Here is a 57,671-nt window from a genome sequence, read left to right as displayed (position 1 = left end):
CCCTTTGGATGGTCCGACGGACAGGAGTGTGTGCGTTGACGCGTCCCAGGAGAGAGCGCCCCAGGAGAGCGCCCGGCCTCGCCGCGGCCGGCTCGGCGCTGGCCGTCTGCCTTGTACTGAGCGGCTGTTCGTCCGACGGCGGCACCACCGAGGCGGGCCGGAGCCGTGGCCCCCAGGTGGTGGCACCGGGCAAACCGGGGGAGCCGGCGAAGGTGCTCACCGCCGACGAGGCCAGGAAGGCTCGCGGCGACGACGCCCCCAACTCCGCCGACTTCGGCTACGTCCAGATGATGATCCCGCACCATCAGCAGGCGCTGGTGATGACGGCCCTGGCCGAGCGGTACGCCGCCGATGCGCGGGTCGAGCGGCTGGCGGCGCGGATCGCCGCCGCCCAGGGGCCGGAGATCGGCGCGATGAAGGGCTGGCTGAGCGGCCATGGCGGGCCGCGCGCGGAGGCCGGCCACCACCACGGGGACATGCCCGGAATGGCCGGTGCCGCTCAGCTCGAACGGCTGCGGGCGGCGCGCGGAGCGAAGTTCGACGCGCTCTTCCTGACGTTGATGATCGCCCACCACCGGGGCGCGGTCACCATGGCCACCGAGGTGCTCTCCGCGGGCCGGAACACGCTCGTCGAAGAGATGGCCGACGATGTCATCGCGCAGCAGAGCGCCGAGATCGGACGGATGCAGCGGATGCGGGCGGCGCCGCGGTAGACGCGGCGGGGGCGGCCGGACGGGCGGTGTCGCGACGGACGCAGGGCGGGCCGCGCGGTCGGGACGCGGTGTGCCGGGACGTCCGTGCGGATGGGTGCGAGGGTCAGCGCTTGTTGTGACGCGGCGTCAGCAGCCCTTCGTCGCGGGCGCCGGCGATCAGCCGCAGCGATCTTCGGCGGTTGCGGCCGGTGGCCAGCATGACCGCCAGCACCGGATCGCGCCCCTCCCGCTGGGCCTGGCGGTAGGCGTCCGCGGCGAGCCTGCGGCGCTCGGCGGCCCGCGACCGGGCGAGCAGGGCGGAGCGGGCATGTTCCTCGGGCCCCTCCCCCGGCCCCGGCGCCTCGGCCGCCGGCCGCACCGCGCCCTCCGCGGCTGCCCCCTGCACCGCCTTGGCTCCGGCGCCCGCCGGCTCCGGGGCCGGCCCGTACGCCGACTCGCCCGCCGGCTCCCGTGCCGCTTCCGGCATCGGCTCCGCCGTCTCCTCCTGCGGCGCCGCCCCGTTCGGCGGCTCCGGCGCCGGGCCGCCGGTCACCGCCCCGTGTGCCACGCCCGTCACCGTCGCGCGTGCCGGACCGGCCGCCGGCCCGTCCGCGGACCCGGTCGTCGTCCCGCCCGCCTGCTCCGGCGAGGTGGCCGCCGGACCGGGCTGCCGGGGCGCGGGCCGGGTCTTTCGCGGCCGTCCGGTAGCCGTCCGGAAGGCGTCGTCCAGGGGGCCCTCGATCCAGCGGGCCAGGTCGGCGAGGCCGTCCGGGGTCAGCGGCGGGTCGGCCCGTACGTCCTCGACGGTGATGTGGTCGTCGGAGACCGTCACAAGGACATCGATCCGCGCACCGTCGGCGAAGGTCAGCCGGGCACTGCACCAGGGGCCCAGGGGATCGAGCCGGGGCGGCGGACACCCGCGGCCGTCGGTTCCGGTCGCCTCGTCCGGGACGGCGGGCCCGGGAACGGGCGCGGCCGTGCCATGCCCCCGCAGCTCCCACGTGGGCCACTCCTGTGGCGCGCCCTGGGCTTCATATCGGTGATTAACGGTATAAAAGTCACTTTCCGACACATTTGAAAACCTAGCCTCCAGCCCACCCGGGCCAGTGGCGCGGCACGCTCATCCCAACGGGAGCAACCCCGATAGCGCATCTCCCGCCGCGCGCCCGCCGGTGCGATCCTGGGGGTAACCCGCGGAAGGGGCCACTCGTGCTTCGTGTCGCAGTGATCGGTTCCGGACCCAGCGGTGTCTACACCGCCCAGTCCCTGATCGAGCAGCAGACCGTACCGGACATCGAGGTGTACGTCCTGGACCGGCTGCCCTGCCCGTACGGTCTGGTGCGCTACGGCGTCGCACCGGACCACGAGAAGATCAAATCGCTGCAGAACAATCTGCGTACGGTGCTGGAGCACCCCGGGGTGCACTTCCTGGGCAATGTGGAGGTGGGCGCACCGGGACTGGGCGTCCAGGAGTTGCGGGAGATCTTCGACGCGGTGGTGTTCTGCGTGGGCGCCGCCACCGACCGGCACCTGGGCATCCCCGGTGAGGACCTGCCCGGCAGCCATCCGGCCACCGAGTTCGTCGCCTGGTACAGCGCACACCCGGACGCGGCCTCGACCCGCTTCGCCCTCGCGGCGCGGTCCGCCATCGTGATCGGCGTGGGGAACGTGGCGGTGGACGTGGCCCGGATGCTCTCGCGCCGGGCCGTCGAACTCGCGGCCACCGACATGCCGCAGGGGCCGCTCGGCGCGCTCGCGGACAGCCGCGTCGAGGACGTCTGGATGATCGGCAGACGCGGGCCCTCGCAGGCCAAGTTCACCACCAAGGAGCTGCGGGAACTGGGCTCCCTTCCGGGCACGCAGGTGGTCGTGCGCCCCGACGAACTGGCGCTGGATCCGGCGTACCGGGATCCCGCCGAGCTGCCGGCGGTGGGCCGGCGGAACGTCGAGGTGCTGCGCGGGTGGGCGGAGCGTCCGGCGGACGCGGCACCCGCGCAGGAGCACGGGCGGCGGATCCATCTGCGGTTCTTCCTGCGCCCCGTGGAGGTGCTCGGCGACGCCACCGGGGTGCGCGCGGTGCGGTTCGAGCGGACCGCGCCCGACGGCCACGGCGGCGTCACGGGCACCGGTGAATTCGAGGAGATCGAGGGCCAGTTGGTGCTGCGCTCGGTCGGCTATCGGGGGACGCCGCAGCCGGGCCTGCCGTTCGACGAGGCGACCGGAACGGTGCCGCACAAGGAAGGCCGGGTGCTGCGCAACGGGACGCCGCTGCCCGGCGTGTATGTGGCGGGCTGGATCAAGCGGGGCCCCACGGGGGTGATCGGCACCAACCGGCCGTGCGCGAAGGAGACCGCGCTGTCGCTCCTGGCGGACGCCGCGACGCTGGCGGAGCGCGCGACGGCCGACGACCCGGTGGCCGCGCTGACCCGCGCGGGACAGCGGCCGGTCCCGTGGCCGGGCTGGCTGGCCATCGAGGCCGCGGAGGCGGAGTGGGGACGCGGCCTGGGGCGCGGCACCGTCAAACTCCCGGACTGGCAAGGGCTGCTGGAGGCGGCCCACTCGGCGGACGTGACCGGCTGACCGTTCCGGCTACCGCGCGGCGGGGCCGCCGACGCGCCGAGGCTGCTACGACTCGTCGAGGCGGCGCTCCTGCAGTTCCGCCGCCCGCAGGACGCCGTCGAGCAGGCCGGGGAAGAGGGCGTCCAGGTCGGCCTCGCGCAGCCGGTTCATCTTCGCGGTGCCGCGGTAGAGCTGCTGGATGACGCCGTGCTCGCGCAGCACCCGGTAGTGGTGGGTGCAGGTCGACTTGCTCACCGGGAGCTCGATGTCCGCGCAGTTCAGCTCGCCGTCGGCGGCGGCCAGGGTGCACACGATGCGCAGCCGCATCGGGTCGGAGAGGGCATGCAGGACGTCGGTGAGCCTGATGTCCTCGCGGGCCGGGTGCTCCAGCGAACGGGAGCCCGGCGGGGCGCCCGGCGGCGTCGTATCGGTCGGCATGACGGCTCCTGACTGGTCTGCGGGACCCGGATCGGCGCGGCGCCCTTCCCGTGCGTTCATTGTCCGCCCGCTCATTGTACGAGAAGCATCGTAGTTTGACATCCACCGTAGTACGACGCTTATCGTATGAGTGCGGGCCCGACCGGAGCCCGCTCCTCTCCACGCACAGGAGCCTGCCGTGAGCGCACTGTTCGAGCCCCTCACCCTTCGCTCGCTGACCATCCCGAACCGCCTCTGGATGGCGCCCATGTGCCAGTACTCCGCGGATCCCGAGGGCCCGGGCCAGGGCGTGCCCGGCGACTGGCACTTCCAGCACCTGGCGGCACGGGCCGCGGGCGGGACGGGCCTGATCCTCACGGAGGCGACCGCGGTGAGCCCGGAAGGGCGGATCAGCCCGTACGACCTCGGGCTGTGGAACGACGCGCAGACCGAGGCCTTCCGGCGCATCACCGACTTCCTCAAGGCGCAGGGGGCCGTCGCGGGAATCCAGATCGCCCACGCCGGCCGCAAGGCGTCCACCGAGCGCACCTGGGTGAACCGCGGCGGCCCGCTCCTCCCCGGTCAGCGACACGGCTGGGAGCCGGTCGGGCCGAGCCCGCTGCCGTTCGGCGAGGGGTTCGCCACTCCGTCCGCGCTGTCCGTGGAGCAGATCCACGAGCTCGTCGCGCGGTTCGGGGCGACGGCCCGGCGGGCGCTGGACGCCGGCTTCGAGGTGGCCGAGATCCACGGCGCCCACGGCTACTTGATCAATCAGTTCCTCTCGCCGTTCACCAACCGGCGCACCGACGCGTACGGCGGCTCCTACGAGAACCGGACACGGTTCGCGCTGGAGGTCGTGGACGCGGTGCGCGAGGTCTGGCCCGACGAGCTGCCGGTCTTCTTCCGGATCTCGGCGACCGACTGGCTCACCGAGGACGAGAGCGACGACCGCGAGGGCTGGACCGCCGACGACACCGTGCGCTTCGCCCGGGACCTCAAGGAGCACGGCGTCGACCTGCTGGACACCTCCACGGGCGGCAACGCACCGGACGCGAAGATCACCACGGGGCCCGGCTACCAGGTGCCGTTCGCCGAGCGGGTCAAGAAGGAGGCCGGTCTGGCCGTGGGCACCGTGGGGCTGATCACCGAGGCGCGGCAGGCCGAGAAGATCATCGCCGACGGCCAGGCCGACGCCGTACTGCTGGGCCGCGAACTCCTGCGCACGCCCAGCTTCGCGCAGCACGCGGCGCGGGAGCTGGGGGCGCAGATCCGGGTTCCGCAGCAGTACCACCGCGCCGTCTGACGCGGCGCGGCGACGGTGCGGGCTGGGTGCGCCGCGGCGCGGCCGATGCCGCGCCGCACCGTGTGAGCGGATCCGCACCGCACCGTGTGACCTGCGCGAACAGCCGCCGGGACGCCGTTGTCAGTGGTCGGGTGCAGACTTGCCACTGTCTGAGACAACGGCGTCCCGGAGGTGTTCCGGCAATGACCGACGTACTACTCGCGGTGGGCACCCGCAAAGGGCTCTTCACCGGCCGGCGGCGGCACGGCGACTGGGAGTTCAGCGGCCCCCATTTCCCCTCACAGGCGGTGTACTCCCTCGGGATCGACAGCCGCCGTGCGACGCCCCGGCTGCTGGCCGGCGCCGACAGCGCCCACTGGGGCCCGTCCGTCTTCCACTCCGACGACCTGGGCGACACCTGGCAGGAGCCCTCCCGCCCGGCGATCAAGTACCCCAAGCACACCGGCACTTCACTGGAGCGGGTGTGGCAGCTGCATCCGGCGGGCCCGGCCGCCCCGGACGTGGTGTACGCGGGCACCGAGCCCGGCGGCCTGTTCCGCTCCGAGGACGGCGGCGAGACCTTCGAGCTCGTCCGGGCGCTGTGGGACCACCCCAGCCGCGGGAAATGGGTCCCCGGCGGCGGTGGCCTGGCGGTCCACACGGTGATCACCGACCCGCGGGACGCCGACGCGGTCACGGTCGCGGTCTCCGCGGCCGGCGTCTTCCGCACCCTCGACGGCGGCGCCAGCTGGGCACCGTCGAACAAGGGCGTCCAGGCGGTCTTCCTGCCGGACCAGCACCCCGAGTTCGGCCAGTGCGTCCACAAGATCGCGCAGGACCCGGTGAACCGCGACCGCCTGTATCTGCAGAACCACTGGGGCGTCTACCGCAGCGACGACGCCGGCGCACGGTGGACGGACATCGGCGGCGGGCTGCCCTCGGACTTCGGCTTCGCCGTGGCCGCCCATCCGCACCGAGGCGATGTCGCCTACCTCTTCCCGATCACCGCCGACATCGACCGGGTGCCCGCCGAGCACCGCTGCCGGGTCTTCCGCACGACCGACGCCGGCCGGAGCTGGGAGCCCCTCAGCGAGGGCCTGCCGGCGGAGGAGCATTACGGCACGGTGCTCAGGGACGCGCTGTCGGTCGACGACAACGACCCCGCGGGAGTGTATTTCGGCAATCGCAACGGCGAGGTGTACGCCAGCGCGGACGACGGCGACAGCTGGCAGCAGCTCGCCGCCCATCTGCCGGATGTGCTGTGTGTGCGGGCGGCGGCCGTCGCATGAGCGGACAACGCGACCGGGCAGCCGAGGAGTTCCGCGGCCCGCCCCGCGCAAGCACAGGCCATCGATTAATGGGGAGCGGCCCTCGGCCAGTAGGGTGATCCCGTGGCTGCACGACCTCTCCAAGACATCGTCGAACCAGGCTGGGCCAAGGCACTTGAGCCCGTAGCCGACCGAATCGCCGCGATGGGCGACTTCCTGCGGGCGGAGATCGCCGCGGGACGGACCTATCTGCCGGCCGGCAACAACGTGCTGCGCGCCTTCCAACAGCCCTTCGACGAGGTGCGGGTGCTGATCGTCGGACAGGACCCCTACCCCACACCGGGGCATGCGGTCGGGCTCAGCTTCTCGGTGGCGCCCGACGTCCGCCCGCTGCCCGGGAGCCTGGAGAACATCTTCCGCGAGCTGCACTCCGACCTCGGCCTGCCCCGGCCGTCGAACGGCGATCTGACCCCGTGGACGCGCCAGGGCGTACTGCTGCTGAACAGAGCCCTGACCACCGCGCCCCGCAAGCCCGCCGCACACCGCGGCAAGGGCTGGGAGGAGGTCACCGAGCAGGCCATCCGCGCACTGGTGGCCCGCGACCGTCCGCTGGTGTCGGTGCTGTGGGGGCGCGATGCGCGCAATCTGCGGCCGCTGCTGGGCGATCTGCCGGCCGTCGAGTCCGCGCACCCCTCCCCCATGTCGGCGGACCGGGGCTTCTTCGGCTCGCGGCCCTTCAGCCGGGTGAACGACCTGCTGGCCCGGCAGGGCGCACAGCCCGTCGACTGGAGGCTGCCCTGACAGTGGGCGACGATAGTGTGCCCCGCATGACGAATGCGAACATCCCTGCGGGTTGGTATGCCGACCCGCAGGGCACCCCCCACCAACTTCGCTGGTGGGACGGGTCCCAGTGGACGGAGCACACACACCCGGGGCAGCAGGCCGCCGCCCCGGCCCAGGCCCAGGCCGCTCAGCCCGGCCCCCAGCAGCCCGCGCAACAGCAGCCGGCCGGGCAGCAGGCGCCCGCGCAGTTCGCGCCGCAGCAGCAGCCGGCGGCGCAGGCCCAGGCCGCCCCGTATCAGGGTCAGCAGCAGGGCGGCGCGCCGTACGGCCAGCAGGGCCACGGCCACCCCCAGCAGATGATGGGCCAGCAGGCGCCCGGCGTGCCGGCGCAGCAGCCCTACGGTCAGCAGCCGATGCCGGGAGCACAGGGCGCGCACCCGGGCGCCGTGCAGCAGCAGGTACAGCAGCAGGCCGGAGTGGCACCCACCGGTCCGGGCGGCGGCACGCTGTTCACCGAGCCGGTGCTGGTGGTCAACCAGAAGGCCAAGCTGATCGAGGTCACCAACGAGTACAGCGTCTTCGACCAGCACGGCAACACCATCGGCACGGTCGTCCAGGTCGGCCAGAGCACGGCCAAGAAGGTCCTGCGGGTCGTCTCCAGCCTCGATCAGTACATGACCCACAAGCTGGAGATCCGGGACGGCTACGGCCAGCCGCAGCTGGTGCTGACCCGGCCCGCGAAGTTCATCAAGTCCAAAGTGATCGTCGAGCGTCCGGACGGCTCTCCGGTCGGCGAGATCGTGCAGCAGAACGCCATCGGGAAGATCAACTTCGCGATGATGGTCAACGGCCAGCAGATCGGCGCCATCAAGGCCGAGAACTGGCGCGCCTGGAACTTCGCGATCGTCGACCACGCCGACACCGAGGTCGCCCGGATCACCAAGACCTGGGAGGGCCTGGCCAAGACGATGTTCACGACCGCGGACAACTACGTCCTGCAGATCCACCATCAGCTGCCCGACCCGCTGCTGAGCCTGGTCGTCGCCACGGCCCTGACCGTCGACACCGCCCTCAAGCAGGACGCCCGCGGCTTTGGCTGAGTCCCAGGGCCGCGGCCCGGAGGCGACCGGGACCGGGCGGGGCCATGTCCTCGGCGTCGACTCGGGCGGCTCGGGGCTGCGGATCGCCGTGGCCCGCGCCGACGACGCCGGCACGCGGCCGCCGGCCTCGTACACCTCGGACGAGCCGGTGCGCACCGGCCCCGCCGGTATCGACGCCGCGCACCTGCTGTCCCAACTCCTTCCCGCCGCCGAGAAGTTGGCGCACGAAGTGGGCGCGGACGGGTTCACGGCTGCGTGTGTCGGCGCGGCCGGCATGGCGTCGCTGGGCGACGAGCTGCGCGCCCGGCTGCCGGCCGCGCTGGCCACCGCGTTCGGGGTGCGCTCGCTCGCGCTCGCCGCGGACGCGGTGACCGCGTACGCGGGGGCGCTGGGCCAGCGGCCGGGCGCCGTAGTCGCCGCGGGGACCGGCGTGATCGCCCTGGGCACCGACCTGACCGCGGCGGGCGGGTGGCGGCGCGCGGACGGCTGGGGCCATCTGCTGGGCGACTGCGGCAGCGGCGCCTGGATCGGCCGGGCCGGTCTGGAGGCCGCGCTGCGCGCCCACGACGGGCGGCCCGGCGGTTCGGGCGCCCTGCTGGCGCGCGCCGAAGCGGTGTTCGGGCCGGTCGACGGGCTGCCCGGCGCGCTCTACCCGCGCCCGGACCGGCCGGCCGTACTGGCCTCGTTCGCCCCCGAAGTCGCCCGCTGCGCCGGGGAGGACGACGCGGTGGCGTCCGGCATCCTGCGGGCCGCCGCCGGCCACCTCGCCGACGCCGCGGCCGCGGTCTGCCCGCCGGGCGCCGGCCGCGTGGTGGCCTGCACCGGTGGACTGTTCGCAATCGGCGCGCCACTGCTGGCTCCGCTGCGCACGGCGCTCGCCGATCGACTCCCGCGCGCCCGCCTCGCGGATGCCGCCGGCAGCCCGCTCGACGGGGCGCTGGCGGTCGCCGCGGCGCTGGCCGGCGACCGCCTGCTGCTGCCCGCCGATGTGAAGTTGTTGCAGATCACACGGCCTGCGCCGGGGTAGCACCACCATGACGCGCGGGATAAAACGGGACGGATACCTCGGCACCGAACCCTCCCTCCGCGCGGGGGCGGTCCGAGGCGTTAGCATGCGGCGCCATGAGTTCCCCCACTGGGCCCGCACCTGGCTCGCACGATTTTGACGCCGCACCCCCGAGCCCTGGAGCCGCACCCGGCCTGCCTGTACGAATGCCGCGCGCGCGGCAGTCCGGCCGCCACCGCAAGCCGGAGCCGCTCGCCGCACCCGAGGGCGCACCCGCCCTGGTGCTGGCCGTGCCCGGCACCCCCACCTCCGCCTCGCGCAGCCTGGCGGAGGAGGTCTCCAGCATCGCCCGGTCCGAACTGCCGGGCCTCGACGCCCGGATCGGCTACGTGGACGGCGGCGACGACGAGTTCCCGTCCCTGGAGGCCGTGCTGGCGCACGCCGCGGCCGAGCAGAAGGCCCGTGCGGACGCCGCCGGGCAGCCCGACCCGGCTCCCGCCGCGGTGGTCGTGCCGCTGCTGGCCGGGCCGGACAGCGCCCTGCTGCGCCGGATACGCCAGGCGATGATGAACAGCGGTTCCGGCGCCGAGCTGACCGACGTCCTGGGCCCGCACCCGCTGCTCGCCGAGGCGCTGCACGTCCGGCTCTCCGAGGCCGGTCTGGCGCGCGCCGACCGCGCCCGGCTGTTCACGGTCGCCACGGCCGCGGACGGCATCATCCTGGCCACCGTGGGCGGCGACGAGGCCGTGCAGGCCGCCGGGATCACCGGCATGCTGCTCTCCGCCCGGCTCGCGGTGCCCGTGCTCGCCGCCGCGCTGGACGAGGAGGGTGCCATCTCCCGTACGGCCGAGCAGCTGCGCGGCTCCGGTTCGCAGCAGCTGGCGCTGGCCCCGTACCTGATCGGCCCGGAGATCGCCGACGGCCTTGTGGGGGCGGCCGCGGCGGAGGCGGGCTGCGCGTCGGCCGAGGCGCTGGGCGCCTACGGCGCGGTGGGCCGGCTGGTGCTGTCGAACTACGCGGCGGCGGTGGGCATCACCCTGCCGACGCAGGCGCAGGGGGCGCCGGTCCGCTAGGGCGGGCGCCGCCAGGGCAACGATCGCCTCGTCAGGGCCGTCTTCGCGCAGTGCGCGGGGCGGCCCTGCGCGTTTCCCGGCCGGCGGTCGGCGCCACGACTCCCTCCGAGCGGCGCAGACGGGCGCCAGACGGCCTGCGGGCGCATCGGTCGCGTTGCCGGCGGGCGGGCGGCCCTACGCTCGCCAGAGAGCCCCACAGAGCCTCGGGAAGGACGTCCATGACGAACATCGACATCGTCCGCGCGGCTTTCGCCGCCTACCTCGCCCAGGACCGCGAAGCCATCGACCGGCTGCTCGCCGACGACTTCGTCTTCACCAGCCCCCAGGACGACCACCTCGACAAGGCCGCCTTCCTCCGGGTCTGCTTCCCGACCGCGGACCGGCTGCGCCGGCAGGAGATCCTCGACGCGGTGGCCATCGACGACCACCAGGTCTACGTCCGCTACGCCTACGAGCTGAAGACCGGTGAGCGCCATCGCAACGTCGAGGTGCAGACGGTGCGCGACGGCCGGATCACCGAGGTCCAGGTGTACTTCGGCGGCCGCTTCCCCGAGGGGTGAGCCGCCCCGTGGGCGGTCCGTCAGACGAAGACGACGCAGGAGGCGGCCGGTGCCGGGACGGCGCCGCCGCGGACCGGGATGCCGGTCCGCTGGTCGACGGTGAACCAGGTGACGTCGCCGGAGCGCTCGTTGGCCGCGTAGAGGTGCCGGCCGTCGGGCGCGAGCGCCAGATCGCGGGGCCAATGGCCACCGCAGGCAACGGTGGTGACGAGGGTCGCGGTATCGCCGGAGGCGTCGAGGGCGAGGACCGAGATGCTGTCGTGGCCCCGGTTGGCGGCCCAGGCGAACCTGCCGTCCGCGGAGAGCACGAGCGCGGAGGGGAAGGTGGCCGCCGCCCCGGCTCCGTCCGGGAGGAGACGGGTCTCCCCCAGGGGCGTCAGCGCGCCGCCCTCGGCGTCCCACCGGCAGACCGTCACCGTCGGGTCGAGTTCGTTGATGACGTAGGCGCGGTCGCCGCGCGGGTGGAAGGCGAGGTGGCGCGGGCCGCTGCCGGGCCGCAGGCGTACCTCGTCGTGCAGGGCCAGGGCCCCGTCGGTGCCGAGCGCGCAGATCCGGACGGAGTCGGTGCCCAGGTCGACGCTGAGCAGCCGGCCCGCTCCGGGGGCGGGCAGCACGGCGTGCGCGTGCGGGCCCTCCTGGCGGTCGGCCCGCGGGCCGCTGCCCTGGTGGGAGAGCACGGTGGCCGGGCCGCCGAGCGAGCCGTCGGCCCGTAGGGGGAGCGTGCTGACGCTGCCGGAGCTGTAGTTGGCGGTGACGAGGTGGCCGGCGACCAGGGTGAGGTGGGTGGGGTCGGCGCCGTCCACGGGGACGGCGGGCGCGAGCAGCTCGGGCCCTCGGGGTGTGAGGGTGAAGGCCGCCACCGCGCCGTCGGTGGTCTCGCTGACCGCGTAGAGGTGGCGCCCGTCGGGGCTCGGGACCAGATAGGAGGGGTTGGCGAGGGCGTCGGTGGAGTACAGCGGGGTGAGGGCCCCGGACTCCGGGTCGACGGCCGCGGTGGTGATCCCGGGGCCGCCGGCGGTGGTGAAGGATCCGATGTACGCCCGCCGGCCGCTGTCGCTGGTCCCCACTGGTCCGCCCTTCGTCCGCCTGCCCGCCTGAGGTGCTCCGGCGACGCTAACAGCCGCGGCCGGGGTGTCCTGGGCGATGGCCGGAATGCGGCCGGGGGCCCGGCGCGGCCTCAGGACGCCGCGAACGGTGCCCGCGGTGAGCTGCGCACCGGATGGGCGAGGGCGGTGAGGGCGGACTCCAGGCTGTGCAGATGCGCCAGGGCGCGTTCGGCGCCGGGGTGGTGGGCGGTCGCGGCGGGGGTCTCGGGGGTGGCCGCGGGCTCGGCGCCGGGCGCGAAGAGGGTGCCGACGACGGCCTCGACGCGCTGGCAGGCGGCGGTCAGCCGGGCGTCGTGCGAGGCGGCCGGGTCGGCGGCCACCTCGGCCAGGCCCCGGACCTGGGCGGCGCAGTCGTCCAGGTAGGTCATGACCTGCCGGGCCCGGGCCTTGCGGTGCCGCAGCGGGCTCAGCGGATGCAGCAGCGGCGCGAGCGAGAGCCGCACCCGTGCCAGCAGCAGTTCGAGCTCGGCGACGTGCGGGGACGGGTCGGCGTGCAGATCGCCGGCCAGCCGGCGGGCGGAGGCGGCGGTGCAGTCGCGGACGCACGTCACGGCGCGCTGGATCCAGGCGTCGGTCGCCGCGTGCGTGGTGACCGGCAGCACCAGCGCGACGGCCAGCGCCGCGCCCAGCGCGCCGACGAGAGTCTGCTCGAAGCGCAGCGCGAGGAGTCCGGGGTGCAGCACGCCCAGCAGGCCGTACAGCAGCCCGGCCATGACGGTGACGAAGAACATCATCCAGCTGTACGAGGGGCCCGCGGTGTAGAAGATGCCGAACACGCAGACGGCGACCAGGGCGGCGGTGGGGGCGGCGGCGCCGTGCAACGGGACGGCGACCACCAGGCCGGCCGCGATGCCGACGACGGTGCCCACCACCCGGCGGAAGCCGCGGACCAGCGTCTCCCCGCGGGAGGAGGTGTTGACGAAGATCCACCAGGCGGTGCCCACGGCCCAGTACCAGCGTTCGCTGGAGACCGCCTGGCCGACCGCGAGGGCGAGCGCGCAGGCCAGGGTGTTCTGGACGGCGAGCCGGGTGGTGGGGCGGGCGAGACCGCGGCTCACGAGCGGCGCGGGGGCGGCCGGCGGCGGGGTGCGCCGCTCCAGGCACCAGATGCCGAAGCGGACCGTACTGCTCGCGACCAGTGCCAGCGCCACCGCCGCGGCGAGTTGCGGAAGCTGCGCGGGAACGGCGTGCAGGAACTGCGCCGCGAAGATCATCATGAACGCGAAGATGCCCAGCGCCTGGCCGCGCGGTCCCCAGCGGCGGGCGTAGACCCCGCAGAAGACCACGAGCAGGAAGACCGCGTCACGCGCCGTCGGCAGCTCGTGCAGGGCGGTGGCGAGCGCGAGGACGGGCAGCCCGACGACCGGCAGCAGGGCGGTGGTGCCGGCCTGGCCGCGGACGGTCGGGTCGCCGACGGTGAAGAGGGCCAGGAGCGCCGCGAGACCGCCGAGGATCGAGGCCGGCAGCGGGAGCCCGGCCAGTTCGGCGGCGGTGACGGCGAGCGCGATCCCCAGGACGGCCCGCAGGGACGTACGCAGGCGCAGCCGGCCCGGGTCCGGTGCCACAAAGATCTTCTTCACGTGCGGAAACCGCCCCCTTCTGCTCCGGTCCGATCCGGCCCGATTCGACGCGCCGCCGCGCACCCCTGCCGGCGGGCAAGACAAAGGCGCTGCGGGGGTCCGGACCGGCTCCTTTGCCGGTCGGGCGCAGCCCTGCAACGCCATCTGTGGAAGAGATAAGCACCGACAGGGCAGCTGGCTCAACCGTCACTGCGTTGACTGGGCCATTGGTACATTCGACGGGAGATCTCACCGACCGAGAGGGGGCCGTTGGACCATGCCCGTGGACGCCCTGGATGCCAAGATCCTCCGGCTGCTGCTGGAGCAGCCGCGTACCAGCGTGCGGGAGTACGCCCGGCTGCTCGGGGTGGCCCGGGGCACCGTCCAGGCCCGGCTGGACCGGCTCGAACGGGACGGCGTGATCACCGCATACGGCCCCCGGCTCTCCCCCGCCGCGCTGGGCCACCCGGTTCTGGCCTTCGTCCACATCGAGGTCACCCAGGGGCATCTGGAGGAGGTCGCCGCCGCGCTGGCCGAGGTGCCGCAGATCATCGAGGCGTTCTCGACGACCGGTGGCGGGGACCTGCTCACCCGGGTGGTGGCCCGGGACGCGGCGCACCTGGAGGATGTGATCCAGCGGCTGATCAGCCTGCCGGGCGTGGTCCGCACCCGTACGGAGATGGCGCTGCGCGAGCGGGTTGCGCACCGGATGCTGCCGCTGGTCGAAGCGGTGGGGGGAGCCGCCAAGCAGCGCTGAGGCGGGGCACCGGGTCGCGGCGCGCCTTGGCATGCTGGGGGGCATGAGCGCCTCCCCCGCCTCCCAGGTCACGCCCGGCACCGCCGCCCGGCGGACTCCGGTGATCTTCGACCTCGACGGCACGCTGGTGGACAGCGAGCCGAACTACTACGAGGCGGGGCGCCGGCTGCTGGCCGGCTACGGCCGGGCGGACTTCAGCTGGGAGCAGCACACCCGCTTCATCGGCATCGGCACCCGCGAGACCCTGGAGATCCTCAGCCGGGAGCTGGGTATCGACGCGCCGGTCGAGGAGCTGCTGGCCGGCACGAACCGCACGTATCTGGAGCTGGCGCGGGCGCACACCGAGGTCTTCCCGGAGATGCGCGCGTTCGTCGAGCGGCTGGCCGCGGCGGGGCACCCGATGGCGGTGGCGTCCGGTTCGTCGCGGGCCGCGATCGAGGCGGTGCTGGCCGGTACGGGGCTCGACGCGCTGCTGACCACGCTGGTGTCGGCCGAGGAGGTGGCACACGGCAAGCCCGCGCCGGATGTGTTCCTGGAGGCCGCGCGCCGGCTCGGTGTCGAGCCGGCGGAGTGCGTGGTGCTGGAGGACGCGGCGCCCGGTGCGCTCGCGGCTCACCGGGCGGGTATGCGGTGCATCGCCGTCCCGTATGTGGCCGCCACCGCCGACGACCCGGCCTTCGCACGGGCCGGGCTGCTGTTCAAGGGCGGTCAGGGGGAGTTCACGGCACGAGCCGCGTACGACTGGCTGGAGCAGCCGGTGCGGTCCGCCTGATCCCTCCGGTGGCGGTCACCGGACCGTCCGGGGTGGGGCCGAACGCGGGCCCGTCCCGGGGCGGGGCCCCGAACGCCGGACGGCCACCTCCGCTGTCCTGCGCGGAGGTGGCCGTCGGGTGTCCGCCGTCGTCCGGCACCGGGCGATGACCGTGCCGTCCCGGAAGGCGGTCTCCGGAAAGCGGGCTAACCGGGTGCTCACTCCATGCCCATCGACTTGCACGCGTCGGCGAGATCGGCGCAGAGCAGGTCGGTCCGCACGACGCCGTCGCGGACGACGGTGTCCTTGAGGTTCTTCCTGGTGACGATCCTCGCGTCGAACAGCCGGGCCGGGATACCGGACTTGGTGCTGTTGCCGGCCGTGGTGGTCGTCAGGGAGTTGATGCTCTTCCCGCGCAGCAGTCGGAACGCAATTTCTGCGGCGGTTTCGGCCTCCGGCCGGACGTCCTTGTAAATGGTGAAGGACTGGGTACCGGCGACCAGCCGCTGGAGCGCGGGGAGTTCGGCGTCCTGGCCGCCGACCGGAACGTCCTTGATGCCGGCCGACTTGAGCGCCGCGGCGATACCGCCCGCCATACCGTCATTGGCCGAGTAAACGGCGTCAAATCCTTGTGCGCCATGCGCGTTGATGACGTCGGTCATCTTCTGCTTGGCCGTCGCGGCGGACCAGTCGGGGATGTCCTTCTCGAAGATGATCTTGTGCACCTTGCCGTCGAGGACGGAATGGGCGCCCTTCTTGTAGGCCGGCGCGTTCGGGTCGGTCGGCGAGCCGTTCATCATGACGACATCGGCGGAGGCCGCCCCCGAGCCGAGAGCGGCCAGCATGGCCTTGCCCTGGAGCTGGCCGATCTTCTCGTTGTCGTAGGACACGTAAGCAGCGACATCGCCCTCGGCGAGCCGGTCGTACGCGATGACCTGGACGCCCTTCTTGGCCGCGGAGCTCACCCAGCCCTTGACCGCCTGGGAGTCGACCGGGTCCAGAATGATGACCTTGACGCCCTTCTTCACCAGGGCGTCGAACTGTCTCTTCTGCGTGGCGACCTGCTGCTCGGCATTCCCGTATTCCACCTTGCATTCAAGGCAGAGCGAGGCTATCCGGGACGTAATGATGCGGCGGTCGAACTTCTCGTAGCGGTCCGCTTTGTTCTCCGGGAGGAGCAGACCAATGGCGTCCTTGCCGGCCCCGGCGTCCTGCTGTTCCTTCCCGCAGGCCGCCAAGGGCGCCGCCAGCGAAAGGGCCACTGCGCCGGTGACGGCACGCCGCATTATTGCATTCATTTTTTCGGTACCTCCCATGGGGCCGCCTGACCCGGCCCAGAACGGCTGAAGTGAACGTCACCCTCCACCTCATCGTCAAGAATCGAGGCAATAACGATACAAAAGTGAGGCATGAGTTGGATCCCTGAACGACGTTCACTCACGGAGCCTTCCGGAACGCTCCTTTCCGGCCGTATTTCACGTTCTCACCGGCTTGCCTGTTCTCTCCTCCTTGCCTGTTCCCTCCGCGGATGCACCCTTCGACCGCTCATGGGAAACTTGATCGAGGCCTGGCGCCGGCCGGCCGGGCCCGCGCCGGAAGCGGCGGCCCCCTGACCGCCGAGCGCTCTGTACAGGCCGCCGAAATGTCATCGTCATGAGTACGGCGCGGAGTCTCACCCCCGTTTCCGCCGACGGCCGGCTGGGCGGCCCGGCCCAGCACCCCGGCCGCCGTGACCCGGCCTATCTGCGGCGCCGTGCCGCGCTCGCCGCCCCGGCCGACGGACACCGCGTCGGGGCGCCCTACGCGCCCGTCGACTACACCGAGGCGGAGCACCGCACCTGGCGGTTGGTGCACGAGGCGCTCGGCCCCGCGCACCGCGCCCACGCGTGCCGCGCGGTGCTCGACGCCGGCGAGGACGCGCCCATCCCCGCCGAGCGGATCCCGCAGCACGCGGAGGTCAGTGCCCGTCTCACGCCCCGCACGGGCTTCGCCTTCACGCTGGCCGGCGGGGTGGTGCCCAACGAGCGGTTCCTGGGAGCGATGGAGTACGGCTACTTCCACGCCGTGCAGTTCGTCCGGCACCCCGCCGTCCCGCTCTACACCCCCGAACCCGACGTGCTGCACGACGTGTTCGGCCACGGCATCCACCTGTCGGACCCGCGCGTCGCCCACCTCTACCGCCTCATCGGCGAGGCGGCCAACCACGTCCGCACCGAGGAGGCCCTCGACGTCCTCAGCCGGGTGTACTGGTTCACCCTCGAGTACGGGCTGATCACGGAATCCGGCACGCCCAAGGCCTTCGGCGCGGCCCTGTTGTCGTCGTACGGCGAGATCGCCGCCGACGACAGCCGGGAGGTACGCGAGCTGGACCTCCGCGCCGCGGCCGGCACCGCGTACCGCATCTCCGGCTACCAGCCCGTCCTGTACGCCGCCCGCTCCATGGAGCACCTCGAAGACCTCCTCGGCGCGTTCTGCGCGGACTTCGACGACGAGATCGCGCAGCGGCTGCGGCTCCCGGCGCTCTCCCGCGACCGGGCGTAGGGCCGCGCGTCCCTCGTCGCGGGGTGGCGATCTCCTCCGCCGCCTCCCCCCGTGGGGCTTCGCGCAGTGGACGGATCGCATCGCCCTCGCCAGGATCTCGGTGGAACACGCGTTCTCAGAGAAGAGAGGCGGAACGTACGGATGGCGAAGCACTGGGCGGACTTCCAGTACGAGATCTATCTCCAGGGCATGACGGGCTCCGTGCCCCGGCTGCCGACGGATCTGACCCGGCTGGAGGAGCTCACCGAGCAGCGCCTGGGCCAGGGCCCGGTCGGCTATGTGGCGGGCAGCGCGGGCACCGGCAGCACCGCGGCCGCCAACCGTGCCGCACTGGACCGCCGGCGGATCGTGCCGCGCGTCCTGCGCGATGTGCACCAGCGCGACCTGTCCGTGGAGGTGCTGGGCCGGTCGCTGCCGGCGCCGCTCGCCCTCGCGCCGGTGGGCGTACTGTCGATCATGCACCCGGAGGCCGAGTCCGCGGCCGCACGGGCCGCCGCGGCGCAGGGGGTGCCCTACATCCTCTCCTCCGCCTCCAGCACACCTCTGGAGGAGGTCGCCGGGGCGATGGGCGACGGCGAACGGTGGTTCCAGCTGTACTGGGCGAAGGACCGCGAGGTCACCGCGAGCTTTCTGGCCAGGGCCAAAGCGGCCGGCTACACCGCGCTGTTCGTCACGCTCGACACTCCGCTCCTCGGCTGGCGTCCGCGCGACCTGGACCGGGCGTATCTGCCGTTCCTGCACGGCGTGGGCACCGCCAACTACTTCAGCGACCCCGCGTTCCGGGCGGGCCTGGCCAAGCCGGTGCACGAGGATCCGCAGGCGGCCGTGCGGCACTTCGTGGGGATGTTCGCCGACCCCGCCAAGACCTGGCCGGACCTGGCGTTCCTGCGGGAGAACTGGGACGGGCCGATCGTGCTCAAGGGCGTCCTGCACCCCGATGACGCGCGGCGGGCCGCCGAGGCCGGCGTGGACGGTGTGGTCGTCTCCAACCACGGCGGGCGCCAGGTGGCGGGCTCCGTCGCCGCCGCGGACGCGCTGCCCCGGGTCGTCGAGGCGGTCGGCGACCGGCTCACCGTCCTCTTCGACAGCGGCATCCGCACCGGCGACGACATCTTCAAGGCGCTCGCGCTCGGCGCGCGTTCGGTGCTGGTGGGGCGCCCGTACGCGTACGGACTCGGGCTGGACGGCCAGGCGGGCGTCGAGCACGTCATCCGCTGCCTGCTCGCCGAGCTCGACCTGACCCTGGCCCTGTCCGGCCACTCCCGCCCCACCACACCGTCCGCCGACGACCTGACCGAGGAAGCCCGATGACCGCCGAGCCCACGACCGCCACGGCCCTGAAGAACGTCCTCGCCGTCATCTCGCCGCATGTGGGCGGACGCGCCGCCGGTGCCGCGCTCACCGAGGTCTTTCCCGGCCGGGCCCGCGTCACCGTCGTCGAGACGACGGACGAGGACCCCGCGGCGCTGCGCGCGGCCCACATCATCATCACCGGGCTGGGCCCGGTCACCGCCGAACACCTCGCCGCCGCACCGGACCTGGAGCTCGTCCAGTGCGCCAGCCACGGCTTCGACTACGTCGATCTGGCCGCCGCCCGCGACCGGGGCGTCCCGGTCTGCACCATCGGCTCCAGCGGTGCGGAGAAGCAGAACGTGGCCGAGCAGACCTTCGCCCTCATGCTCGCCCTCGCCAAGCAACTGGTGCCGGCCCACACGGCCCTGGCCAAGGCCGACTGGGCACTGCCGCGGCTGCAGCGGTCCCTGACCGAGTTGTCCGGCAAGACCCTGGGCATCGTGGGCCTCGGCCACATCGGTGAGGAAGTGGCGCGCCGGGCCCTGGCGTTCGACATGACCGTCGTCTACACCGGCCCGAGGCGCGCCGCCCCGGAGACCGAGGCCCGGCTCGGCGGCGCCCGTCATCTGGGCCTGGACGAACTGCTGCGCACGTCGGACTACGTCACCCTGCACGCCCCGCTCACCGAGGCGACCCGCCACCTCCTGGACGCCGAACGCCTCGCGCTGCTCAAGCCCACCGCGTTCGTCGTCAACACCGCGCGCGGCGCTCTGATCGACCAGGACGCCCTCGCCGACGCGCTCGCGGCCGGCGCGCTGGCCGGCGCCGGGATCGACGTCTTCGACCCCGAGCCGCCCACGGCGTCGCTGCGCCTGCTCAAGGCCCCGAACGTGGTCCTCTCCCCGCATGTCGCGGGGGTCACCCGCGAGACGCTGGTCCGCATCGCGCTGGCCGCCGTGGAGAACGTGACGGGCCATCTGGCGGGCAAGCCCCTGCGGGACGTCGTCACGTCGTGAGCCGGCCCGGGACCGGGTGCCTGCACCGGAGGGCGCCGGTCCCGGGAGCGGGAACCTCAGCCGCGGCCCCCAAGGAGGCCGTCGCGCTTGAGGGAGGCGAGGTAGTGGTCCAGCAGCGCCTCGTCCACCGGTGGGCAGGACGCGGTCCACGAGGGCCACACCTCGTCGGTGCGGGTGCGCCGCACCTCGGGGAAGACGGTGTCGAGGTACATCTCCTTGACGCTGAAGCCGGCCTGCTTGGCCGGGGTGAGGAAGAGCGGGGTGAACGGGGCCACGGGCGCGGTGGGACGGGCGTGGACGTGGGCGACGAGCGCGTCGGTCCACTCCTTGTAGCTCACGTCGTCGATGCGGTGCCCGGCGGCGCGCATCCGGTCGACCATGTCGCTGAGGAACCCCGGTCGGGGGTTGGTCAGATGGACGACGCCGCCGAGGTGCGGGAGCCGGGTGGCGATGCCGACGACGGCGTCGGTGACCGCGTCCACCGGCACCAGGTCGAGCGGGAGCGGCACCGCGGGCGCCAGCCCCATCTCCACGATGGCGTCGAAGACGGCGCAGATGGCGCTGGTGGTGTTCCAGGCGCCGGTGCGGCTGTGACCGGTGATCTCGTAGGGACGGTGGACGGTGACCGGCAGCCCCGCGCCGGCGGCGTGGCCGAGCATGCGCTCGGCCACCCACTTGGTCTCGGGGTAGCCCATGCTGAGCAGTTCGGGGTGGCTGAGCGGGGTGGCCTCGTCGACGTGCCGTACGCCGCCGACGCCGCTTCCGGCGAGCACGGCCGTGGTGGAGACGTAGTGGAGGGGGACGCGTCGCGGACCCGCCAGCTGGACCAGGGTGCGGACGGCCTCCACGTTGGCCCCGCGCAACCGGCGGTAGGGGTAGAGGAAGTTGACGTGCGCCGCGTTGTGCACCACCAGGTCGACGGTGTCCGCCAGCCGGTCGAAGGTGGCGGCGGCCAGGCCCAGTGCGGGACGGGCCAGGTCGGCGGGTATCGGGCGGATGCGTCCGGGGTCGGTGGGCCGGACGCCGTAGCGCGCCATCGCCTCGTGTATCCGCCGCGCCGCCTGCGGTTCGTCCGCCGCGCGCACCGGGCAGTGGACGGTGGCGTCGGTGTCCCTCAGCAGCCGTTCGAGCAGGAACGCGCCGACGAAGCCGGTGGCCCCGGTGAGCAGGATGTGCCGGGCCCGGGTCGGTGTGGGCGCGGGGCCGGCGGTGGCGGGCGGCAGGGGCTCGAGAAGGGCTTCGGCCTCGTAGTCCGGCTCCGCGCAGTCTCCCTGGGGGGCGGACGGGCAGCGGGTCGCCGAGCGGAACGCCGCGAGCGCGGGGTCGGCGAGCAGTCCCTGCAGCAGCGGCGTGAAGCGCTCCGCGGGCAGACCCAGCCGGGCGAGGGTGCGGGTGACGGTGTGGGCGGCCAGCAGCGAGTTGCCGCCGGCGGCGAAGAAGTCGGTGGTGTCGGACACCGGTGTGCCCAGCACCTCGGCCCAGATGTCCGCGACGGGATCGCCGCCGTGGTGGGCGGCGTCCTCGCCGGTGCCGCCCGGGGTGGTGCCCGAGGCCGCGGCGGTGCGCAGTGCCGGGTAGTCGATCTTCCCGTTGGCGGTGAGGGGGAGGCGTGCCAACGGCGTGATGGGGGTGGGGAGCGCGTGCGGGGGCAGATGGTCCGAGAGATGGCTGCGCAGTGCCGCCGGGTCCGGGGGGCAGTCGGGGCGCGCCGGGGTGACGAACGCGGTGAGCCCCTTGCCTATCCCGTCGTGGTCGCTGACCAGCACCGCGGCCTCGGCGACCTCGGGGTGCCCGCGCAGCAGGGCCTCCACCGGCTCCAGTTCGACGCGGAAGCCGCGGATCTTGACCTGCCGGTCGGCCCGGCCCAGGAATTCGAGCGTGCCGTCCGGGCGCCGGCGTCCCAGATCGCCGCTGCGGTAGAGGCGGAGCGTCTCACCCGAGGGGGTCTCGCGGGTGAGGAAGGCGCGGGCGGTCTCGGCCGGCCGGTCGAGGTACTCCAGGGCCAGGCCCTGGCCGCCGATGCAGATCTCCCCTTGTTCGCCGGGGCCGGCCCACGTCCCGTCGGCGCGCAGCAGATGGCAGCTGCTGCCGGCCACTGGGTGCCCGATCGGGATGGCGGACGTACCGGGCGCCACGTGGTCGACGTCGTACGCCGTGGCCATGATGCCGCCCTCGGTCGGCCCGTAGCCGTTGATGAGGTGGCGGGGGCGCCCGGCCGCGCACACCGCGGCCGTCAGGTCGGGGTTCATCGCTTCACCGCCGATCAGCACCATGTCCAGGGAGGCGAAGATCGCGGGGCGGGTGCGCACCGTGTGGTGGAACAGGCTGGTGGTCAGGAACGCGTGGGTGATGTCTTCCGTGCGGATCAGTGACCGCAGCCGGTCCGTGTCCAGCAGTACGTCCCTTTCGGCCACGACGAGGCAGCCCCCGTTGACCAGGGTGGCCCAGGTCTCGAAGAGGGCGCCGTCGAAGGAGAGGCCGAAGGTCTGCAGCACGCGCTTGCCCGGGCCGGCGCACCAGGGGTGCGCCCCGGCCGCGAGCCGGGCCACGGCGCGGTGCGGGAACACCACCGGCTTGGGGCGTCCGGTCGTGCCGGAGGTGAACAGGATGTACGCGCTGTCGTCGGGAGCGCGCACTACGGCGGTCGGGCTGTCGCCCAACGGGCCGGGGCGGGTGTCCATCAGGGTGTCGAAGTCGACCCACTCGACCGGGCCGTCCGCCGGCACCGCGCAGGCGTGCCCGGGAAGGACGACGGCCAGCCGTGCGCGGGCGTCCGTGAGCATCTGCGCCGAGCGGGCCGAGGGGTACTGGGCGTCCACGGGGACGCATACCGCGCCCGCCTTGAGGATGCCGGCCATGGTGACCGTCGCCTCCCATGAGCGGACGCCCAGGACGGCGACGGCGTCGCCTCTGCGTATGCCGAGGTCGTACAGGGCCCTTGATATGGACTGCGACCAGTCGTCCAGCTCCCGGTACGCATAGGTGCGCTCACCGTCCCGTACGGCGGGACTCTTGGGGGTCAGGGCGGTCCGGCGGGCCAGGAGGACGGGCAGGGAGGCGCCCGGTGAGGGGGCCTGGGAGCGGTGCCGGGTGGCGGCGACGGGCGTGCTGGTGTTCATCAAAGCTCCACACGGGGGAATGGGGGTGATGCGGGCGGCAGCGGAGCGCCGGGGGCGGGGTGTGCGGTGTGCCGGAGGGCTGCGAGGGCGGACGGGGTTCCGCCGGCCGTCGGGCGGGGGTTCCGCCCGGGGACGAACGGCGTGGCCCTTGTTGGCGGGCCGTGGGCGGGGGTCAGCTCGCTCTCGCGCGACACTTTCGGGACCGGCGCGGGCGGCCGGCGGCGCGCGGCTCCGCATCCGCCGCCCGTAACGCGTGAAATGAGCTCAGGGGCACCGCCGGGGGACGCCCGCAGACTTGGTCCAGGTGCTCTTCGTCCTGCCAGGGCACGTGACGCCTTCCTCTACGGGAGCCTCGGCGAGCCGTCTTGCTCCTATGCCCCATCTGTGCTCCGCGGCATCACTTCCCACATCGGCATCACTTCAAGACAAAAAAGCCGTCAATCCATGGCGTAATAAAGCTCACTCTTGACCAGGTCTCCTCTTGCCGGAACACGCCAAACGCCCCGGGGGCGGGCCTCGTTCCGCATCCGGGGTGAATGGCTGACGAGGGCCCGCTCACGGGGCTCGGGGAAGGCGACCGGTCGTGGCTACCGGCGGCTCGGTGTGAACTGCACCGGCAGCGCGACGAGGTGGCGGTACATCAGGGAGGTGGACCACTCCAGTTCGGTCTCGGGGACGGCCAGTCGGAGGTCGGGCAGGCGGGTGAGCAGGGTGTCGACGGCGGTGTCGGCGATGGCCCTGCCGATGTGCTGGCCCGGGCATTCGTGCGGACCGCTGCTGAAGGCGAGATGCGACCGGTTGCCGTGCACCGGTGCCGACAGGTCGGGACGGATCGCGGGGTCCGCGTTCGCCGCCCGCAGGCCGAGCAGCAGCATGTCCCCGGCCCTGATGGCCTGTTCGCCCAGCCGGGTGTCACTGGTCGCCCAGCGCCCCAGCAGCGTCATCATCGGCGGCTCGTCCCACATGACCTGCTCCAGCGCATCGGGCAGCGTCATGTGGCCGCCGGTGAGATGCGCGCGGAAGCGCGGGTCGGTGAGCACCATGCGCAGCGCGTTCGCGATGAGGTTGACGGTGGTCTCGTTCGCCGCGGTGAGGATCAGCCGCAGATGTTCGCGGATCTCGTCGTCGCCGAGACCCGCGGAGTGCTCGATCAGCTTGGACGGGAAGTCGTGGCCGGGGTTGGCACGCTTGCGTTCGACGAGCTGCTGAAGGGTGCGGGTGATGAAGTCGTTGCTGGCCACGGCGGTCTGCGTACCGTTGAGCACGTCCTGGACGGCGGCCGCCAGGCTCGGTCCGTGCTCGTCCGGCATGCCGAACAGCTGCGTCATGACGAGCAGCGGGAGTTCGGCGGCGAACTGGCCCACCAGGTCGGCCTGTCCCGTCGCGGCGAACCGGTCGACCAGCTGGTCGGTGAAGCGGGTGACATGGCGCCGGATGCCGCGGGACTCGAAACGCCCGAGGCTGTCGGTGACGGCGCCGCGGAGCCGCTTGTGCTCCGCACCGTCGACGAAGACGCACAGCGGCTGCCAGGTCGTGATCGGTGCCAGCGGGTGGTGGGGCGGCACCCTTCCCTCGGCCATGTCCCGCCAGTGGCGGGAGTCGCGGGAGAAGACGCTCGGGGTGCGCAGGATCTCCAGGTTCTCGCGGTGCCCGAGGACCAGCCAGGCCGGGAGGTCGCCGTGGACGAGTACCGGTGCGACCGGGCCGTACTCGGCGCGCAAGGTCTCCTGCACGCCCACGAGGTCGGCCTGGACGTCGGCGTCGTGCAGCCGGTACAGGGTCTCGGGCGCACGGCCGTGCGCCGGGCAGCCCGGCGGCGGCGCGAGGTGAGCGGCGGAGGCGTGCTCGGGGAAGCTGGCGGCGGTCAATTGGGCTCCGAAGTCTGGGCGGAGGAGCGCAGGTAGCGCATCAGTGTGATCAGGACGTCCCGGCTCGACGACCGTTGGCGGGCGTCGCACACCACGATCGGCACCTGCTCGGGCAGGTCCAGCGCACCGCGCAGCTCCTCGGTGTCGTACGAGTTCGCGTCGGGGAAGGCGTTGACCGCGATCACGAAGGGCACTTCGGCCTCTTCCAGGCGGCCGATCACATCGAAGCTGACTTCGAGGCGCCGGGTGTCGACCAGGACGACGGCGCCGAGCGCTCCTTCGAACAGGCCGTTCCACAGGAACCAGAACCGCTGCTGGCCGGGCGTGCCGAACAGGTAGAGCACCAGCTCCTCGTTGAGGCTGATCCTGCCGAAGTCCATGGCCACGGTGGTCGCGGTCTTGCGCTCCACACCCGAGACGTCGTCGACGTCGGTGCTGGCCTCCGTCATCGTCTCTTCGGTCGTCAGCGGCCTGATCTCGCTCACCGAACGGACGAGGGTGGTCTTGCCGACGCCGAAGCCGCCCACGACCACGATCTTGACCGCCGCGGAGGCCGACGACGGCAGCTGGTCCTCGCGCCGAGGCTCCGTGACGGTGTCAGAGCTTCTGGAGACCATCGATAACCGCCTCAATCAGTGCTATGTCGGGGAGTTTGGAGACCGGTGCACGGGCCTCCACCCGCCCGTCGGTCAGGAGGTCGGTGAGGAGCACGCCGACCACACTGGCGGGCAGCGCTAAGTGCGCGGAGATCTCCGCCACGGACAGCGGCGACCGGCAGACCCGGAGGATCGCGGCGTGCTCGGGCTGCATGCCCGGCTGCGACTCCTCCAGGGCGACGATCAGCGTGACGAGGTCGAGCTCGGCCTGTTCCTCGCTTCCGGTCCGGCCCCCGGTGATCACGTACAACCGCTCAGGACCGCCCTGGGCCCAGTCCCGATCGGATTCGCTCACGCCGTCCGCCCGTCGGTGCGCGGCGGGCTGGTGAGGTGGGCGCCGATACGGGCCACCAGGTCGCGCATGCACTGTCCGACGAGCCCCGCGTCCACGCCCTCGTCGGCGAGCACCGCCAGGTGCGCACCGGCACCGGCGGCCATCAGGTACATGAAGCCGCCGCTGACCTCGATGACGACCATTCTCATCCGGCCGTCGCTGTGCGGGAATTCGGAGGCCACCGCCACGGAGAGGCTCTGCAGTCCCGAACCGATGGCGGCGAGGCGGTCGGCGGTGTCCGGGGAGGTGTCGTACCGGGCCATGCACAGGCCGTCCGACGACAGCACCACGATATGGCGGGTCTGGGGGACGCTCTCCGCGAGGTCCTTGAGCATCCAGTCCATGTCCGCGCGCTGATACATCGGTTACTCACCCTTGTCTGACGTGTCGTTGCTGGTCCGGGCGGGTGCCGACGTCGGCCTTTCGCCGGCGAGGCCACTGCGCAGCTCGGCCATCCAGACGCCGGGCGCCGGCTCCTCGTGTGCCGTCGCCGCCGGGCCCGGCCGGGCGGAGGCTGTCTTGCGGGCAGGGTTCGGAGAGCGCCGACGCCGCTGCGGCAGGCCGCTGGCCGTCACCTCGGTCCCGGTGGGTTGCTCCTCGGCACGGTCCAGGGGGGCGGCCGCAGCGACTGCGCCGGGGACCTCCGTGATGGACCGGGGCGCGGGAAGTGTGCTCGGTGTCTGCTGGGGCGCCGGCACGGCGGGCTGGGCGGAGCCGCGGGACGGTGCCGAACGCGGACCGGAGGAGGCGCCGATGCCGTGCGCCCTGCCCGGTGCGGGCGCGGTGGTGATGGACGCCTTCGGGACGGTCAGTACGGCGCGCACTCCCCCGTAGGCGGAGGGCGGCAGCGACACCTGGAAGTCGTAGGCGCGCGCCAGGCGGCCGACGACCGCGAGGCCCAGCCGCGGCGACTCGCCGAGGTCCTTGAGGTCGATCCCGGCCCGTGCCTCGTTCAGCATCCGCTCGGCCCGGGCGCGGGCCTCCTCGCTGAGGCCGATGCCGCCGTCCTCGATCTCGATGGCGATGCCCATGTGCACTTCCACCGCCGTCAGATGGACGCGGGTCTTGGGCGGCGAGTACCGGGTGGCGTTGTCCAGCAGCTCGGCCAGCGCGTGGATGAGCGGCTCGACGGCCGGGCCGACGACGGCGACCTCGGCGACGGAGTGCAGTTCGACGCGCTGGTAGTCCAGGATCCGGGACATCGCGCCACGCAGCACGCTGTAGAGCGGTACCGGCTTGCTCCACTGGCGGCCGGGCCGGGCGCCACTGAGGACGGCGATGCTGTCGGCCAGGCGGCCGATCAGGGCCGTGCCGTGGTCGAGCCTGAGCAGGTCGGCGAAGAACGCCGGCTCCTGGCCGTGCCGGTCCTCCATCGCACGCAGGTCGGTCGCCTGCTGGTGGACGATGGCCTGGACGCGGCGGGCGACGTTGACCACACCGCGCTGCGCGGAGTCGCGCATGGACTCCTCGGCCTGCACCGCCTCGACCACCGAGCGCAGCAGCGCCTCGTGCGCCGCCCGGAACTGCGGGCTGAGGCCGTTGTCCTCGACGGTCAGGGACAGCAGCACGTCCTCGGCGAACTCGCCTTCCTGGAGCCTGCTGACGGCCACCGGGAGCTGCTGTTCGGCCAGCCGGATCGTCGCCGCCTCCTGCTGGCGCAGGTGCTGGGCGAGCAGCGACTCCCGCTCAAGTGCCGTGGCGCGCAGCTCGGTCAGGGCCCGGCCGCGGCGTGCCACCGCCGCCGAGAGGACGGCGACGGCCGCCGTGGCGACCACACCGCACCAGATCACCGCCCAGGTGGCCGCGGGCGGCACCAGCACCGCGGTGACCACCGTCGCCGCGGCCGCCACGACAGCGGGTGCCGACCACGCCGCAACCGAGCCGGAATGAGATCCTCCGGGTGACGACGCAGTGCGAACCATCAACATCCTCAATCGTGGGGAACTGCAAGGCGCGTGAGAGGCGGCGCGGCGGTGACGACGGTGTCGGGCCTACCTGACCCACTCAAGGCGATAACAAAACCATTAGTTGAATACAAGGAGAATCGCCGCTCTCCGTTGTACTCAACTGGTAACAGTGTAACCAGAATTGATCACCAGTCACGGTCGCCCCACTACCCGCGGTACGGGCTGAGACGGTTATCACACACCAGCACCCGGAGCGGCGGCTCTGCGGCAGTGGTGTCGCCCACTCCCTAGACGGTGGCCTTACGGCGCAGAACGTAGGCGAGCGCACCGACCACCAGGACCGCGGCCCCGGCGAGCACCGAGGACGGCGGCAGGGCGAAGGCCAGCACCAGGCAGCCCACCAGGCCGAGCACCGGCACCGCGCGCCGGGGACGCCCCCCGTCCGGGGCGAGGGTCCAGGCGGCGGCGTTGGCGACGGCGTAGTAGACCAGCACTCCGAAGGAGGAGAAGCCGATCGCCCCGCGCACGTCCGCCGTGGCCGCCAGGGCCGCCACGACCACGCCGACGGCCAGTTCGGCGCGGTGCGGCACCTTGTAGCGCGGGTGGACGGCGGCCAGGGCGGAGGGGAGGTGGTGGTCCCGGGCCATCGCCAGCGTGGTGCGCGAGACGCCCAGGATCAGCGCCAGCAGCGAGCCGAGCGCGGCGACCGCGGCACCGGCGCGGACCACCGGAGCCAGGCCGGGCAGGCCCGCGGCGCGCACCGTGTCGACGAGCGGGGCGGGGGCCGCCGCCAGCCCCTGGCTCCCCAGTACGGTCAGCGCCGCCACCGCGACGGCGGCGTAGACGACCAGTGTGAGGCACAGGGCGAGGGGCACGGCGCGGGGAATGGTGCGGGCCGGATCACGCACCTCCTCACCGAGGGTGGCGATCCGCGCGTACCCGGCGAACGCGAAGAACAGCAGGCCCGCCGCCTGCAACAGCCCGCCGAACGTGGCGTCGCCGCCGATGTCCAGCCGGCCGGGGTCCGCGGCGCCGGAGGTGAGGGCGGTGCACACCACCGCGGCGAGCACGGCCAGCACGACGGCGACGATCGCGCGGGTGAGCCAGGCGGACTTCCGCACCCCGGCATAGTTGACGGCGGTCAGCACCGCCACGGTGGCCACCGCGACCAGGTGCGCCTGGGACGGCCATACGTAGGAACCGACGGTCAGTGCCATCGCCGCGCAGGAGGCGGTCTTGCCGACCACGAACGCCCACCCGGCCAGGTACCCCCAGAAGCGCCCCAGCCGTTCGCGGCCGTAGACGTAGGTGCCGCCGGACGCCGGGTACCGCGCCGCCAGCCGCGCCGAGGAGGTGGCGTTGCAGTACGCGACCACCGCCGCCACGGCGAGCGCGAGCAGCACCCCCGACCCGGCCGCGTGCGCCGCCGGTGCCAGGGCGGCGAAGATCCCGGCACCGATCATCGCCCCCAGGCCGATCACCACCGCGTCGAACAGACCCAGCCGCCGCCGCAGTTCCTCCGGGGCACCGGACCCGGTCGATGGTCTGTTCATGGCGCGCTCCTCGGAGACGTCGGCGGGCGTTCGGCGGGCACGGACTCTGGCGTCGGTCGACGATATGTGCCCCGGGGCGCCGTACGGCATCCCCGTCCGGGACCCGGTCATGCGGGGGACGCGGGCAACGGCCGCCATGGGGCGGGCGCCGGAGACGGCGCCGCCCGGGCCCCGTGGCGGGTCCGGGCGGCGCCGTCGCACGGTGCGGGCCGGTCGGCTAGACGCCGGGGAAGGTCATGGCCTCCTCGTTCCGGCGGGCGAGTTCCTCGCGGGAGGTCAGCCGGAAGTAGTCGTCACGGGCCTGCCGTTCGGCGGGGGTGGCCGCCTGTTCGAAGTCGCTCAGCGAGCGGGAGGCCTCGACCATCATCCGGGTGCGGTCGCGCCGCCGGTCCTCGTACCTGCGCAGGGCGCCCGGCAGGTCCGCGGCGGCGCCCGGCTCGGCGAGGGTGTGCGCCAGGACGACGGCGTCCTCGATGGCCATGCACGAGCCCTGCCCCAGCGTGGTCAGCATGGGGTGGGCCGCGTCGCCGAGCAGGGTGACCCGGCCCGCTCCCCACCGCTCCAGGAAGGCGCGGTCGCGGGAGGGCACGGCGAGGATGTCCTCGCGCGGGGTGGCGTCGATCACCGCCCGGACCTCTTCGGCCCAGTCCGCGAAGGCCAGGGTGATGTCGTCCTTGGTGCCGTTCCAGTCGTGGGACTCGGAGGTGGACATCTCCTTCGTGCCCCACCAGTAGTAGCGGCCGTGGCCGATGTCGATGAGGCCGAAGCGCTGTCCGCTGCCCCAGTAGTGGTGCACGGCGCCCGGGGCCATGACGGGGTGCTGGAAGGGGACGATGCCCAGCCAGCAGACGTAACCGCTGTCCTGGGAGTCCTCCCCCGGTCCCACGAGTTGCCGCCGGACGGCCGAGTGGAAGCCGTCGGCGCCGATGAGGATGTCGCCGCGTACCTCGCGCCCGTCCTCCAGCCGCACCGTGACGCCGGTGTCGTCGGAGTCGAAGCCGGTGACGGCCGCGCCGAGGCGGATCGGGTCCGTCATCTGGTCGAGCAGGGCCTCCTGCAGGTCCGAGCGGCTCAGGCAGACGCTGGGCACGCCCACCTTGTCGCAGACCTCCTTGAACGGCAGGTCCCTGATGAGCTCCCCGCGGTGGTCCAGGATGGTGAACGACTCGGCGACCCGGCCGCGCTTGGCGAGTCCGAGATCGATGTCGAGGGTGGCGAGCGCGGCGATGGCGTTGCTCATCACCGACAGTCCGGATCCGGCGGCGCGCAGCTCGCCGGCCCGTTCGAACACCTCCACGTCGAGGCCGGCCCGCCGCAGCGCGACGGCGCAGCTGAGCCCGCCTATGCCGGCTCCGGCGACGAGGGCCTTCACACGGTTCTGGGACATCTCGTCAGTTCTCCTCAGGGGCTGCGGACCGGTCGGTCCGGATCAGGTCGGCGACGGTCTTGGCCACGTGTTCCACGTACGGTTCCTCCATGATCGTCAAGTGGTCGCCGGGGACGCTGACGACGTTGATCGGACCGTCGGTCATCGTGCTCCAGCCGTTGCGGGCGTCCTGGTGTCGGGTCCGGGCGGCGCCGTGCATCTCGGCGAGGACGTCCGGCAGCGGCTCCATGGCGCGGATCAGGGTGGGCTCCAGACGCTCGTCCCGGGGCCGGTAGTCCAGGGCCGCCTGCCAGTTCGCCTGGTAGACGTGGAAGAGGCGGCGGATGACGGCGCCCGAGCTGCCGGCCGGCAGCACACCGGCCTCGCCGGCGAGCCGGGCGATGAAGTCGAACTTCTCCTCGACGGTGGACAGTTCCGCCGGGATCGCTTCCACCGGGGAGCCGCCGCCGCGCTCCAGCCACAGCAGTTCCCAGAAGAACCAGCCCAGCAGCGCGTCGTCGTCGTGCTGCGTGCGGGGCCCCGGGCTCAGCGCGGTGGTGTCCAGCAGGACCAGCTGGTTGATCTCCTCCCCCGCCGCGCGCAGCTGGCGGGCGATCTCGAAGGCCACGAAGCCGCCGAAGGACCAGCCGCCGATGCTGTACGGGCCGTGCGGCTGCACCGTGCGCAGTGCGGTGACATAGCTGGCGGCGAGCTCCTGGACGCTGCGCAGCGGCGTGCTGCCCGGGTCCGCGCCCGCCGCCTGGAGTGCGTACAGCGGCTGGTCGGCCGGGAGATGGCGGGCGAAGCGGACGTAGCACAGCACGTTGCCGCCCATGGGATGGACCATGAACAGCGGCGGGCGCTCTCCGTCGGGGCGGATCGGCACCAGGGGGTCGAAGGCGGCGACCGCGTCACCGTTGCGGAGCCGGGCCGCGAGTCCGGCCACGGTCGGGGCCGCGATGAACTCGGACAGGGCGATGGTCACCCCGTAGCGCTGCTCGATCTGCACCACCAGCCGCATCGCGGTCAGCGAGGTGCCGCCCAGGTCGAACAGGCCGGTGTGGATGCCGACCGACGGCAGGTGCAGCAGGTCCGCCATCATCTCGGCGAGCGCCCGTTCGTAGTCGTCGCGGGGTGCGACCTCGTCGGGACCGGCGGCCGTGGTCAGCGGTGCCTTGCGCAGGGCGGTGTCGTCCCGTTTGCCGCTGGGCGTCAGCGGCAGCCGCGAGGTCCACTGCAGATGCGAGGGCACCATGTGCTCGGGCAGCGTGGACTGCAGCCGTTCCCGGATGCCGGGCAGGTCCTCCTCGGCGCCGTCGCCGACGAGGAACGCCGCGAGGAAGGTGTCGCCGTTCTCGCGCTGCCGCGCCACGACCGCGGCGTCGCGCAGCTGCGGGTAGTGCTCGGCGAGGGCGGTGAGGGCCAGTTCCACCTCGGCGGGCTCGACGCGGAAGCCGCGGACCTTGACCTGTGCGTCGGCGCGGCCCGCGTAGACCACGGCGCCGTCGGACAGCACCAGCCCGAGGTCGCCGGTGTGGTAGAGGACCTGCCCCTCGCCGGCGAACGGGTGCGGGACGAAGCGCTCCTTGGTCAGGTCGGGGCGGCCTACGTAGCCGTGGGCCAGGCAGGCGCCGCCGAGGTAGACCTCGCCGCGCGCACCGGCGGGAACCGGGCGCAGGCGGTCGTCCAGGACGTGCACCTCGGCGCCGTCGATGGCGTACCCGATGGGCGGGAGCGCCGGGAACGCGGCCGGGTCCCCGGCCATGGTGAAGGCGGTGGCGACATGGGTCTCGGTCGGCCCGTACTGGTTCTCCAGCACGGCGTCGGGGAGTGCCGCGCACAGCCGGCGGATCTCCCCGGTCACCCGCAGCTGCTCGCCGGATGAGATCAGCACCCGCAGGGCGCTCGGGGTGATGCCCAACGCGTCCGCGGTCTCGGCGAGTTGCTGGAGTGCCACATAGGGCAGGAAGACCCGCTCGATGCGCTCGGTGTCGATCCGGCGCAGCAGTGCGGGCATGTCGCGCCGCTCGCCGTCGCTCACCAGGTGCAGCGCACCGCCCGAGCAGAGGGTGGAGAAGATCTCCTGGAAGGAGACGTCGAAGCTCAGCGGGGCGTACTGCAGCGTCGCGCCGCCGGCGGCCGAACTGGGGGCCTGTATCTGCCAGTCCACCAGGGCGGCCAGCGAGCGGTGCGGCATCGCGACGCCCTTGGGCCGGCCCGTGGAGCCGGAGGTGAACAGCACATACGCGGTGTTGTCCGGCGTGAGGTCCCGGCCCCGGGCGGCGTCCGCCGGCCCGCCCTCGGACTCCGGGGACGGCTCGGTCACCGATTCGGCCGGCAGCACCAGTGCGGGGTCGCCCGCGAGGTGGGCGTAGGGGGCGTGGGCGATGACGCGGAAGGGCGCGGCCTGCTCCAGCATCGCGGCCAGTCGCTGCGCGGGGTAGCCGACGTCGAGCGGCAGCACCGCGCAACCGGCCCGCATGACGCCCAGGATCACGGCGATGGTCTGCGGCGACCGGTCCATGGCGATGCCGATCCGGGCCTCGCGCGGGGCGCCCAGTGCGCGCAGCCGGCCGGCCACGTGCCCGGCGGCTTCGGCGAGCCGCCGGTAGCTCCACCGCTCCTCGCCGGCGGCCAGGGCGGTCGCCTGCGGGGTGCGCGCGGCCTGGTCGGCGAAGCGGGTCACGACGGTGGGCACGGTGGTGGGCCGGGCGAGGGCCGCGGGCCGGGCGAGGAAGGCGAAGTCGGGCTCGGTGTGCGGCTCTTCCACCATCTGTCGAAGGATCTTCAGATACCCGTCGGCGAAGAGGTCGGCCTGGTCGGCGGAGAAGGTGCCGCCGTCGCAGTCGATGCGCAGCCACACCCGCCCGCCGTCCGGTTCGGTGACCGCGTTGACCAGGAGGCGGAAGTTGGTCTCCTCCCAGGTGCGAAAGTCCCGCAGGCGCAGGCCCGGCAGGTGGAGGATCTCGGCGAGCTGGTGGAAGTGGACGTAGTTGAAGGCGGTGTCCAGGACCGGGCCGCCGTGGTCCTCCTGGATGGCGCTGAGCGGGTACCGGCGGTGGTCGTGACCGTCCTGCTCCTGCCGGAAGGCCTCGCGCACCACGTCGAGCCAGCTGTCGCGGTCCGCGTCCAGGCGCAGCGGCACGGTGTTGAGGAAGAGGCCGGCGATCCGCTCCGCGTGCGCCAGTTCGGGCCGCCCGTGGGTGACCAGTCCGGTCGTGATGTCGCGGGTGCCGGCGAGCATCGCCAGCGTCAGGCAGTGCGCGGCGAAGAGCACGGACTTGACCGGCACGGTGTGCTCGGCCGCGAAGTGCCGCACCCGCGCCGTGAGCGCGTCGGGCAGCTCGACCCGGCGCGCGGAGGGCTCGGCGCCCTCGCCGCCCGCCAGGTGCGGGCCGAACGCCTCGATCTGCAGGGGCTCGCTGCCGGCCAGCTTCTGCCGCCAGTAGCGCCGGGTCTCCTCGGAGCGCAGGGCCTCCTGCTCGTCGCGTACGTGGGCGGCGGGTGAGGGCAGTCGGGGGGTGTCGACGGGGCCGGTGTCCAGGCCGAGGCCGTGCGCGTAGTCCTGGAGGAGTTCGCCGACGAGGGTCGCCACGCTGCCGCCGTCGAGGAGCGCGTGGTGGAAGCTGAGGACCAGGTCGAGGGATCCGGGCCGGACATGGGCCCGGAAGAGGTACAGCGGCGCCCGGTCGAAGACATAGGGGTGCCGGCGGCGTTCGTCGATGTGCCGGCGGATCTCGGCGTCGGCGGCGCCGGGTTCGAGGGAGCGCAGGTCCGCGACGTCCAGGCCGCCGTGCGCCTCGGGGTGGACGACCTGGAGCGGCTCGGAGAAGCCCGCCAGGGCGAAGGCGGAGCGCAGCGCCGGGTGCCGCGCCACCAGTCGCTGGAACGCCGCGCGGAACGCGCCCTCGTCCCAGGGAAGTTCGAGGGTGTACTGGAAGACGTCCTTGTAGGTGGCGGAGGTCTCGTGGCGGCGGCTGTGGTAGAGCAGGCCGAGCTGGAGCCGGGTCAGCGGGAAGGCGTCCTCGGCGCCTTCGAGGCCGGCCCGGTCCACGTGCGAGACGAGGGCGAAGGGTGCGGGGGCGGCGTCGCCCCGGTGCCCGGTGGCCTCGCCGGTCTTGGCGGCCAGTTGCGCGACCGTCGGGTTGCGGACGAGGTCGGTGAGCGAGAAGCGCAGGCCCTCGGCCTCGGCCGTGGCACGCACCTTGAGCATCAGGATCGAGTCGCCGCCGAGCGCGAAGTAGTCGTCGTGCACCCCGACGGTCTCCCGGCCCAGTACACCGGCCCAGATCCGGGCCAGCGCGGCCTCGACGGGGGTGCGGGCCGTCTCGCGCGCCGCCGGGTCCTCGGGGTGCGGGCCGTCCTGGGGCGCGGGCAGTGCCCGGCGGTCGGCCTTGCCGTTGGGCGTGAGCGGGATGGCGTCGATCGGCAGGAAGTACGCCGGGACCATGAAGCCGGGCAGAGTGCGGGCGAGTTGCTCGCGCAGCCGGACCGGGTCGTGCGCGGTGTCGGCGACGTAGTAGCCGACCAGGTGTGTGCCGCGGGCGGTGGTGGTGCGGTCCACGACGAGGGCGTCGCGGATGCCGGGGACCGAGCCGAGGGCGGCCGCCACCTCGCCCAGCTCCACGCGGTTGCCGCGGATCTTGACCTGGCCGTCCATCCGTCCGAGGTACTCCAGGCTGCCGTCCGCCAGCCACCGCGCGAGGTCGCCGGTGCGGTACATGCGGCCCTCCGGCACGAACGGGTCGCGCAGGAACTTCTCGGCGGTCAGTTCGGGCCGGTCCAGATAGCCCCGGGCCACGCCGACGCCGCCGATGCACAGCTCGCCGGCGACCCCCACCGGCTGCGGCCGGCCGTCGGCGTCCAGCACGTACAGCCGGGTGTTGTCGATCGGCCGGCCGATGGGCACCCGCGTGACGGGCCGGGCGGGATCGGGCGGGCAGTCGTGGTACGAGACGTCCACGGTCGCCTCGGTCGGGCCGTAGAGGTTCGCCAGCCGCGCGGGGTGGTCCGGGCCGAAGACGCGCTGGAACTGCTCGACGCGGGCGGGCGGCAGGGCCTCACCGCTGCAGAAGACCTGGCGCAGGGAGCGGGCGCCCGCGCGGGCCTCGGGCGATTCCTGCAAGAGGTCGAGGAAGGGGCCGAGCATCGAGGGGACGAAGTGCGCGACGCTGACCCGCTGTTCACGGATCGTGCGCAGGATCTCGCGCGGGTCCTGCTGGCCGCCGGGCGGCAGCAGCGCCACGCTCGCGCCCTCGATCGCCCACCAGAACAGCTCCCACACGGAGACGTCGAAGGAGACCGGCGTCTTCTGCAGCAGGACGTCGTGCTCGTCGAGCGGGTAGCGGCGCTGCATCCACGCGAGCCGGTTGACGACGCTGTGGTGTTCCACCATCACGCCCTTGGGGCGGCCGGTCGAACCGGAGGTGTAGATGACGTAGGCCAGGTCGCGGGAGGTGGCGACCGGTTCCAGCGGGGCGCCGCTGCCCTGCAGCAGGTCGTCGACGCACCGTACGGTCATCCCCTCGGCGGCCTCGGTGACGGGGGTGTCGCCGTCGACGATCACGACCTTGGCGCGGCTGTCCGCCAGCAGGAAGGCCACGCGTTCGGCGGGGTAGCCGCGGTCCACGGGCACATAGGCGCCACCGGACTTCAGGACGCCGAGGAGGGCGGCCAGGAGCTTGGGCCCCCGCTCCAGCATGAGGGCGACCCGGTCGTCCGGGCCGACGCCCTCGGCCCGCAGCGCGCGTGCGACCTGGTTGGCCCGCTCGTCGAGTTCGGCGTAGGTCAGGATCTCCCCCGCGGCCCCGACGACGGCGGTCTGCCGGGGGCGCCGGGCGGCCTGCGCCTCGAACAGCGCGTGGAGGGTGGCGTGGTGGGCGTAGGGCACCCGCGGGCCGTGGCTGCGTACGGCGGTGAGGTCGTCGTACTCGGCGGGCTCCAGCATGCCGACGTCGGACAGCGGACGGTCCAGGTCGGTCAGGCCCTGTGCGACGAGCGTCTTGAGGTGACCGGCGACCGAGGTGATCGGGAGGTCCTCGTCGAAGACGTCGCAGGCGTACTCCAGGTCGATGTGGAGGTCGGCGGTGTCGTCGAAGGCGGAGACGACGACGCTGAGTGCGTCGTGCTCGTGCGAGGGGGCCATCATGGCCGTCTCGCGGGCGACGCCGGGTATCTGGTCCGGGCGCGGCCAGCGCATGTAGGAGATCTGCACGTCGAAGAGCCGGCGCGGGCCCTCGGCGGACGTGGGCAGCTCGCGCAGTACGTCGCCGAGCGAGAGGCGTTCGTGACGCTGCAGGTCGCGGGTCGCGCGCTGGGTGGCGGCGACCACCTCCCGCACGGTGCGGCCGCCGTGTGCGGCGACCCGCAGCGGCAGGGTGTTGGCGAAGTGGCCGGGCACCGCCCGGTACCGCTCGTCGGGCCGATTGAGGAGCGGGATGCCGAGGACGGCCTCCGCGCTGCGGTGCACCCGTGTCAGATAGCTGCCGAACATGGCGGCCAGGTAGGTGAACGGTGAGAAGCCGGCGGCACGGATCCGCTCGACGAGCGCGCCTTCGATCACGAAGGAGTGCCGGGAGCGCTCGCCGGTGCTTCCGGAGCGGGTGAACAGCGCGGGTTCCACGCCGGCCAGGGCTTCGCGGTGGAAGGCCCGGTCGCGGTCGGCTTCGGCGCCGGCCCGGTAGGCGGCCTCCTCCTCGACGAAGGCGAGGTAGGAGGACGGGGCGGGGCCGGCGTCCTCGCGGCCGCCGGTCACCCGCGCGTAGTCCTCCAGGATTTCCCGGCTCAGCAGGTTGACCGCCCAGCCGTCGGCGACGATGTGGTGCGCCTTGATGTGCAGGTGCGTGACGGTCGGGCTCTCCAGGAGCAGGGTCGCCTCGACCATCGGCCGGTCGATGAGCGGCAGGGCGCGGAACAGCGATCGCCGTATCCACGCGTCGCACGCCGCGGCCGGTTCGCGCTCTTGTGTCAGGTCGAGCCGCTCGACCCGGACGCCTTCGGCCGCGGCCCACTGATGGGGCATGCCGGCGCTTTCGCCGAAGCGCAGCCGGAAACTCTCGTGGCGGGATAATGCGCGCTCAACACAGCCGACCAGAACTTCGTGGTCCACGTCACCTTGTAGTCGCTCATGGAGTACACAGTTGAACTGGGGTGATTCCGGTTCTTGACGGCCAGCGACCCAGATGTCCCGCTGATATGCCGTCAGTGATATCGGTGATTGCTCTTTCACGCGTCCTTGCCCTCTCCCACGGGCCGCAATGGCAGCCGCGTACCCAACATGATCGTCATCATGCATCCCCGCATGTCCGATCCCGTCGGGCGCATCGGGGGGCAAGGAAAAGGAAAGACACAAACCCGCCAATCGCCGCGGGCGATACCCACCGCACTTACCAGATCCGGAATTTCTTCGACCGGCTCGTCGATCGCGGCCTGGAAATGCTTCTTCGCGCGGCGATCGCACCGCGCGCAAAGTTGTCCGAAAACAGCACTGGCCAAGAACCCGCAGACCTGCAGGTTGCTTGCGACTCGCCTGCGATTTGCCTGCGAGTTGCCACGGGTGCGCTTTATCGATATTCAGTGCGGCTTATCAATATCCGGCACCTCGGCGCATGTGAGCACGATAAGTGACATCATGATTACGGAGCGGGGCGGAAGTGGTGGATTTCCGGGAAGGCGGCTGGATGCGGCAGGCGGGTGTGCTGGACGTCGGGTGCCACAGTGCGCTGCTCACCGTGGTGCGGTGGCGAGCGGGGGCGGTGCTGGAACCGGTCTTCTCCCACAAGGTGCGGCTCAGACTCCACGAGACCCTCGACCGGAAGGGGCGGCTGGGCAAGGCCGGGGTCAAGAGCGTGCAGCGCGCGGTGGCCGAGGCGATCACCGCGCACCCGCATCTGCGCCTGCCGGAGGTGTTCGCGTTCGCCACCTCCGTCATCCGGGACGCCCCGAACCGCGAGGAGGTCATCGCGCGGGTGGCCCGCACGACCGGCACCTGGCTGCGGGTGCTGCCCGGCGAGGAGGAGGCACGGCTGGCCTATGTGGCGGCCCGCCAGTGGGCGGACTGCGCGGTGGGCCCCTTGCTGGTCCTGGACATCGGCGGCGGCACCGTGGAGATCGCCTCGGGGACGGACGCCCAGCCCCGTACGGTCCGCTCGCTGCCGCTGGGCGCCCGCCGGATCACCCGGGACTGGCTGCCCGGCGGGACGGCCTCCTCCGGGCGGCGGCTGGCCGAGGTCCGCCGGCATCTGCGGCACTGCCTGAGCCTGGACCCCGGGGTGCCGCGGGCGGCGCGAGGGGAGCGGGTGCTCGCCTGCTCGAAGACCTTCGAGCAGCTCGCGCGGTTCGCCGGCGCCGCGCACGGCGAGCCGCGGCGAACGGTGCGCCAGCTGACCCTGCCCCAGCTGCGCGGGGCGACCCGCCTGCTGGCCGATGTCGCCCCGGACCGGCGCGGCGCCCTGCCCGGCATCTCCCGCCACCGGGCCGAGCAGTCCCTGGCGGGTGCGCTGATCGCCGAGAGCCTCATGGAGGCGTGCGGGGTGTCGAGCGTCGAGATCTGCCCCTGGTCCACACGGGAGGGGCTGCTGCTCGAACGCCTCGGTGTGCCCGACGACGCGTCCGGGCACGACCGGACCCCCGGGTGATCCGCGGGTCGGCGGCCGGTGGCGCGGGGCCGGGCCCGGGTCAGGGCCAGGGCCGGGCCCGGGCGATGAGGACCGCGACATCGTCGTGGTCGTCCGGATCGCGCAGGGTGTCCAGGAGCCGGTTGCAGGTGTCCTCCAAGGTGGGGTCGGGGCTGGCGAGCAGGCGGCACAGCAGGTCCAGGCGCTCGTCGATGGCGTACCGGCGGCTCTCGACCAACCCGTCGGTGTAGAACACCAGTTGGTCGCCGGGATGCAGGTCGAAGGTGGTGGACTCGAAGGGGACGCCACCGACCCCGAGGGGGACGCCGGTGGGCAGGTCGAGCAGTTCGGGCGGCCGCCGGGCACGGATCAGGACGGGGGGCAGGTGTCCGGCGACGGCGATGCGGCAGGCCGCGCGGTACGGATCGTAGACGGCGTAGGCGCAGGTGGCGTACTGCTCCAGGCCGGCGGTGATCTTGTCGATGTGCCGCAGCACGTCGGTCGGCGGGATGTCGAGGTCGGCCAGGGTGGAGGAGGCGGTGCGCAGGCGGCCCATGGTGGTGGCGGCGTTGATGCCGCTGCCCATCACGTCGCCCACGACGAGCGCGGTCTTGTCCGCCACGAGGGGGATGACGTCGAACCAGTCGCCGCCGACTTCGCTGGTGGTGCCGGCGGGCTGGTAGCGGGTGGCGATCTCCAGGCCCGACGGCTGCGGCGGACGCGCCGGGAGCAGGCTGCGCTGGAGGGTGAGGGCGGCGTCGCGCTGGCCTTGGTACAGGCGGGCGTTGTCGATGCACACCGCGGCCCGGTCGGCCAGTTCACCGGCGAGCGTGAGGTCGTCCTCGTCGAAGGGCAGCGGGTTGCGGGCGCGGGTGAGCCCCAGCGCGCCCAGCACCTCGCCGCGGGCGATCAGCGGCGTCGTGAGGTAGGTGTGGATGCCGGCCCGGGCCAGCAGGGCGGCCGCCTCGGGGTCCCGGGCGATGTGTGACAGCTCCCGGTCGTCGACGTGGGGGATCAGGATGGGGCGGCCGGTCCGTACGCAGCGGGTGACCAGCCGGTCGGGCCCGTAGCTGGCGAAGTGGCCCGGAGGGTCGGCGGCGCGGACCGCCTCGGTGGGGTAGGCGGCCTTGACCGCCAGGGCCCGGAAGTGTTCCTGGCGGGTGCCGGGGTCCGGGGGCGGGCGGTCCTCCAGGACGGAGTCCAGGATGTCCACGGCCGCCACGTCGGCGAGCTCGGGCACGGCGACGTCGGCCAGCTCGCGGGCGGTCCGCTCCACCTCCAGCGTGGTGCCGATACGGGCGGAGCCGTCGGCGAGCAGGGCGAGGCGGCGCCGTGCGCGGGCCACCTCGGTGGTCGCGCGGTGGCGGTCGGTGACGTCCACCACCAGGCCGGCCACCCCCAGCACCCGCCCGCCGGGGTCCTCCAGCCGGTAGTAGGAGACCGACCAGGCGTGATCGTGCTCGGGATCGGCGGGGGTACGCCCCAGGGTGTACTGGTCGACCAGGGGATCGCCGGTCTCCAGGACCTGCCGCAGCGCGCCCTCGATCTCCTCGGCGTCCAGGAACGGCAGCACGTCGTGGACCGACCGGCCCAGGTGGTCCTCGGCAGACACGCCGTTGATCCGCTCCAGCGCCGGGTTGACGGCCAGGTACCGCAGGTCGGTGTCGAGGACGGCCAGCCCGATCGGGGACTGTGCGACCAGCCGCGTGGACAGCGCCACATCCCGCTCCACCTGGCGCAGGACCGCCTCGTCGGTGGCGATCCCGAGGGCGTAGAAGTCCCCCCGGTCGTCCAGCAGCCGCATGTTGCGGAACTCCACCAGGCGGGTACTGCCGTCCTTGCGCCGTACGGGGAAGACCCCGGCCCAGCCCCGGCCCGTCCCCATCACCTCGGTGAACAGTCGGATCACCAGGTCCAGATGCCGTTCGTGGACCAGCAGCCGGCCCGCGTAGCGGCCCAGCGCCTCCTCGGCGGTGTAGCCGAACAGCTCCTCGGCCTGCGGGCTCCACAGCACGATCCGGCCCTCGGCGTCCAGCAGCACCGCCGCGACACCGAGCAGATCCAGCAGTCCGCTCGGCTGCGCCGCCACAGGAGTCGGCTGATCGCCCTTGGGGCCGAACGGGTCGGCGGTGGTCATCGCCGGACCTCCCCGTGGCGAGGGGGGTCCGGGAAGGGGTGACGGCTTGCGGGCATCATGCGTCGCTTCCCGGCTCGGACAGGGCGCGGGCCGGACACTCGCGGCTGCCCTTGCTTCGATTCTGCCTCTCCCCCACCGCGCCGGCCTTCGGTGGCGCCGGTCGCGTCCACCCCGCCAAAACCACGGGCGTCGGGTCGCGACCCCGAATCGGATGAAACAGGATGAAAGATCCAGCCAGAGGAGGTCTGCCCGTGTCCGCTCCCCACCGCCCGTCCCGGGCGCCCGCGGCCGCCGTACTCCCGGAACGCGGCCCCGAACCAGTGAAGATCACCCTGAACGTCAACGGCGAGGACCGGACCTGCGAAGTCGAGCCCAGGGTCAGTCTCCTGGACGCACTGCGTGAGCGGCTGGCCCTGACAGGTGCGAAGAAGGGCTGTGACCAGGGCACCTGTGGCGCCTGCACGGTATGGGTCGACGGGCGCCGGGTCCTGGCCTGCCTCACGCTGGCGATCGCCTGCGAGGGCCGCGCGGTGTCGACCGTCGAGGGCCTGGCCGAGGGCGACGAGCTGCACGCCATGCAGCGCGCCTTCATCGAGCAGGACGCCTTCCAGTGCGGTTACTGCACCCCCGGCCAGATCATGTCGGCGATCGCGCTGCTCAAGGAGGGCCACGCCTCGGACGACGCCGAGATCCGCGAGTGGATGAGCGGCAACATCTGCCGCTGCGCCGCCTATCCGCACATCCGGGCCGCCATCTGCGCGGTCCGCGACCAGACCTGAGGAGACCTCCGTGCGGCCCATCAGCTACTCCCGCGCCACCGCCGTCGCCGACGCGGTGGCCGCCGTCGCCGCGGACCCCACCAGCGACTTCCTGGCCGGCGGCACCACCGAGGTCGACCTGCTGCGGCAGAACGTGCTGCTGCCGCGCCGGCTCGTGGACATCAACGATCTGCCGCTCACCCAGATCGAGGACCGGCCGGACGGCGGCCTGTACATCGGCGCGCTGGCCCGTATGAGCGAGGTGGCCGCGGCGCCCGCCGTACGGGAGCGCTACCCGATGGTGGCGCAGGCGCTGGAACTCGGTGCCTCCGCGCAGCTGCGCCACATGGCCAGCATGGGCGGCAACATGATGCAGCGCGTGCGCTGCGGCTACTTCCGCGACGCGACGGCCCCCTGCAACAAGCGCGATCCGGGCAGTGGCTGCAGCGCCCTCGACGGCTTCAACCGCGGCCACGCGGTGCTCGGCGTCAGCGACCACTGCATCGCCACCCACCCCTCGGACGTCGCCGTGCCGCTGGTGGCTCTGGACGCCCGCATCCATACGGAGGGTCCGCGCGGCCGGCGGGTCTACCCGATCGACGACTTCTTCCTGCTGCCCGGCGACACCCCGCACCTGGAACACCCGCTGGAGCACGGCGAGCTGGTGGTGGGAATCGAGGTTCCCGGTCTGCCCGCGGCGCGCACCTCCCTGTACACGAAGGTCCGCGACCGCGAGTCGTACGAGTTCGCCCTGGCCTCCGTCGCCGCCACGGTGACCGTGGCCGACGGCGTGATCGGCGAGGTGCGGCTGGCGCTGGGCGGCGTGGCCACCAAGCCCTGGCGCGCCCGCCGCGCGGAGGAGATGCTGCGCGGCGCCCCCGCCCGCACCGAGACCTTCGCACGGGCCGCCCACGAGGAGCTCGCCGCCGCCCGCACCGTGCCGCTCAACGCCTTCAAGGCCGAGCTGGCCCAGCGGACCGTCGTCCGCGTCCTGGAGGTCCTCACCCGAGCGGAGAGCCCGTCATGAGCACACCGACCCTCGCGATCGGACGGCCCACCGACCGAGTCGACGGCCGCCACAAGGTCACCGGCGGCGCGCGCTACTCCGGGGACGTGCTGCTGGCCGGCATGGCGTACGCCGTCCTGGTCGGCGCGCGCGTACCCAGCGGCCGGATCACCGCCATCGACACCTCCGAGGCGCTGCAGGCCGAAGGGGTGCTCAGCATCCTCACCCACGAGAACCTGCCCAGGGCCGCCGGACAGCCCCCGCTGATCCCCTCGCTCGCCGGGATGCCCGCTCCGGGGCAGACCTTCTTCCCGCTCCAGGACGAGGTGGTGCACTACACGGGGCAGCCCATGGCCGTCGTCGTCGCCGACACCCTCGAACGCGCCCAGCACGCGGGCGCGCTGATCCGCGTCTCCTACGAGGAGACGCCGTCGGTCACCACCCTCGATCAGGGGCGCGACGAGGCGTACGAACCCGAGGCGATCTTCGCCGGCTTCATCCCGGGCCGCAGCGCGCGCGGCGACGTGGAGAGCGGGCTCGCGCGGGCCGAGGTGCGCATCGACGCCACGTACACCTACGCCGCGAACAACCACAACCCCATCGAGCCCTCGGCCACCACCGCGGCGTGGGACGGCGACCAGCTGACCCTCTACGACGCCACCCAGGGGGTGACGGCCACCCAGCTCACGGTCGCGGCGCTGCTCGGTCTGACCCCCTCGAAGGTGCGCGTCGTCTCGCACTACGTCGGCGGCAGCTTCGGCTGCAAGGCGATGATCTGGGCGCACCCGGCGCTGGCCGCGCTCGCCGCCCGCCAGGTCGGACGCCCCGTCAGGCTCACCCTCAACCGGGAGCAGATGTTCACGTCGGTCGGCCACCGGGAGGAACAGGAGCAGCGCATCACGCTGGGCGCGGACAAGGAAGGCCGGCTCACCGCGCTGCGCCACCACAAGCTCTCGCCCACCTCGCACTTCGACGACTGGGCGGAGCCCTCCCTCGGCGTTGCCTCCCAGATCTACGCCTGCCCGAACTACGAGGGCGTCTACCGGCTGATCCGCGCCAACACCATGACGCCGACCTTCATGCGGGCCCCCGGCGAGGCCTCCGGCATGTTCGCGCTGGAGAGCACGATGGACGACCTCGCCCACCGGCTGGGCATCGATCCGGTGGAACTGCGCCTGCGCAACTACAGCGACACCGACCCCACCACCGGCAACCCCTGGTCCAGCTGCGGGCTCAAGGAGTGCTACGCACGGGGGGCCGAGCGCTTCGGCTGGCACCGGCGCAATCCCGAACCCAGGTCCCACCGCGACGGCAGGTGGCTCATCGGCTACGGCATGGCGACCGCCGGATACCCCGTCTACGGTCCGAACAACCCGCAGCGCGCCCGGGCCCGGCTGTACTCCGACGGCACCGCCGTGGTGCAGGCCGCGACGCCCGACTTCGGCACCGGTGTCGCCACCGTGATGACGCAGGTGGCCGCCGACGCCCTCGGCCTGCCCGTCGAGCGGTGCCGCTTCGAGGGCGGTGACACCACCCTGCCCACCATCGCCGCCGCCGTCGGCTCCTCGGGAGCGGGCATGATCAGCGCGGCCGTCCACACCGCGGCGACCCGCCTGCGCGACCAGCTCGTCGCGCTGGCCGTCGCGGACACCCAGTCGCCCCTGCACGGTGCGGACCCCGGCGCCGTGGTCGTACGGGACGGCCGGATGATGCCGCATGCGGATGCCGGGACCGGCGAGAGCTACGCCGATCTGCTGCACCGCAACTTCCTCCCCGACCTCGAGGCGGGCGGCTCCTGGTCCCCGTCGGCCGAGAGCACCCGCTACGGGATGATGACGTTCGGTGCGCAGTTCGCCGAGGTCGCCGTGGACCCCGGCCTCGGGATCGCCCGGGTCCGCCGGATGGTCGGCGCCTTCGCGCCGGGCCGGGTCCTCAATCCCAAGACGGCCCGCAGCCAGCTCATGGGCGGGATGCTCTGGGGACTGGGCCAGGCGCTCCTGGAAGCCAACTACATGGATCCGCGCCGCGGCCGCTGGGTCGCCTCCAGCCTGGGCGACTACCTCGTTCCGGTCCATGCCGACGCGCCGTCGGTGGAGGTCGAACTCGTCGATGTGGCCGACGAGATCGTCAACCCGCTCGGTGTGAAGGGCGTCGGAGAGGTCGGCCAGGTGGGCGCCGCCGCGGCCATCGCCAACGCCGTCCACCACGCCACCGGACGCCGTATCCGCAAGCTGCCCCTCACCCTCGAAGACCTGCTGTGAGGCACGGCGGGGTGCGGGCGGGGGTTGCCCGTAGTACGGCACCTGTAGGGCGGTGCCTGTAATACGGCACCCGTAGTGCGGTGCCCGTAATACGGTGCCTGTCGTCCGCCGGGCGGAGCGGGTCCTCGGCCGCCCGGCGGAGCGCGATGGTTCCTCGGCAGGAAGTCGGCGGAACCGGCGCCGGACAGCATGGGTTCATGACCCTGGACATGAGCGGTGGCCCGTTCCGCCGCAAGCTGCTCGAACCCGCCCGGCCGGTGCCCGCGGGGCTCTTCGTCCGGCTGGCCGCATACGTGGCGGTGGCGGAGATGCTGGTGTACTCGGCGCAGAAGGTGTACATGGCGGTGCGCGGTGAGATCGGCATGCCCGGTCACCCCGCCCCCGCAGCCGTGCAGGCGCAGTTCGCACACGCCGGGCTCGCCCAGGCGGGCAACGCCGCGCTCGGTGCGCTCGCGGCGCTGGTGGCACTGTCGTCCGTCACGCGGTGGGGGGCCCGGATCCCGCGCTGGGCACTGTGCTGCGCACTGACGCTCTCGCTGGTGATGCTGTCGCTGGGGGCGGTGGCGACCTTCGGGCGTACGGACTTCGCGTGGGGCCACCTCGGCTGGGGCGAGGTCCTGGGATTCGTGCGGGAAGGCGCCCGGTTCGGGGCGTGGCTCGTGGTGGCGGTGTCGTACGGGCTGCGTACGCGCCCGCCCCGGGACCGTCTCGCAGCCGGGGCGGGGTGTTGAACGGCGGCCGCGGGCGGGGGACGGCGGCCGGCGTGGCCTTCGGCTGCGCGCTCGCCTACGGTGCGATGAAGCTGGACTGGGCCCTGGGCGGCACGTTCCTGATGCGGCAGACTCCGCTGCCCCGTGCCGCCCGGGACGACCTGCTGAACCGCACGGCGGACGCGGTCCTCGGGCACTGGGCCTCCGTGGCGCTGGCGGTGGTCGGGATGGCGGCGGCGCTCCATCTGGCCGGGGGCTTCCGGCCGCATGGGAGGGTCCGCCGCGGGGTGCTGCTGGCCGGTTCCTGGGCGGGGTGCCTGTTCATGGTGTCGCGCGCGATCGGGCTGCTGGGCTATGGGTTCTTCCTCGACCTGCGGCTGCTGACCGGTGCGGTTTCCGTCCCCGCCTCCGCCGCGGACCTCGCGCGCTACGAGGCCGGTTGGGATCTGCTGCTGTGGTCGCCGTACTGGCTGGTGTTCGGCGTCTGCTGGGGTCTCGCGGCCCGGCACTACCGGCGCGAGCGGCGCGACCGGCCGGCCGGGGCTTCGGGCCACGGGTGACGGCCTCGGCGCCGGTGCCCGGGTCGGGCCGGTGCCCGGGGCGGCGCCGGCGACCGTCGGTGCCGGCGACCGTCGGTGCCCCGGGCCCGGCGATCGTCCGTGATCCCGGCCGCGTCAGGCCGCCGCATGCCTCCCGGCCGCGCCGGCTCCCCGCCCGTCCGCGCCGGCGGCAACGCCCAGCCCGTCCGCGCCGGCGTCCGGGTCATGGTGAATCGGAGTTGCCGAGCCGGTCAGCGGAACGCCCGTGCCGCCCCGCCGGGCCGCGACGATCTCCGCCGCGATGGACAACGCGGTCTCCTCGGGCGTACGGGCTCCGAGGTCGAGGCCTATCGGGGACCGCAGCCGGGCCAACTCCCGCTCGGTGACGCCGGCTTCGCGAAGCCGGCGATTGCGGTCCTCATGGGTGCGGCGGGAGCCCATCGCGCCGATGAACGCGGCCGGCAGCCGCAGCGCGGCCGTCAGCATGGGAACGTCGAACTTGGCGTCGTGGGTGAGCACGCACAGGACCGTACGGGCATCGGTCGCCGTGCGCTGGAGGTAGCGGTGCGGCCAGTCGACCACGAGGTCGTCGGCTTCGGGGAAGCGGACGCGGGTGGCGAAGACCGGACGGGCGTCGCACACGGTCACGTGATAGCCGAGGAACTTGCCCGTGCGCACCAGCGCCGCGGCGACGTCGACGGCCCCGAAGACGATCATGCGGGGCGGCGGCACGCTCGACTCGACGAACAGCGACAGGCCGGCCGGATCGCAGCGCGAGCCGCTCTCCGAGAGGGCGACCGTGCCGGTGCGGCCCGCGTCGAGCAGGGCCCTGGCCTCGCCGGCCGCCGCCCGGTCGAGGTCCGGAAGGCCTCCCAGGCTGCCCTCGAACGATCCGTCGGGGCGCACCAGCAGCGCCCGGCCCAGGAGCCGGTCAGGCCCCTGGGCGACACGGGCCAGCGCCGCGGTCTCCCCGCGGGCGGCGGCCGACAGCGCCGCTTCCCCCACCGTCCTGACCGGCGCGCCGACGCCCATCGGCGTGACCAGCACCTCGACGACCCCGCCGCAGGTCAGCCCCACCGCGAAGGCGTCCTCGTCGCTGTAGCCGAACCGCTCGCGCACGGTCGCGCCGTCCTTCAGCGCCTGGACGCACAGGTCGTACACCGCCGCCTCGACACAGCCGCCGGAGACCGACCCGATGGCCGTGCCCTCGGTGTCGACGGCGAGGGCGGCCCCGGGGCCGCGCGGCGCGCTGCCGCCCACCGCCACGACGGAGGCGACGGCGAAGGACCGGCCCTCCTCCGCCCAGCGGTTCAACTCCTCGGCGATATCAAGCATGTCGGGTCCCGCTGGGCCCGCCCGCCTGCAGAACGCGGTCGGGGCGGATCGGCAGGTGCCGGTGGCGTACACCGGTCGCGTGCCAGACCGCGTTGGCGATCGCCGCCGCGGCGCCCACGATGCCTATTTCGCCGATGCCCTTGATCCCGACCGGGTCCTCGGGATCGGGGTCGTCGACCCAGTCCGCCTCGATGAGCGGGACATCGGCGTTCGCGGCGATGTGGTACCCGGCGAGGTCGGCGCCCACATGCCCGCCCGACGCCGGGTCCCTGACGGCCTCCTCGTGCAGAGCCATCGAGATGCCCCAGGTCATACCGCCGATGAACTGACTGCGTGCGGTCAGCGGGTTGATGATCCGGCCGGCGGCGAAGATGCCGAGCATCCGCCGCACGCGGACCTCGCCGCTGGTGACGTCCACGGCGACCTCGGCGAACTGCGCTCCGAAGGAGTGCCGTTCCTTCTGCGTGAGCGTGCCGAGGGCCTCGGTGGTGTCGGACCGTGCCGTGATGCCCTCCTCCGGAATGTCGATACCGAGGGCCAGTTGCTCCCGCAGTTCGCGCACCGCGGCCGTGACCGCCCAGCCCCAGGAGCGGGTGCCCATCGAGCCGCCCGCAAGCATCGCCGGGCCGAAGTCGCTGTCCGCGATGCGTACCTGGACGCGCTCCGGTGCCACCTTGAGGGCGTCCGCGGCGATCAGGGTCAGCGCGGTCCGCGCTCCGGTCCCGACGTCCGCCGCGGTGATCCGTACGGTGAAGGTGCCGTCGGCCTCCGCCGTCACGGCCGCCGTGGACGGGCCGACGAGCACGGGGAAGGTGGCCGTGGCGGTGCCGGTCCCGAGCAGCCAGCGCCCTTCACGGCGCAGTCCGGGACGCGGATCCCGGTCCGCCCAGCCGAACCTGCGGGCACCTTCCTCGAAGCAGGACAGGAGATTGCGGCTGCTGAACGGGAGGCCGGAGACGGGCCCCACTTCCGGTTCGTTGCGGGCCCGCAGCGCGATCGGGTCCATGCCGCACTTCTCGGCGAGTTCGTCGAGCGCGGACTCCAGCGCGAACGAGCCCGGAGCCTCACCCGGCGCGCGCATGAAGGTCGGCGTCGGCACGTCGAGAGGTACGACGCGGTTGACGGTGTGGTGCGCGTCGGCGTCGTACAGCGGACGTCCGAATCCGGCGCTCGGCTCGACGAATTCATGGACGGTCGAGGTCAGGCTGTGCCCCTGGTGGTCGAAGGCGCGCAGCCGTCCGTCGCTGTCGGCGCCGAGCCTGACGCGCTGCGCGGTGGGGCTGCGGTAGCCGACCAGCGAGAACATCTGACGGCGCGTCATGACGACTCTGACGGGACGGTCCAGGACCGTCGCCGCCATCGCGGCGAGGATCTGGTGCACGCGTATGCCCTTGGCCCCGAAGGCCCCGCCGACGTGTTCGGACCGTACCCGGACCGAGGCCGGGTCGAGGGAGAACAGCTTCGCCAGCTCGCCCGCGACCCAGGTGCTGCCCTGGTTGGAGTCGAAGACTTCGAGACGGCCGCTGTCCCAGCGCGCGGTCGCCGCGTGCGGTTCCATCGGGCTGTGGTGCTCTTCGGGCGTGGTGTACTCCGCGTCCACGACGTGGGTGGACGCGGCGAGTTCGGCCTCCAGGTCGCCCTTCTCCGTTTGCATGCCCGCGGCGTCCGGCGTGTAGGTGCCGGGACGTCCGGCGGAGAACGCCACGTCGTGCGACTCCGCGTCGTAGTGGACGACCAGCGTCTCGGCCGCCTCCCGCGCCTGCTCGGACGTCTCGGCGACGACCAGCGCCACCGGCCAGCCCATGAACGGCACCCGGTCGTGCTGGAAGACCTCGACGATCGGGTCGGGCCGCCCCAGCATGCCCAGGTAGTCGCCGTCGACGCGCGGCGCGTTCCCGTGGTGCAGGACGGCCAGGACGCCGGGCATCGCGAGAACGGGGGCCGACTCGACCGAGCGGATGCGGCCGCGGGCGACGGTGGACAACACCAGCCAGCCGTGGGCGAGTTCGGCGAAGGGGATCTCTCCCGCGTAGCGGGCCGCTCCGGTGACCTTGGCCAGGCCCTCCACGCGGGTGTGCGCGGTGCCGACGGCTCCCGTCACCGCGGTGGTTCCCGTCGTCGTGGTGGTCATCGGGCGGCCTCCTCGGACAGCTCGGTCAGTTCGGTCAGCACGGCCACGACGAGGTTGCGCATCAGCGTCACCTTGTAACCGTTGTGCGGCAGCGCCTCGGCGGCCGCCAGTTCGGCGTCCGCGGCGGCGGCGAACGCGGCGGCGTCCGCCGGCCGTCCGGTCAGCACACGCTCGGCCTCCCGGGCCCGCCACGGCCGGGACGCGACCGCTCCGAAGGCGAGACGGACACCGCGTACGACTCCGTCCCGGACGTCGAGGGCGGCGGCGATCGAGCCGATCGCGAACGCGTAGGACGCGCGCTCGCGCACCTTGCGGTAGCGGGAGTGGGCGGCGACCGGAGCAGGCGGCAGGGTGATGCCGGTGATCAGCGCGCCGGGCGGCAGCGCGGTCTCCCGATGCGGACTGTCCCCCACGGGAAGATGGAACTCCGCGAGCGGCAACTCGCCCGGCCCGTCGGCCGTTTCGTAGCCGACGACCGCGTCGAAGGCGGCGAGCGCCACCCCCATGTCCGAGGGATGAACGGCCACGCACTGCTCGGAGGCACCGAGGATCGCGGAGTTGCGGTGCTCGCCCGCGATGGCGGGGCAACCGCTTCCGGGGACCCGCTTGTTGCAGGGCTTGGCCAGATCGGCGTAGTAGCCGCAGCGGGTGCGCTGGAGGAGGTTGCCGCCGACCGTGGCCATGTTGCGCAGCTGCCCCGAGGCACCGGCCAGCACGGCCTGCGCCAACGCCGGGTAGCGGCGCCGCACTTCGGGGTGGGCGGCGAGATCGCTGTTGGTGACGGTCGCGCCGATGCGCAGACCGCCGTCGGCCGTGGTCTCGATCCGGTCGAGGGGCAGTTCGCGCACGTCGATCAGGAGCGCGGGCCGCTCCACGCCGGCCTTCATCAGGTCGACGAGATTGGTGCCTCCGCCGAGATAGCGCGCGTCGGGGTCGGCCCCGAGGAGGGCGACCGCACCGGCCACGTCGAACACACGCTGATAGCCGAACTCCTTCATACCCCCGCCTCCATGTCCACGTCCGCCTCCGCCGCCCGCGCGACCGCCTGCACGATCGACACATACGCGCCGCAGCGGCACAGGTTGCCGCTCATCCGCTCCCGTATCTCGTCCGCGGTCAGCGGCGGTGCCCCCGCTTCGGGCCGTATGTCCTCGGTGACGGCACTGGGCCAGCCGGCCGCGTGCTCCTCGATCACCGCCAGTGCCGAACAGATCTGGCCAGGCGTGCAGTAGCCGCACTGATAGCCGTCGAGGTCGAGGAACGCCTGCTGTACGGGATGCAGTCGCTCACCGTCCGCCACACCCTCGATGGTGGTGATCACGCGCCCCTCGGCGGCGACCGCGAGCTGCAGGCAGGAGACGGCCCGACGGCCGTCGATCAGCACCGTACAAGCACCGCACTGGCCTTGGTCACAGCCCTTCTTGGTCCCGGTCAGATCGAGACGCTCGCGCAGCGCGTCGAGCAGCGTCGTGCGGTGGTCGACGGGCAGCGTGTGCTTTTCGCCGTTGATGTTCAAAGTGATGGCGCTGGACGTCGACAGGGCCATGATCAGCCTTCTTTCGCGTATATGAGGCGCGGCGGGCATCGGGGCGCGCGCTGGGGCCGGTCCGGCCGGCCGGGAAGTCGAGCTGCAAGTCGAGCTGCCCCCGTGAGCGGTTCAAAAGGTCGTGGCACGGCTGCGCACATGCGGTTCTGTGCGGAGCGACATAAGCTATGGTGAACCTAGCGGACAATTGTCCGGTTACCGTCGAATCTACCGGACACCTGTCCGGTTAGCAAGGGTCGGCCGGCGGTGATTCCCGAAAGGGGGACGAGTGCAGCACGCAGAGGACACACCGGGGAAGAGCACCCCGGCCAAAGAGGCACCGCTGCGCTCGGACGCACAACGCAATCGCGAGCGCATCCTGGAAGTCGCGCTGGAGGAGTTGACCCGCTCCGCCGATGCCCCGCTGAGCGCGATCGCGAAGAAGGCGGGCGTCGGACAGGGGACGTTCTACCGCAACTTCCCCAACCGCGAGTCGCTCGTCCTGGAGGTCTACCGCTACGAAGTCCAGCAGGTCTCCGACACCGCCTGCCAGCTCCTCGAGACCCGCGCCCCCGACCAGGCGCTCCGGGAGTGGATGGACCGCCTCGCCCAGTACGCCATGACCAAGGCCGGCCTGCGCGACGCCATGCGCAAGGCCACCACCGCACACGGCACCCTGGCCGGCCTCGGGCACGGCCCGGTGACCACGGCCGTCGCCGCCCTGCTGAAGGCGAACGAGGAAGCCGGCACCATCCGCCCGGGACTGACCCCCGACGACTTCCTCCTGGCCATCGCCGGCCTCTGGCAGATCGACCCGCACGGCGACTGGCACTCCCGCGCGGACCGCCTGCTGGACCTCGTCATGGACGGCCTGCGCGCGGGCGCCCGCGTTCATTCTCAGGGCAGGAATGCGTAAACGGGGCCGTCAGACGCGAAGTTGCGAGAACACAACGTCACGTCCCGGCCCTTGAGATAAGCCAGCAACCACTCACTGAACGTCATCTCGTAGAGCGTCCAGGCCGGACTGTCGAACTCCTGGACCACGACGCGCCAGGGCGACGAGGGGTCGTCGGGAATGCGCAGGAAAACCGCCTCGCCCGTCGTGGCCGACGCCACCGGCACCAGTTCTCCTGGGTTCGCCCCTACTGGACTCGGCAGGAACTCCGCCATGTCCTCGTCGCGCCAGAGCTCGAGATCCCTCCTGATCTCTTCTCCCAGACTGTGCAGAAGGTGGCCGGCGGGGTGCTTCAGATACAACTGCGTGTTGATCTCGATCGAACCGTAGGCGTCCACGATCTCACGGAAGTCCGCCGGGAATTCGATACCGAGTTCCTGCTCCAGTTCGATCCATGGAGCCGGATCCGACCAGTTGAACCGGGGTTCGCCCAACAGGGCTGTGATCTCTGGAAGCGTTGCCACCACTGGGTCCTTCTAGTGAGTCGAGCGGATGCGTGTCTCGGAGCTGACCGCGGTACAGGTAAAACGCCGGCGCGCACCGTCACCTTCCGACAGAGCCATCCGCCTGTTCACGGAGGATGTCGGCGTGGCCGGCGTGGCGCGCGGTCTCCTCGATCATGTGGATCAGCACCCAGCGCATCGATCTCCTCGCGTCGGCCCTGCCTGCCGCCCGGGCGGACGGACGGCTCAGGTCGTGGCAGCGCTCGACGATCTCGTTGGACTGCGCGATGGCGTCGCGATAGGCGGCCAGCAGGCTTTCCGCGGTGTCGTCCTCGACGAGCGTCATGCCGAAGTCCGGATGCTCGACGTCGGCGCCCTCGAAGGCCCAGAGAAACCAGTAGCGCTCGGCCGCTGTCAGGTGCTTGACCAGGCCGAACAGGCTGGTGCCGGACGGCACTCCGGCAGTGCGCCCCTGCTCCTCCGCGAGGCCTCGCGCCTTGGCGGCCATTGCCTCCCGGACGTAGTTCAGGAAGGAGAGCAGAGTCGACTTCTCGCCGGAGTCGCTCTCTGGTGGGCCCACGTCACGACGCAGTTGCGTGACTGTCATCGGCGCACTTTACGTCACGGTCGGACGTCGGCAGCCCTTGCACCGGGCCCCGCACGGCAAGGACGACCAGCACCCTGACCAGCCCAGAACGCCTCGGAGCAGGCCAGGTTCTCCGGGGTGACGTCCACGAACCGACCACGCGGTGGTCGCTCGGCTCTCCAGGCTAAGGAGTGTCCGGCGGGTCACTGTCGACGGAGGCCGTGGCGTCGGCGGACTCCGCGCGCCCCGTGGCCACCCGCAGTGTCACGGCAGCCGCGACGCCCGCCACCAGGCCGCACGTCAGGGCGGCCGGGACGCCGCCACCGATACCGGCGGACAGATACAGCAGCCCCCAGCGCAGCCCCTGCGCCCCCTCCAGCACCATCCGCAGCAACTGGCTCGCCAGCAACCCGAGGACCGTCGCACACACCGCGCCGGCCGCCATCGCCGGGACGGTGACCCGGGTGAACAGGCCGGGCAGCCGCCGCAGCACCCACCACACCACGGCGAGCAGCAGCACGTCGGCGGCGCGATACAGCAGCCAGCTGCCGAGCGGCGCGCCCGCGGGGCCGTCCCAGGCGCCGAGCAGCAGCCACTGACGCAGCAGGTCGCCCGGTTCGGCCAGCATCCCGATGGCCGGGGAGACCGCCTGGAGGGCGGCCGCGACCGGCTGGTACGAGAGGACCACCAGGGACAGGGCGATCACCACGGTCCCCACGGTGGCGGCGAGGCGGGCGGCGCGCACCGGGACGACCGCCGCCTCCCGCCGCAGCGGATCGGCCCCCTTGGCGGTGACCCGCGCGATGAGCACCGTCACCGCCGCCGCGACCAGGGCGGTGACCACCAGGATCTGCCGTCCCGAGGAGGTCGCGCTCGCCAGCTGGGGCAGGAGCCGGTAACTGCCGTGCCCTCCCGAGGCGATCAGCCACGGCGCGGAGATGGTGACCGCCAGGGTCCCGGCCACCACGCCCCAGGCCCACACCATGAGCAGCGAGACCGGCATCCGGCCGCGCACCGGCGGCAGCCTGCGGACCAGGAGGAGCGCCCCGGGCACGAAGAAGGCGAAGACCGCGCCGAACCGGATCTGCAACGCGGTGGTGTAGAGCGCGAGATAGCGGATGCCCTCGGCCCCGGCCGTGTCCCCGATCCCGCCGGACCCCTCGGTGCCGAGCCGGGCCGAGGACGGAGGGTCGTACGACCAGGGGGTGAGCCAGCGCTCGAGTTCGGCGGTGGCCTGGATGCCGAGCACATCGCCGGCGCCCCGCAGGTGGAGTGCCTGCGCACTCGCCCCCGCCCACCACAGAAGCGCCGTCAGGAGTACCCCTCCGGCCAGTGCCGGTATCACCGCGCGCCGGTATGTCATCCGCTGCCCCCGCTTTGCTCACGCACCCCGTGAATCCCCTGCTCATGCGGAGATTACGGGGCGTTGATCACATGTGGGTCACGGGCGTGCGCCGGATCGCCCCGGCGAGGGGCGCGGTGCCGGGTGCGGGAGGCCGGCCGCTGGAAGGGGAGTTGACGGTGTCGACGGCAGCCGGCGGGGCCGCAGCCGCACCCTCGGCGCGATCGGGAGCATCGAGCCGTCAGACCCGGTCCCGCGGCGCCCGCCGAGCCGAGCGCTGAGTACTTCAGTCGGCGGCCGGCCGGGGCAGGCGGCGATGGGCGTCGGCCACCGCGCGGAGTTCGGCGGCGACGCCGGCCCAGGCGCATTCGGGGAGTTCATGGCCGACTCGGGGCAGGAGGACCAGGCGCGAGCCGCGGATCCGGGAGGCGATCGCCCGTGCCGCACCGGGCTTGATGAGGGGGTCGTCCGCCCCGTGGAGGACGAGCGTGGGCTGGGTGACGGCGCTGATCGGCGGGCCGTGCCATTGGGCGCCGATCTGACGGCTCTGCGCCTGCTGGTCGTACACGCCGCGGTCGGCGTTGCGCTCGACGGCCTCCCGGGCGGCCGGCTCGTCGAAGGGCCGGTTGGGCGAGGCGAGGAGGCGGGAGACGGCGACGCCGGCCTCGACGGCCCCGTCGGGCGTATCGGGGAACCGCAGGCGGGCGAAGTTCGCCAGGGTCCGCAGCCTGATGTACCGCATGGTCCGCAGCCCCGAGGTGTCTCCGGGCACGGCTGCCATGGAGGTGAGGGTCCGGACGCGACCCGGGTGCCGTAGCGCCACGCGCTGCGCGATGGCTCCGCCGAGGGAGACGCCCATCAGGTGTGCGGATCGCCACCCCAGGGCGTCCAGGACGGCAGCGGTGTCGTCCGCCATGTCCTCGGCCGTGTACGCCTCTCCGCGCCTGCCGAAGAGCGCGGCGATGGGGTTGCCGGTGGGGGCGGGCGGCAGGTGGGTCGAGTCCCCGCCGTCGCGCTGGTCGTACCGGGCCACGGCGAAGCCCTGCGCGGCCAGCATCCGGCACAGCCCGTCCGGGATCCATCGCCGGTTGGCGCCCAGCCCCGTGGCCAGCAGGAGCGGCTCACCGTCGGCCCCTTCGGTCAGCGAGTCGAAGGCCAGTCGCACCGCGCCGTTCTCCGCCCAGCGGACCGGGCTCCACAGGTGTTTCGGGGTAGTGGACACAGGAACCTCCATAACTGCGATCGACGTTCGCAGTTCTAGAGTACGGGATGTGGCATCGAAACGGAGGAGGCAGGCGGACGAATGGCCCAGGAACGGATGACGGTCTGGGCGCGGCCCGAACGCGGGACCCGCGGCCCCGCGGCCGTGCACAGCCGCGCGGAGCTGGCCGCCGTCGCCGTCGAACTGGCCGACCGGGGCGGCCTGTCGGCGGTGTCGATGCGTCAGGTGGCAAAAGAGCTAGGGACCGGGCAGGCATCCCTCTACCGCTACCTCTCCGGCCGCGAGGACCTGCTCGACCTGATGACGGACGCGGTGGCGGAGGAGATCGACCTGGACGTCCCGCTCCGCGGTGATCCGGTGGCGGACCTGGTCGCCCTGGCGGCCCGGACCAAGGTCGTCCATCTGCGGCACCCCTGGCTGCCGGACGTTCCGCCGGAACCCCTGCGGCTGGGCCCCAGGGGCCTGGACTACCTGGAATACGCCCTGCGGGCCATGGCGTCCGTCCGGCTGCCCGGCCCGGCAAAGCTGGAAGTCGTCGCCCTGATGAACGCCTTGGTCACCCAGTTCGCCCGGGCCGAGCTCCAAGGCAGCCGCGGGACCACCGACCGCCAGGCGGCGCAGGCCGCCTACCTGAGCGAGGCGGCCGCCCAAGGAGACCGACCGTATGTCGCGGCCGCCATGGCCGATCAGACCGCAGCGGCCCCGAAGGAGCATCCACAGGCACGGTTCGAGCGGACGATGCACCGGGTGCTCACCGGGCTCGTACTGCCCGAACCCTCCTGATGGAGCGCTTCGGTCGCCGCGGGCCGCCGGCCGAAGCGCTCCGCCATCACCGCCGGCATGCGGACCGCCGCGCGGTGCGCACCTCTCCGGACGGCCGGCCGTCGCGGTACGGTCACGCCATGCCTGACGCCCGGTTGACCACGCCCTCGTTCCTCGTGCTCGGCATCATCGACAAACTGGGTGAGGCCAGTCCGTACGACGTCAAGGGCGAGGCCGCCCGCACGGTGGCGCCGTTCTGGTCGATGCCGCACGCGCAGGTCTACGCGCAGTGCGACCGCCTCGTGGAGGCGGGCCTGCTGTCGGAGGTCCGGCAGTCGGGTGGGCGCAACCGGCGGCTGATGAAGCTGACCGCGGCGGGAAAGACGGCCCTGGAGGAGTGGCTCGCCGACCCGGCCTTCGTACCGGTCGAGGCGCGCGAACGCGGCATCCTGAAACTGTGGTTCGGGGCCCGGCCGGAGGTGCTCGCCCCGGTGCAGCTGACCGAGCATCACCACACGCTCGCGAACTACGAGGAACTCGCGGGGACCGTGGGCGAGGCGCTGACGCGGGGACAGCGCGAGGCGCTGGAGTTCGGAATCCGCTATGAGCGGATGATGGTCGATTTCTGGCAGTGGGTGCAGCGGCGCGGCTCATGACGCCGCCGCGGAGATCGGCCACACCATGGCGGGGGGGGGGGGGGGGGGGGGGGGGGGGGGGGGGGGGGGGGGGGGGGGGGGGGGGGAGGGGGGGGCAAGCACCCCCCCATCGCTGCAAGAGC

46 protein-coding genes are annotated in these 57,671 nt (G+C 73.0%); 23 read left to right on the top strand and 23 right to left on the bottom strand.

Annotated elements, in window-relative coordinates:
- Positions 1–8 precede the first annotated feature (8 nt).
- Complete coding sequence (locus AC0680_RS03075) at positions 9–713, top strand: DUF305 domain-containing protein (RefSeq protein ID WP_478624438.1); 705 nt, start codon at positions 9–11, stop codon at positions 711–713.
- Between the two features lie 103 nt (positions 714–816).
- Here the strand turns inward: AC0680_RS03075 and AC0680_RS03070 are convergent, their stop codons facing one another.
- Positions 817–1,764: a DUF6214 family protein gene (locus tag AC0680_RS03070; protein ID WP_478624437.1), complete on the bottom strand. Its 948-nt coding sequence runs from the start codon at positions 1,762–1,764 to the stop codon at positions 817–819.
- 137 nt (positions 1,765–1,901) lie between these two features.
- Here AC0680_RS03070 and AC0680_RS03065 point away from each other — a divergent pair, with 137 nt between their 5' ends.
- Positions 1,902–3,272 carry an FAD-dependent oxidoreductase gene (locus AC0680_RS03065; protein ID WP_478624435.1) on the top strand — a complete coding sequence of 457 codons (1,371 nt, stop codon included), beginning with the start codon at positions 1,902–1,904 and terminating at the stop codon, positions 3,270–3,272.
- Positions 3,273–3,317: 45 nt separating this feature from the next.
- Here AC0680_RS03065 and AC0680_RS03060 read toward each other — a convergent pair whose 3' ends face one another.
- Positions 3,318–3,689 carry an ArsR/SmtB family transcription factor gene (locus AC0680_RS03060; protein WP_478624433.1) on the bottom strand — a complete coding sequence of 124 codons (372 nt, stop codon included), beginning with the start codon at positions 3,687–3,689 and terminating at the stop codon, positions 3,318–3,320.
- 178 nt (positions 3,690–3,867) lie between these two features.
- On the opposite strand from AC0680_RS03060, the gene AC0680_RS03055 reads away from it, so the two are divergent.
- The 7 genes from AC0680_RS03055 to AC0680_RS03025 all read left to right on the top strand — a co-directional run bounded on the left by AC0680_RS03055 (position 3,868) and on the right by AC0680_RS03025 (position 10,740).
- Complete coding sequence (locus tag AC0680_RS03055; RefSeq protein WP_478624431.1) at positions 3,868–4,971, top strand: NADH:flavin oxidoreductase/NADH oxidase; 1,104 nt, start codon at positions 3,868–3,870, stop codon at positions 4,969–4,971.
- 182 nt (positions 4,972–5,153) lie between these two features.
- The gene (locus AC0680_RS03050) at positions 5,154–6,239 is read left to right on the top strand and encodes a WD40/YVTN/BNR-like repeat-containing protein (protein WP_478624430.1); all 1,086 of its coding nucleotides are present in this window, start codon (positions 5,154–5,156) and stop codon (positions 6,237–6,239) included.
- A 102-nt stretch (positions 6,240–6,341) separates the two neighbouring features.
- Positions 6,342–7,019: a uracil-DNA glycosylase gene (locus AC0680_RS03045; RefSeq protein WP_468983652.1), complete on the top strand. Its 678-nt coding sequence runs from the start codon at positions 6,342–6,344 to the stop codon at positions 7,017–7,019.
- A 26-nt stretch (positions 7,020–7,045) separates the two neighbouring features.
- The gene (locus AC0680_RS03040; RefSeq protein WP_478624428.1) at positions 7,046–8,101 is read left to right on the top strand and encodes an LURP-one-related family protein; all 1,056 of its coding nucleotides are present in this window, start codon (positions 7,046–7,048) and stop codon (positions 8,099–8,101) included.
- Positions 8,094–9,128, top strand: coding sequence for an N-acetylglucosamine kinase (locus tag AC0680_RS03035; RefSeq protein WP_478624426.1), 1,035 nt, complete (start codon positions 8,094–8,096; stop codon positions 9,126–9,128). Before AC0680_RS03040 ends, AC0680_RS03035 begins: the two co-directional genes overlap by 8 nt.
- Positions 9,129–9,223: 95 nt before the next feature.
- A complete protein-coding gene (locus AC0680_RS03030) occupies positions 9,224–10,180 on the top strand; it encodes a sirohydrochlorin chelatase (protein WP_478624425.1) in 957 nt (318 codons plus the stop codon).
- A gap of 218 nt (positions 10,181–10,398) precedes the next feature.
- Positions 10,399–10,740: a nuclear transport factor 2 family protein gene (locus AC0680_RS03025; protein ID WP_478624423.1), complete on the top strand. Its 342-nt coding sequence runs from the start codon at positions 10,399–10,401 to the stop codon at positions 10,738–10,740.
- 20 nt (positions 10,741–10,760) lie between these two features.
- Here AC0680_RS03025 and AC0680_RS03020 read toward each other — a convergent pair whose 3' ends face one another.
- Both AC0680_RS03020 and AC0680_RS03015 read right to left on the bottom strand, forming a co-directional pair.
- Positions 10,761–11,807, bottom strand: a complete 1,047-nt coding sequence (locus AC0680_RS03020; protein WP_478624422.1) for a lactonase family protein — start codon at positions 11,805–11,807, stop codon at positions 10,761–10,763.
- A gap of 110 nt (positions 11,808–11,917) precedes the next feature.
- A complete protein-coding gene (locus tag AC0680_RS03015) occupies positions 11,918–13,426 on the bottom strand; it encodes an FUSC family protein (RefSeq protein ID WP_478624420.1) in 1,509 nt (502 codons plus the stop codon).
- A gap of 256 nt (positions 13,427–13,682) precedes the next feature.
- On the opposite strand from AC0680_RS03015, the gene AC0680_RS03010 reads away from it, so the two are divergent.
- Together AC0680_RS03010 and AC0680_RS03005 are read left to right on the top strand one after the other, a co-directional pair.
- Entirely contained in the window at positions 13,683–14,162 is a 480-nt protein-coding gene (locus AC0680_RS03010) for an Lrp/AsnC family transcriptional regulator (RefSeq protein WP_478624419.1), read from the top strand.
- Positions 14,163–14,205: 43 nt separating this feature from the next.
- Positions 14,206–14,934 carry an HAD family hydrolase gene (locus AC0680_RS03005; protein WP_478624417.1) on the top strand — a complete coding sequence of 243 codons (729 nt, stop codon included), beginning with the start codon at positions 14,206–14,208 and terminating at the stop codon, positions 14,932–14,934.
- A gap of 197 nt (positions 14,935–15,131) precedes the next feature.
- Here AC0680_RS03005 and AC0680_RS03000 read toward each other — a convergent pair whose 3' ends face one another.
- Positions 15,132–16,211, bottom strand: coding sequence for a sugar ABC transporter substrate-binding protein (locus AC0680_RS03000; RefSeq protein ID WP_478624416.1), 1,080 nt, complete (start codon positions 16,209–16,211; stop codon positions 15,132–15,134).
- Positions 16,212–16,566: 355 nt separating this feature from the next.
- On the opposite strand from AC0680_RS03000, the gene AC0680_RS02995 reads away from it, so the two are divergent.
- From AC0680_RS02995 to AC0680_RS02985, 3 genes are all read left to right on the top strand, one after another.
- Entirely contained in the window at positions 16,567–17,454 is an 888-nt protein-coding gene (locus AC0680_RS02995; protein ID WP_478624414.1) for a phenylalanine 4-monooxygenase, read from the top strand.
- A 141-nt stretch (positions 17,455–17,595) separates the two neighbouring features.
- Positions 17,596–18,765: a lactate 2-monooxygenase gene (locus AC0680_RS02990; protein ID WP_478624412.1), complete on the top strand. Its 1,170-nt coding sequence runs from the start codon at positions 17,596–17,598 to the stop codon at positions 18,763–18,765.
- Entirely contained in the window at positions 18,762–19,763 is a 1,002-nt protein-coding gene (locus AC0680_RS02985; protein WP_478624411.1) for a 2-hydroxyacid dehydrogenase, read from the top strand. The genes AC0680_RS02990 and AC0680_RS02985 overlap by 4 nt, the downstream gene beginning before the upstream one ends.
- 56 nt (positions 19,764–19,819) lie before the next feature.
- Here AC0680_RS02985 and AC0680_RS02980 read toward each other — a convergent pair whose 3' ends face one another.
- From AC0680_RS02980 to AC0680_RS02940, 9 genes are all read right to left on the bottom strand, one after another.
- Positions 19,820–22,882 carry a non-ribosomal peptide synthetase gene (locus AC0680_RS02980; RefSeq protein WP_478624410.1) on the bottom strand — a complete coding sequence of 1,021 codons (3,063 nt, stop codon included), beginning with the start codon at positions 22,880–22,882 and terminating at the stop codon, positions 19,820–19,822.
- A 587-nt stretch (positions 22,883–23,469) separates the two neighbouring features.
- Positions 23,470–24,750 (bottom strand): cytochrome P450, encoded by a 1,281-nt coding sequence (locus AC0680_RS02975; protein WP_478624409.1) that lies wholly within the window; start codon positions 24,748–24,750, stop codon positions 23,470–23,472.
- A complete protein-coding gene (locus AC0680_RS02970; RefSeq protein ID WP_478624408.1) occupies positions 24,747–25,367 on the bottom strand; it encodes a GTP-binding protein in 621 nt (206 codons plus the stop codon). Before AC0680_RS02970 ends, AC0680_RS02975 begins: the two co-directional genes overlap by 4 nt.
- On the bottom strand, positions 25,348–25,701 hold the full coding sequence (locus AC0680_RS02965; RefSeq protein ID WP_478624406.1) for a DUF742 domain-containing protein: 354 nt from the start codon (positions 25,699–25,701) through the stop codon (positions 25,348–25,350). Before AC0680_RS02965 ends, AC0680_RS02970 begins: the two co-directional genes overlap by 20 nt.
- Positions 25,698–26,102, bottom strand: coding sequence for a roadblock/LC7 domain-containing protein (locus AC0680_RS02960; protein ID WP_384427578.1), 405 nt, complete (start codon positions 26,100–26,102; stop codon positions 25,698–25,700). The genes AC0680_RS02965 and AC0680_RS02960 overlap by 4 nt, the downstream gene beginning before the upstream one ends.
- A 3-nt stretch (positions 26,103–26,105) precedes the next feature.
- A complete protein-coding gene (locus AC0680_RS02955; protein WP_478624404.1) occupies positions 26,106–27,662 on the bottom strand; it encodes a sensor histidine kinase in 1,557 nt (518 codons plus the stop codon).
- A 272-nt stretch (positions 27,663–27,934) separates the two neighbouring features.
- Complete coding sequence (locus AC0680_RS02950) at positions 27,935–29,200, bottom strand: APC family permease (RefSeq protein WP_478624403.1); 1,266 nt, start codon at positions 29,198–29,200, stop codon at positions 27,935–27,937.
- A gap of 217 nt (positions 29,201–29,417) precedes the next feature.
- A complete protein-coding gene (locus AC0680_RS02945; RefSeq protein ID WP_478624402.1) occupies positions 29,418–30,587 on the bottom strand; it encodes an FAD-dependent monooxygenase in 1,170 nt (389 codons plus the stop codon).
- 4 nt (positions 30,588–30,591) lie between these two features.
- Entirely contained in the window at positions 30,592–37,794 is a 7,203-nt protein-coding gene (locus AC0680_RS02940; RefSeq protein ID WP_478624400.1) for an amino acid adenylation domain-containing protein, read from the bottom strand.
- Between the two features lie 424 nt (positions 37,795–38,218).
- On the opposite strand from AC0680_RS02940, the gene AC0680_RS02935 reads away from it, so the two are divergent.
- Positions 38,219–39,202, top strand: a complete 984-nt coding sequence (locus AC0680_RS02935; protein WP_478624399.1) for a Ppx/GppA family phosphatase — start codon at positions 38,219–38,221, stop codon at positions 39,200–39,202.
- Between the two features lie 40 nt (positions 39,203–39,242).
- On the opposite strand, the gene AC0680_RS02930 is transcribed toward AC0680_RS02935, so the two are convergent.
- Complete coding sequence (locus AC0680_RS02930; protein WP_478624397.1) at positions 39,243–41,318, bottom strand: SpoIIE family protein phosphatase; 2,076 nt, start codon at positions 41,316–41,318, stop codon at positions 39,243–39,245.
- A 251-nt stretch (positions 41,319–41,569) separates the two neighbouring features.
- Between AC0680_RS02930 and AC0680_RS02925 the strand changes: the two genes are divergently transcribed.
- The 5 genes from AC0680_RS02925 to AC0680_RS02905 all read left to right on the top strand — a co-directional run bounded on the left by AC0680_RS02925 (position 41,570) and on the right by AC0680_RS02905 (position 46,613).
- A complete protein-coding gene (locus tag AC0680_RS02925) occupies positions 41,570–42,097 on the top strand; it encodes a (2Fe-2S)-binding protein (RefSeq protein ID WP_478624395.1) in 528 nt (175 codons plus the stop codon).
- Positions 42,098–42,107: 10 nt separating this feature from the next.
- Positions 42,108–43,103 carry an FAD binding domain-containing protein gene (locus AC0680_RS02920; RefSeq protein WP_478624393.1) on the top strand — a complete coding sequence of 332 codons (996 nt, stop codon included), beginning with the start codon at positions 42,108–42,110 and terminating at the stop codon, positions 43,101–43,103.
- Complete coding sequence (locus AC0680_RS02915) at positions 43,100–45,343, top strand: xanthine dehydrogenase family protein molybdopterin-binding subunit (RefSeq protein ID WP_478624391.1); 2,244 nt, start codon at positions 43,100–43,102, stop codon at positions 45,341–45,343. The genes AC0680_RS02920 and AC0680_RS02915 overlap by 4 nt, the downstream gene beginning before the upstream one ends.
- Positions 45,344–45,540: 197 nt before the next feature.
- A complete protein-coding gene (locus AC0680_RS02910) occupies positions 45,541–46,074 on the top strand; it encodes a hypothetical protein (protein ID WP_478624389.1) in 534 nt (177 codons plus the stop codon).
- 32 nt (positions 46,075–46,106) lie between these two features.
- Entirely contained in the window at positions 46,107–46,613 is a 507-nt protein-coding gene (locus AC0680_RS02905) for a DUF3995 domain-containing protein (RefSeq protein ID WP_478624388.1), read from the top strand.
- Positions 46,614–46,727: 114 nt separating this feature from the next.
- Here the strand turns inward: AC0680_RS02905 and AC0680_RS02900 are convergent, their stop codons facing one another.
- The 4 genes from AC0680_RS02900 to AC0680_RS02885 are packed head-to-tail and all read right to left on the bottom strand — an operon-like array spanning position 46,728 to position 51,604.
- On the bottom strand, positions 46,728–47,927 hold the full coding sequence (locus AC0680_RS02900; protein ID WP_478624387.1) for an XdhC family protein: 1,200 nt from the start codon (positions 47,925–47,927) through the stop codon (positions 46,728–46,730).
- Positions 47,920–50,058, bottom strand: a complete 2,139-nt coding sequence (locus AC0680_RS02895) for a xanthine dehydrogenase family protein molybdopterin-binding subunit (RefSeq protein WP_478624386.1) — start codon at positions 50,056–50,058, stop codon at positions 47,920–47,922. Before AC0680_RS02895 ends, AC0680_RS02900 begins: the two co-directional genes overlap by 8 nt.
- Entirely contained in the window at positions 50,055–51,056 is a 1,002-nt protein-coding gene (locus tag AC0680_RS02890) for an FAD binding domain-containing protein (RefSeq protein WP_478624384.1), read from the bottom strand. The genes AC0680_RS02895 and AC0680_RS02890 overlap by 4 nt, the downstream gene beginning before the upstream one ends.
- Complete coding sequence (locus AC0680_RS02885) at positions 51,053–51,604, bottom strand: (2Fe-2S)-binding protein (protein WP_478624382.1); 552 nt, start codon at positions 51,602–51,604, stop codon at positions 51,053–51,055. The genes AC0680_RS02890 and AC0680_RS02885 overlap by 4 nt, the downstream gene beginning before the upstream one ends.
- A gap of 268 nt (positions 51,605–51,872) precedes the next feature.
- Here AC0680_RS02885 and AC0680_RS02880 point away from each other — a divergent pair, with 268 nt between their 5' ends.
- Positions 51,873–52,499, top strand: a complete 627-nt coding sequence (locus AC0680_RS02880; RefSeq protein ID WP_478624381.1) for a TetR/AcrR family transcriptional regulator — start codon at positions 51,873–51,875, stop codon at positions 52,497–52,499.
- Here the strand turns inward: AC0680_RS02880 and AC0680_RS02875 are convergent.
- From AC0680_RS02875 to AC0680_RS02860, 4 genes are all read right to left on the bottom strand, one after another.
- Positions 52,481–53,002, bottom strand: a complete 522-nt coding sequence (locus AC0680_RS02875; RefSeq protein WP_478624380.1) for an SMI1/KNR4 family protein — start codon at positions 53,000–53,002, stop codon at positions 52,481–52,483. The two genes, AC0680_RS02880 and AC0680_RS02875, sit on opposite strands and share 19 nt — an antisense overlap.
- Before the next feature lie 79 nt (positions 53,003–53,081).
- On the bottom strand, positions 53,082–53,588 hold the full coding sequence (locus AC0680_RS02870) for a DinB family protein (RefSeq protein ID WP_478624379.1): 507 nt from the start codon (positions 53,586–53,588) through the stop codon (positions 53,082–53,084).
- A 163-nt stretch (positions 53,589–53,751) separates the two neighbouring features.
- A complete protein-coding gene (locus AC0680_RS02865; RefSeq protein WP_478624378.1) occupies positions 53,752–54,930 on the bottom strand; it encodes a hypothetical protein in 1,179 nt (392 codons plus the stop codon).
- A gap of 265 nt (positions 54,931–55,195) precedes the next feature.
- Positions 55,196–56,131: an alpha/beta fold hydrolase gene (locus tag AC0680_RS02860; RefSeq protein ID WP_478624376.1), complete on the bottom strand. Its 936-nt coding sequence runs from the start codon at positions 56,129–56,131 to the stop codon at positions 55,196–55,198.
- 81 nt (positions 56,132–56,212) lie between these two features.
- Here AC0680_RS02860 and AC0680_RS02855 point away from each other — a divergent pair, with 81 nt between their 5' ends.
- Positions 56,213–56,914, top strand: a complete 702-nt coding sequence (locus tag AC0680_RS02855) for a TetR/AcrR family transcriptional regulator (protein WP_478624375.1) — start codon at positions 56,213–56,215, stop codon at positions 56,912–56,914.
- A 119-nt stretch (positions 56,915–57,033) separates the two neighbouring features.
- Positions 57,034–57,549, top strand: coding sequence for a helix-turn-helix transcriptional regulator (locus AC0680_RS02850; protein WP_478624374.1), 516 nt, complete (start codon positions 57,034–57,036; stop codon positions 57,547–57,549).
- Positions 57,550–57,671 lie beyond the last annotated feature (122 nt).

This window comes from Streptomyces sp. NPDC043738 (genome assembly GCF_056436545.1).
The sequence above is the reverse complement of the archived record's forward strand: the minus strand, read 5'-3'. Positions and strand labels throughout refer to the sequence as shown.

Coding starts and splice junctions, on each gene's coding strand:
- AC0680_RS02865 (WP_478624378.1), bottom strand. CDS start 54,930: ATGACATACCGGCGCGCGGTGATACCGGCACTGGCCGGAGGGGTACTC.
- AC0680_RS03010 (WP_478624419.1), top strand. CDS start 13,683: ATGCCCGTGGACGCCCTGGATGCCAAGATCCTCCGGCTGCTGCTGGAG.
- AC0680_RS03025 (WP_478624423.1), top strand. CDS start 10,399: ATGACGAACATCGACATCGTCCGCGCGGCTTTCGCCGCCTACCTCGCC.
- AC0680_RS02985 (WP_478624411.1), top strand. CDS start 18,762: ATGACCGCCGAGCCCACGACCGCCACGGCCCTGAAGAACGTCCTCGCC.
- AC0680_RS02910 (WP_478624389.1), top strand. CDS start 45,541: ATGACCCTGGACATGAGCGGTGGCCCGTTCCGCCGCAAGCTGCTCGAA.
- AC0680_RS03075 (WP_478624438.1), top strand. CDS start 9: ATGGTCCGACGGACAGGAGTGTGTGCGTTGACGCGTCCCAGGAGAGAG.
- AC0680_RS02930 (WP_478624397.1), bottom strand. CDS start 41,318: ATGACCACCGCCGACCCGTTCGGCCCCAAGGGCGATCAGCCGACTCCT.
- AC0680_RS02995 (WP_478624414.1), top strand. CDS start 16,567: ATGAGTACGGCGCGGAGTCTCACCCCCGTTTCCGCCGACGGCCGGCTG.
- AC0680_RS02900 (WP_478624387.1), bottom strand. CDS start 47,927: ATGCTTGATATCGCCGAGGAGTTGAACCGCTGGGCGGAGGAGGGCCGG.
- AC0680_RS02885 (WP_478624382.1), bottom strand. CDS start 51,604: ATGGCCCTGTCGACGTCCAGCGCCATCACTTTGAACATCAACGGCGAA.
- AC0680_RS02980 (WP_478624410.1), bottom strand. CDS start 22,882: ATGAACACCAGCACGCCCGTCGCCGCCACCCGGCACCGCTCCCAGGCC.
- AC0680_RS02945 (WP_478624402.1), bottom strand. CDS start 30,587: ATGTCCCAGAACCGTGTGAAGGCCCTCGTCGCCGGAGCCGGCATAGGC.
- AC0680_RS03060 (WP_478624433.1), bottom strand. CDS start 3,689: ATGCCGACCGATACGACGCCGCCGGGCGCCCCGCCGGGCTCCCGTTCG.
- AC0680_RS03000 (WP_478624416.1), bottom strand. CDS start 16,211: ATGAATGCAATAATGCGGCGTGCCGTCACCGGCGCAGTGGCCCTTTCG.
- AC0680_RS02970 (WP_478624408.1), bottom strand. CDS start 25,367: ATGGTCTCCAGAAGCTCTGACACCGTCACGGAGCCTCGGCGCGAGGAC.
- AC0680_RS02890 (WP_478624384.1), bottom strand. CDS start 51,056: ATGAAGGAGTTCGGCTATCAGCGTGTGTTCGACGTGGCCGGTGCGGTC.
- AC0680_RS02990 (WP_478624412.1), top strand. CDS start 17,596: ATGGCGAAGCACTGGGCGGACTTCCAGTACGAGATCTATCTCCAGGGC.
- AC0680_RS02915 (WP_478624391.1), top strand. CDS start 43,100: ATGAGCACACCGACCCTCGCGATCGGACGGCCCACCGACCGAGTCGAC.
- AC0680_RS02895 (WP_478624386.1), bottom strand. CDS start 50,058: ATGACCACCACGACGACGGGAACCACCGCGGTGACGGGAGCCGTCGGC.
- AC0680_RS02960 (WP_384427578.1), bottom strand. CDS start 26,102: ATGTATCAGCGCGCGGACATGGACTGGATGCTCAAGGACCTCGCGGAG.
- AC0680_RS03005 (WP_478624417.1), top strand. CDS start 14,206: ATGAGCGCCTCCCCCGCCTCCCAGGTCACGCCCGGCACCGCCGCCCGG.
- AC0680_RS02955 (WP_478624404.1), bottom strand. CDS start 27,662: ATGGTTCGCACTGCGTCGTCACCCGGAGGATCTCATTCCGGCTCGGTT.
- AC0680_RS02855 (WP_478624375.1), top strand. CDS start 56,213: ATGGCCCAGGAACGGATGACGGTCTGGGCGCGGCCCGAACGCGGGACC.
- AC0680_RS03030 (WP_478624425.1), top strand. CDS start 9,224: ATGAGTTCCCCCACTGGGCCCGCACCTGGCTCGCACGATTTTGACGCC.
- AC0680_RS02950 (WP_478624403.1), bottom strand. CDS start 29,200: ATGAACAGACCATCGACCGGGTCCGGTGCCCCGGAGGAACTGCGGCGG.
- AC0680_RS02870 (WP_478624379.1), bottom strand. CDS start 53,588: ATGACAGTCACGCAACTGCGTCGTGACGTGGGCCCACCAGAGAGCGAC.
- AC0680_RS02850 (WP_478624374.1), top strand. CDS start 57,034: ATGCCTGACGCCCGGTTGACCACGCCCTCGTTCCTCGTGCTCGGCATC.
- AC0680_RS03050 (WP_478624430.1), top strand. CDS start 5,154: ATGACCGACGTACTACTCGCGGTGGGCACCCGCAAAGGGCTCTTCACC.
- AC0680_RS03040 (WP_478624428.1), top strand. CDS start 7,046: ATGACGAATGCGAACATCCCTGCGGGTTGGTATGCCGACCCGCAGGGC.